This window comes from Zobellia barbeyronii, assembly GCF_018603515.1.
Lineage (GTDB): Bacteria > Bacteroidota > Bacteroidia > Flavobacteriales > Flavobacteriaceae > Zobellia > Zobellia barbeyronii.
Genome location: NZ_JACATN010000006.1, coordinates 173015 through 230685, shown reverse-complemented (window position 1 = coordinate 230685; position 57671 = coordinate 173015). Strand labels below are relative to the sequence as shown.

Here is a 57671-nt window from a genome sequence, read left to right as displayed (position 1 = left end):
GTATCTGCACCACCACCTACACCTGGATCAATACCACTGTAGTTTGTATATGTCCATATATTGTTGGCAGAAAGACCAATTTTAAGTTTAGTCAACCCTAATTTATCAGTAAGGTCTCCTCTAAAATCATAAGAAAAAGAAAGTCTTTGCAACCTAAGGTAGCTACCATCTTCTACATACCAGGAGTTACCTACAGTGTTAGTACTAAAGTTAGAAGCACTTTCCCATCTTGGTACTTGCGCATTATTGCCTAGCTCAGGAGTCCAAGAATTAAAAGCTGCCGGACCTTTTGCAGAACCTTCAAATACGCCATAAAAATCAGTATACCATTTGGTTTGGTTCCAGATTTCATTACCAATGGATGTATACCAGTAGGTTTCAAACTCTAGTTTTTTATATTTAAAATTAAGCGTTAAACCACCAGTAAAATCAGGTACAGGACTACCAAGAAATTTACGGTCGTCTGCAGTTATTCTGCCATCTCCGTTTATATCTTCATACTTGAAACGGCCTAAACCTTGTCCATCTTGAGCTGGAATAGGCTTGCCCTCAGCATCCAAAGCAACGGTAGTCTCACCATTCTGATTTAGAACAGCAACACCAGCTTCATCACGCACAACATCAACACTTGCATCCAATTCAGCTTGACTATTAAAATAGCCCGTTACATTATAACCATAAAAAGAAGAAAGAGAGTGTCCTACAGCATTTCTTGTAGCTACGATATCCCTAACAGAAGGACCGTCAAAAAAATCAAGACCCGGAGCCAGTGCTTCTATTTTATTGGTAAGAAAAGCAGCTGTTACTCGAGCTTCAAAAGAGAAATCCTCAGTAAAGTTACCTCTACCAACTATTTCAAAATCTACCCCTTTGTTAGACATGGTTGCTATGTTTACAGAAGGTGCACTAGCATAATTTCCTGTAACACCGGGTAAAGGCAATTGATATAGAAGATCTTCCGTATCTTTTTGCCACCAGTCAAAAATAAATTCTAGTTTGTTATTGAAGAAACTTGCGTCAAAACCTATATTTAATGTAGTACTGGTTTCCCATTTGGCATCAGGATTTCCAATACGGCTTGCAGCAAAACCTTCATCAGTACCAGATGCTTGACCATTAGTTTGATAAAAAGTACTTGACCTATCAGATGCGTAAAGTGAATATTGGTTATTTGGGTCTACGTTGTTTGAGTTACCCATTTGCCCCCAACCAGCACGAAATTTTAAGTCGCTAACAACATCTTGATCCTGCATAAAAGATTCAGCAATTACACGCCATGCTCCAGACACCGCAGGAAACACACCATAACGATTGTTTTCTCCAAAACGGGAAGATCCGTCACGGCGTAGAACACCTGTAATGTAATATCTATCGTCAAAACTGTAATCTAACTTACCAAACAAAGAATAAAAGTTCACCCCTTTAAATTGGTTGCTATTAACAACAGGACTTTGAACTACACTTAAACTTTGAAAATCAAGATCTGTAGAAAACGGATTAATACCAGAACCATTTATAGATCTTCCTACACCAGTATTCAACGCTTCTATACCAGCTAAAGCTTTTACACGGTGCTTGCCAAACAATTTGTCATAACTAGCAGTGTTGGTAAAAGTCCAGTTAAAGAAGTAGTTGCTACCTTCACTGTAACCATTACTTGCTTGTGGTTCAGAATCTCCTAAATACTTGTAGGAATAGGAATTATAATGAGAATTAGAATAGGTTCCTCCAAGACTTGATCTAATAGTTAAACCATCAACAGGTTTTAAGAGAACATATATGTTTCCTGTTCCTCCAACAGCATAAGCCTTATCATCTCCGTTATCATTTTTTAAAACGCGAACAGGGTTACGAGCGTTACCAAAACCAGCAGCTTTGGTACTAGCGAAACTGCCAAACTCATCATATACTGGAATAATAGAAGGCATACGTATTGCAGACAGAATAACAGATTCTGAATTTGCTCCTCCGATACCCCCGTTACCTCCGAATCCTCCTGTTACAGAACGATAAGTGGCTTGGAAATTTTCACCAATACTCAACCAAGGAGCTATGTCCCATTCTGAGTTAAAACGAGCTGTGTAACGTACAAATTCGTTTTCAAGTAAAATACCTGATTGGTTTTGTCCGGAGATACCAGAATAAAATCTACCATTGTCAGTTCCACCATCAAAGCCTACAGAAAACCTGCTAATAGGAGCAATTCTAGTAATTTCCTTATACCAATTAGTACCTGCAAGGTTTGGCTTTATTAAAAACGTGTTATCAGGATCATTCTCATAGTTAGATTGTATCTGGGCAAGATTCACCTGGCTAGCAGATGCTCCGCTCACTCCGTCTGCATATAAATAGTCAGGGAGAGTGGCAATAGCATTTGAGCCATATTGTGGATGCCTGTAGTCAACAGGGTCACCACTCACAGCTGCATCATTTTCATACGCTATGTGGGTATACCTTGCTTGATCTTGAGGACTTAATATTTCTAGTGCTCCGCCAACATTAGGGTCGGTAACACCACTAGATATATTTACTGTCATTTCAGTTTTGCGCTTTCCTCTTTTACCTTGCTTTGTAGTGTATACTACAACACCGTTAGCAGCTCTTGCTCCATATATAGAAGCAGCGGCAGCATCTTTTAAGACCGTTGTGGTCTCAATATCATCCGGGTTTAAGAATTCTGTGTTTGATACAGGTAGTCCATCAACCACATATAAAGGTTCGTTACCTCCAAAAGCACCAAAACCACGAATTCTAATTTGGCTCGTAGTTCCTGGTTGACCATTAGTTATAACAGTTACACCAGCAACTCTACCTTGTAATTGTTGTTCTACGTTACCAGAAGGAATTGCAGCCAATTCTTCTGCTTTTACGATAGAAACTGCAGCTGTAGTTTCTCGTTTGGTTTCCGTTTGGTAACCAGTTACGATAACTTCGTCTAGCGCAGCTGCATCATCAGCCAATGTAATGTTGATAGTAGATTGTCCGTCAACGGCAACCTCTTTTGTAACGAAACCTAGGTAACTTATAACTAGGATAGCATCATCTTCTACTTCTAATGTAAAATTACCATCAAAATCTGTTTGAGTTCCGTTGGTGGTTCCTTTGACCACAACATTTGCTCCAGGCAGTGGAATACCACCACTGTCTAAAACTATTCCAGATACAGTAGTTTGAAAAATGTCCTTAACCTCAATTTTAAGGTCTGAACTTGAATTTGCAAAGGCGGTTTGTGGCCCAGCGCAAATCATCATTGAAAAAAGCCCAATTCCGAGAGTAGAGATTTTGCTCTTGGACCTTAACGATTTGTAATCGCGTCTTTGGTTCATAGTGTGAGTGTTGTTTGTTAGTTATTAATTTCTCAATTTCCTCTAAACTGTTAAGGAAATCAAAAAATAAAAGTAATAATAATAACATTATGGAAAAAAGAGAAGCGATTTTTTTTTAATATGATATTAACATGTTTGCTGCTGAAGTGTATCTGAATTGAGTCTCTACTAATTTCTTTAAGTATTCTTTAACGTTGATTTTCTGACGGTTAGCGCTATTTAATGATGTGGAAAAAATCACCCGTTTCATTTTTCTTACTTAATAATTTCTTAAAATAATAAAGCTGAAAACTAACAAAATCAAACAAAAAGCATCGATAAAGTGTTATTTATACCTTAGTACAGTTTAGAACTACAACGTTTTCGGCAAGGTTTTTTGTGAAAAATAGATAAATCTGCCCACCATCTTTAATTTTCATCTTCTTTCTTATGGTAGCTACGCTCTCTGGAAAGTTCCGTGTAGTAACATTTGCATTTTTGATTTCTGCCTTTTTGAGAGAAGTTTTGTTGTAAGGGAATGTGCTTTCTATTTTAAACCTTCGTCCAGGAAAGTCTATGAGATGGTTTGAGGTGTATAAATGAGTGTTTACGTGCAGTTTTTTCAATTGTAGCGCCTTGCCTAAAATTTTGAACGCTCCGGATTTCAAAACAGCTGCATTAGGTTCGTAGAGATAGGTGAGTGGTTCTGAAAATTGAGAAACAGCCTCTTTTTCAGATTCTAATTTAAAATCAAAAACCTGATCTTGTTGTGAGGTTTTGTTTACTGTTTTTATAGCGATGCTTCCGGTGTAATCTCTTTGTAAAATATATAGCACTTCTTTCACGTCATTATTTATGGCCACAACATGAATTTCCTTTATATATTTTAACTCATTTATTCCAGCGGTAATATCTAAAAGCGGAGCTGTTTTTATTAATAAATTTTTTGATTTTGAAAATAACAAGTCTAAATTTTCGACCACATTGGGTAGACAATCGGACAATAAAAAAACGCGCTTTTTGGAGTCATCTCTTCTGGACGGGTCAATATAAATCCAGTCAAAATTTGATTTTGAATTTTTGATAAAATCCAATCCATTTTGTGCATGGGTATTCACATTGTCAATACCCAGAATTTTAAAATTATGAGTCGTAATTTCAGATAGATTTTGGTCTAATTCACAGTGGTGAACTTGGTCTATTTTCTGGCTAAAAAAGTAGCTATCCACACCTAGTCCTCCGGTGACATCTACAAGTGATTTTTTGCTAACTAATTCGGCTTTATATTGGGCCGTGATTTCAGAAGATGTTTGCTCAATATTTAGCTTGTTGGGGTAGTAGATGTTTGATGATGAGAACCAAGTAGGAAGTTTTTTTTCGCACTTTTTACGGGCTTCAAGCTGCTCGGTAAGTTCGCGATTGGAAATCTCCTCAAAAATAGGTTTTTTTAGCAATACTGACATGATGTCAGTATTCAAATTTTTTAGTATAAATTTCTGTACACCAGTATGTAATATGTTTTTATTCAAACTAAAACTATAAACTTTTTGTGAGTGACTTAACAAGCTTGTTTTCGGATAAAAACTCCTTTAAAATCACCTTTATCGCTGTGTATCCGGGTACAGCAACGACCATTCCTACTACGCCAAAGAGTAAACCGGCAATGATGATAATAAGGAAAATTTCTAACGGATGAGACTTCACGCTATTTGAAAAAATAAGGGGTTGAGAAAAGAAATTATCTATTAATTGTCCAACGGCTAACCCTATTAAAACGTACCCTGCTTTTGGTAAAATAACGGTGCTAAAATCCATCCCTAAATTACTGGTCATTGTGAGTACCACCATGATCACTGCGCCAATGATCGGACCTATGTATGGAATGATGTTAAACAGTGCACATAAGAAGGCGATTACAATAGCATTTTCAATGCCAACAATAAACAGTGTTATGGTGTAAATTACGAACAGAATAAAAATTTGAAGAAGAAGTCCAACAAAATATCTTGATAGTAAATTATTGATTTTATCAATAGAATGTACGGTTCTTTTTTCGCTGTCACTACCTACAAAAGCTAAGATGCCACTTTGTAAAAGGTTGCTATCCTTTAAGAAGAAAAAAGAGATGAATAAAACAGAGAATAGACCAATACTAGCTGTGCTGAGCACATCTAAAAACGAGTTAAGAAAATTTGGTATAAATCCTATATTTAGGCTATCTACAATAGTCTTTTCAAAATCGGTTTCTTCAATGATTTCATCCACTACGTTTGGAGCCGTACCAATAAAACTAACAATTTGGTCATGTAACGAGTCTAAGTTAAGCTTCAGTTGGTCTATATCTAGTAAAGAAAGATTTTTGCCTTGTTCAGTTAGTAAAGGCACAAATAGCGCAATAATCCCAGCTAAAATACTAACCATCAATACCATTGTAATTATAACCGCCAAGGTATTTGGCAGCTTTAATTTGCGTCTTAGAAAAAAGACAACAGGCCTTCCTATGAGAGCGGTTACTGCTGCTATTGCTAAATATGCTATAACGGACTGAATCATCCATAGAAAATAAAGCAAGAGAACTACACCGAGTATAATCCCCACTGAGCGTAAAATTCCTTGACTAATCGTTTTTGCGTTCATTATGAGCTTAATTTTTGGTTTTAAGTTAGTTTTTAAAGGCGTACACCATAATATTTGCACCCATTTGCAATGCTTTGGTTCTTATTTCTTTGGGGTCATTGTGGACTGATGGGTCTTCCCAGCCATCGCCTAGGTCACTTTCCATTGTAAATAGCAGAACAAGTCTATTTTCGTGAAAAAGGCCTAAGGCTTGAGGACGTTTGCCGTCATGTTCATGAATTTTTGGTAAACCTTCCGGAAGTTTAAAAACTTCCTTAAAAATAGGGTGGTCGTTACCTAGTTCTTCTAAAGTGTTATTTGGAAAAGCTTTTTCTAGTGTTTTCTTTAGGTAAGGAGCCATACCGTAGTTGTCGTCAATATGTAAAAACCCACCAGAAAAGAGATAAGTTCTTAAATTCTCTGCTTCCTCGTCAGAAAAAACCACGTTGCCATGACCTGTCATATGTAGAAAAGGATATTGAAAAATAGCACTACTGCCTACTTCTACAGTTTGTGGCTTTTCGTTTATTTCAGTACCTGCATTTTCATTACAAAACTTAATGAGGTTAGGCAAAGCAGTAGGGTTGGCGTACCAATCTCCACCACCATTATATTTTAAAATGGCTACTTCTTGCCCTTGTAGTTGTGCTGTAACCAGGGTTAAAATTGCCAAGCAATACGTAAGTTGTTTCATCTGTGAGCGAACTAAATAATAATAACTCAAATGTATGAATTATGGTGGGGAAACGAATCGCTCTTATTTGTATTGTTTTAATTGGTGGTGTAACTATGGCTTTCAAAGTTAATTTTAAGTCGAAAAAAGAAATAATATCAAAAGCTTCTGAGGATAACGCGCCTATTGTGGTTTTAGAGCTTTTCACCTCGCAAGGTTGTTCTAGTTGTCCGCCAGCTGACGTATTGCTTCAGCAGGCAAAAGATGATTATGGAAGTTTAGTTTACGCCTTGTCTTATCATGTAGATTACTGGAATTATATAGGTTGGAAAGACCCATTTAGCAATCCTGAGTACGCAGAAAAACAACGCAAGTATAACATCAAATTTAAAAACAAAAGTAATTATACACCTCAGGTAGTCGTAAACGGCAAAGCCCATTTTGTAGGGTCTAGCTCTTTTAAAATGAAAGCAGCAATAGCGCAATACGGGGCTATTAAAGCAGAGAATAAGATAACGCTAAGTAATGTGAAGGTAGAAAAGGAATCTGTATCTTTTAATTATAAGCTTAACGGCGCTATTGCAAACAAAAGTCTCCGAGCTGTATTAGTTCTGGATAAACGGACTACAGTTGTTAAACGAGGTGAAAACAGAAATAAAACTTTAGCGAATAATAATATTGTGGTTGCGGAAAAGAGAATTATAATAGAGGATTTGGAGGGGATATCTTCTATGAAAATACCTACCGCAGTTGAAAAGGACGAAAAACTGAATCTTATTGTTTTAATGGTAAATGGGGTATATGATATAACCGCAGCCAGTAAAACAGAACTCCTTAGGTAGCTAATTACCTAGCTACCCGTTGTTAATCATATTTACGGTGGTACAGGCAACTATTGCTGCCGTTTCGGTGCGAAGCCTGTATTCACCTAAAGAAACGGGTAAAAAGCCTTTCTCGTAAGCGCTACTGATTTCATTTTGCGAAAAATCACCTTCTGGGCCTATCAGAATGGTTATGTCTTTGTCCGGTGCTACTCTTCGTTTTAAATCTACTTTCTCTTCCTCTTCACAATGTGCAATGAATAAGAGTCCGTTTTGTTCCTGTTCCATAAAATCCTTAAAAGAAATAGCGTCATTAAGCTTAGGTAGGTAGCTGCGCAAGCTTTGCTTCATGGCAGATTGAATTACTTTGTCCAGCCGTTCTTTTTTTATTACTTTTCTTTCTGACCTCTCGCAGAATATAGGTGTAATCTCATTCACGCCTATTTCAGTGGCTTTTTCCAGAAACCATTCAAACCTGTCATTGTTTTTGGTTGGCGCCACTACTATGTGCAACCAATGGGTCTTTGCATGTTTTTTTGCGGTGGAAACAATCTGGGCCTTGCATCTCTTTTGATCTGCAAGTAAAATTTCAGATTCAAAAATATAGCCTTTTCCGTTTGTTATATGCAGTATGTCACCTTCCTTTTTGCGCAGCACTTTTACAATATGTCTGCTTTCTTCTTGGGAAAAGGTAAATTGCGAAATACTCTTGTCTAAATCCGGATTATAAAATAGTTGCATAGGGTAAAGGTATAAACAATTTTGAACGGTAAAAATTTACAAGAGAATCAGCGATTCAGATTTAAACACACATTTATTTAGAAGATAAAACGTAACGAGGCTTAGCGGAAACATCTTGCTTTGCGAATTTGTTTTGTTGGTATTTAAGGTGGCCTACAATACCGATCATAGCCGCATTATCCGTACAGTATTCAAATTTTGGAACAAAAGTTTTCCATCCTCTATTTTTTTCAGCCATTTTAAGTGCATTTCTAATCCCTGAATTAGCACTTACGCCACCTCCAATGGCTATTTGTGTAATTCCGGTCTGTTCAACTGCTTTTTTAAGCTTGTCCATCAAAATATTGATGATTGTTTTTTGGATGGATGCGCAGATATCTTTTAAATTTTCTTGAACAAAATCAGGATTCTTCGCAGTTTCCCTTTGCACAAAGTATAAAATACTTGTTTTTAAACCACTGAAGCTAAAGTTTAGTCCATCAACCTTCGGTTTGGGAAAAAGAAAAGCTTTAGGATTTCCTTCTTGAGCGTATTTGTCTACCAATGGGCCGCCAGGGTAGGGTAGGCCAAGAATTTTGGCGCTTTTATCGTATGCTTCACCCACGGCATCATCAAGAGTTTCTCCTAATATTTCCATATCAAAATAATCTTTGACCAATACAATTTGCGTGTGCCCGCCACTTATAGTCATTCCTAAAAAAGGAAACTCTGGAGCACCATCTGGTTGCCCTTCAATAAAGTGGGCTAAGATGTGCGCTTGCATATGATTTACCTCAATTAGAGGTATGTTCAGACCCAGCGAAAGCGACTTTGCAAACGAGGTTCCAACAAGAAGTGAACCCATCAATCCAGGACCGCGCGTAAAAGCTATGGCAGATACTAGTTTTTTGTCGATATTTGCTTTATCCAAAGCTTGGTGTACTACAGGAACAATGTTTTGTTGGTGAGCCCGTGAGGCAAGTTCAGGTACAACACCCCCATATTCCTCGTGAATTTTTTGAGTGGCCGTTACATTACTGAGCACTTTTTTATTGCTTAAAATAGCAGCAGAAGTGTCGTCGCAAGAAGATTCTATAGCAAGAATATAAATAGTTTCGTTTTTCACCGAGTTTGGAATAAAAATTGACATCGCAAAGGTAAAACATAAAGACCTATCAAAAAACTTAGAAAAATACTGATTAGAACCATGATGGTACTCGTGCTGATCTGTATTTTAGGTACGGTCATCCTTTCGTTGCCATTCGTTCAGACTAGTTTTGCTAAGTATGCTACTGACACTATCAATAAGGATTTTGGCACGAATATTAATATAGATAAACTTCGTATTTCCTTAATTACTTGGGATACAAATCTTGAAGGTATTTATATTGAAGATTATCAAAAGGACACCATTTTCTACGTAAACAAGCTTACGACTTCTATTCTAAGTGTCCGTAATTTAAGCAAGGGTAAACTGGAATTTGGTGATATTAAGATTGATGAACTTGATTTTAAACTAAAAACCTATTTAGACAATAGAAACACAAATCTTGAGGTCTTCATTGATAAATTCAATGATGGAAAACCTCGGAAACCCGGTACGGACCCTTTCTTTTTCTCGTCTTCGGATGTTCAGATTTCTAACAGTAATTTCCGACTGATTGATGAAAATTTCGAAAATGAACTTTTGTTGGATTTTGAAGAGCTAAATATTGGAGCAACAGATTTTCAGATTTTAGGCCCACAAGTATCTGCTAAGATAAATTTTATGGCTTTTAATAGTCAGCGTGGCATCAACGTAAAGGAGATGGCTACCGACTTTAAGTATACCAAGCAACAGATGCGTTTTGACTCATTGCGAATAAAGACCGAAGGTTCTCGTCTTAAAGGAGATTTAGTTTTTGATTATGAACGAAAAGATTTTGCAGACTTTTTAAATAAAGTGAATTTAAAGGCGGAGTTTGTAGAATCAGAGGTAGCTTTTGATGAAATTAACTTGCTTTATGATCAATTTGGTAAAGGAAAGACAGTTAATTTTTCTTCCAAAGTAAGTGGCGTTTTAAATGATTTGAATGCCGATGAACTTTTTCTACAGTCGGATAACACAGGTATAAGAGGAGACTTCAATTTTAAAAACCTTTTTGTTCGGAAGCAGCCCTTCGTTATGCATGCCGATATGAAAAACGTAACCTCTAGTTACTATGAGTTACGTGCGTTAATGCCTAACATTTTGGGTAAATCTCTCCCTTCTTCGTTTCAAAAATTAGGGCAATTTACCATTCGTGGTAATACGGTTATTACGGAGAATTCTATAGATGCCAAGGTGAATTTGAATACTGCAATTGGTAGTAGCTATGCAGATTTGACCCTTTCGGATATCAATAATATAGATAACGCGAAGTACAAAGGTTTTGTGTCTCTAATTGACTTTGACCTTGGAGATTTTGCTGAGAATAAGAGATTGGGTAAGACCTCTCTGGATTTTAATGTAGAAGGAAAAGGATTTGTTCAGGAGACTTTGAATACGGAGGTTATTGGAGAGGTGTATTCAATAGAATTCAATAATTACGAGTATAATGACCTAAAGGTCTCGGGAATATTAAAAGAACAATTGTTTGATGGTACGCTGTTGAGCAATGATGAAAATGTCAAATTTAGTTTTAAAGGACTTGCAGATTTTGGAGAGGATCGTAATGACTTTAATTTTATTGCTTCTGTAGACTATGCAGATTTAAATAAGTTGAACTTCATTAAAGACAGTATTTCCATTTTTAAAGGAAATGTAAATATGGATGTTACCGGAAACACACTAGACAATCTTGTGGGTGATATTAAGTTTACAAAAACCATATTTCAGAATAAAAATGACACCTATTATTTTGAAGATTTTAAGGTGTCATCCACCTTTGAGGATGATGGAGTTAGGGTAATAGATATTAACTCTCCGGACATTATTACAGGGTATATGAAGGGGCGTTTTAGGGTTGCTGAACTCGGACGATTGGTTCAGAACTCTTTGGGTAGTATTTATACCAACTATAGGCCTTTTAATATTTCTGGAGGTCAAACTCTAGCTTTCAATTTTAAGATTTATAATAAGATTGTAGACGTCTTTTTTCCAGAGGTGAAATTTGACCCCAATACCTTTATAAAAGGGAACATAGTAGCTGATGAGGGCGATTTTAAATTAAACTTCAAATCGCCTAGTATAGTCGCTTTTGGAAATGAAGCGGATAATATTGATGTTAAAATAGATAATAAAAACCCATTATTCAATACGTATATTTCGGTTGGTGATCTCTCGACAAATTATTATGATGTAAAGGATTTTAACCTAATAAACACGACCCTAAAAGATACCTTGTTCTTTAGAACGGAATTTAAAGGAGGAAGTGATTTAAATGATAGTTACAACCTAAACTTCTACCATACATTTAATAAAGACAACAAATCGGTAATAGGTTTGAAAACGTCCGACATAAACTTTAAGGGTAACAAATGGGTTCTTAATAAAGATGGGGATAACAAGAATAAAGTTGTCATTAATCGTACACTGGATAGTATTGATATTCGGGAGATTGTAATGAACAACAGCGCTCAGGAGCAGATAAGGCTAAAAGGGCAATTGGCAGATTCTACATATAAAGATTTACAACTTGAGTTTAAGATTGTTTCGCTTAATAAAATAACACCGGCAATAGATAGCCTTAGGTTGCAAGGCGAGGTGAATGGTACGCTTAATATTCTGCAGAAAGACAATATTTATTTACCGTCCTCTAATCTTGCGGTAGATGACTTCTCTATTAATGACATGCGTTTGGGAGACTTAACGGTGGGTATTGTGGGTAACAAGGATTTAACGGAGTTTGCCGTGAATTCCCAAATTACTGACAAAGGTATTGAAAAGCTAAGCGTTGTTGGGAACATAAATAATAAGGAAGATATGCCCAAGGCTGACCTGTTGGTTAGTTTAGATAAGTTTAATTTAGAGCCATTTGCACCTTTAGGTGAGAATATTTTAAGTAACATACGTGGTTTTGTTAGTGGTAATGCACGTATTCAAGGTCCGGTAGATAATCCAGATTTCAGTGGTGTTCTAACCTTGGATAAAGCTGGGCTAGGTGTGCCTTACTTGAATGTAGATTATAATTTTGCTGCTAATTCTAGGGTGAACCTTAGTAAGCAAACGTTTGATTTTGATCAGATTAAAGTTACTGATGTAACCAAGAATACAAAGGCAACTTTAGATGGTACCATTAGCCATTCTTTCTTTCATAATTGGCTTCTTGATTTGAATGTCGACACAAAAGATAATGGTTTTCTAATCTTAAATACTGATTTTGAAGAAGAGGTTCTTTATTATGGAACTGGTTATTTAGATGGAAAAGGAAGGATTTTCGGCCCCACAAAAGCATTGAACATTAAGGTTGAAGGAAAAACAGCTAAGGGTACTTCTTTGAAGATTCCTTTAAGCGATGTGGCTTCCATAGGGGATTATTCCTTTATTAATTTTGTTGAAAAAAATGAACTAAACCATGTAGAAGAAGAACGTGTTCTTGATGGATTTCAGGGGCTGGAGCTTACCTTTGATTTGGATGTTACCCCAGATGCAGAAGTAGAGATTGTAACGGATACCAAGACAGGAAGTTCTTTAAGGGGTAGTGGGGTAGGGATTTTATTAATTCGTATAAACACCCGCGGCGCTTTTGAAATGTATGGTGATTTTGTTGTTGTGGAAGGTCAATACAATTACAAGTTTGGTGGGGTTATCAATAAAACTTTTCAGGTAAAACCTGGTGGAACCATTGTTTGGGATCGTGAACCTCTAAAAGCTACGTTAGATCTTGAGGCGGTGTATGCTTTAAACGCAAACCCAGCTCCACTGTTGGATAATCCCGGTTATACTAGGCGAATACCTACGGAAGTAGTCATTAAGCTCACTGATGACCTTGAAAGTCCTGATATTGAATTTAATATTGATTTTCCAGGAACCAATTCTATTGTGCAGTCTGAGTTGGAATATCGCCTTCAGGATCCAACTGTAGAAGAACGGAATGCATTGTTCTTATTAGCACAGGGTTCGTTTGTAAATGACCAGACAGGTATTGATCAACAGGCGCTTACGGGTAATTTATTACAATCGGCATCAGGATTGTTGAATCAAGTTTTGGGCGAAAATGAAAAATTTAATCTAGGTCTTTCTTATGAGCAAGGTATTTTAGATAGAAGCGCAGATTATCAAACGGAAAATAGGATAGGGGTAACCGTATCTACCCAGATCAGTGATCGTTTACTATTTAACGGTAAAGTGGGTGTTCCGGTTGGTGGAACAACGGAAACAGTTGTTGCCGGTGATTTTGAAATTCAACTATTGTTAAATGAAGAAGGAACCTTAAGTGCTAAGTTTTTCAACAGAGAAAATGAAATACAGGAATATTTAGCAGATAGATTGGGTTATACTCAAGGTGTAGGTATCTCCTATGAAGTAGATTTTAATAGTTTTAGAGAGCTTTTTAAGACTATTATGAAAAAGGAAGAGCCAAAGAAAAAACTTCCAGAACTTAACGAAGTCCCAAGTTCAGTAATGGGTAGAGATAGTTTATTAAAGTTCTATCCCAAAGATAAACGGTTAAAGTAAAACCAGTTATAGCAATTCTTCTTTGAAATGGCACCTTCAGATAGGCTGACGAACCATCTAAAAAGACTCAGAAATTGACTGAAAAAGCACTATTTTTCATTAAATACTCATTTTATGATATTCTTAATTTTTAGGGTATGTAATGGTAAATTTGTTATAATTAAATGTAATTACTAAGAAAATGTGTACTAAGTTATCATCATGTTAATTTAGACGCATAACACAGTTGGAATTCAAATAAGTTTGTTAGTTTTGCGACTTAGTTTTTTTTCAATGGCTTCAGAAATAAAGAAAATAGGTGTTTTAACCTCTGGCGGAGATTCCCCCGGCATGAATGCAGCAATACGCTCCGTGGTTAGAACTTGCGCCTACATGAAAGTAGATTGTGTAGGTATCTACAGAGGATACCAAGGCATGATTGAAGGGGATTTTAAGCCAATGGATGCAAGAAGTGTTAACAACATAATTAATAAGGGTGGTACGATTCTTAAATCTGCCCGTTGTGATGACTTTAGAACTCCAGAAGGTAGAAAGAAGGCCTATGAGCAATTGCAAGCAGAAGGTATTGATGCATTTGTTGTAATAGGGGGCGACGGTAGTTTTACCGGTGCCATGATGTTTAATCAAGAATATCACTTTCCAATAATAGGTATTCCAGGTACAATTGATAACGATATATTTGGTACATCTAATACGGTAGGCTTTGATACGGCCATGAATACGGTAGTAGAAGTAATAGATAAGATTAGAGATACGGCCAGTTCCCATAATCGACTTTTCTTCGTAGAAGTTATGGGTAGAGATGTAGGTCATATTGCTTTGAACGTTGGTGTTGGTGCAGGTGCAGAAGAAATTCTGATTCCAGAGGCCAATCGGGGTCTTGAGCGTTTGCTTGAGTCTCTTAAACGCAGTAAAAAGTCAGGAAAATCTTCCAGTATCGTGGTTGTTGCAGAAGGTGATAAGATAGGAAAGAGTGTCTTTGAACTTAAGGAATATGTAGAAGAACATTTACCTATATATGATGTAAGGGTGTCCGTACTTGGTCACATGCAGCGTGGTGGTGCTCCATCTTGTTATGACAGGGTGTTGGCCAGTAGAATGGGGGTAAAAGCAGTAGAAAGCTTATTGGAGGGCCAGACCAATTTTATGGTAGGTATTCAGAATAACAAAATTATATTAACTCCTATCAGTAAGGCTATAAAGGGTCATACAAAAATAGATAAGGAGCTTATTAGAGTTTCAGAAATAATGACAACATAATTTAATTCAAAACAAAAGAGCATGTCAGATTTAAAAATAGGAATTAACGGATTCGGTCGTATCGGAAGATTAGTCTTCAGAGAAACTGTAAGAAGAGAAGGTGTAGATGTTGTAGCAATCAACGATTTGTTGGATGTTGAGCACTTGGCTTACCTTTTAAAGTATGATTCCGTACATGGAAAATTTGAAGGTACTGTTGATGTAAAAGATGGTCACTTGATCGTTAACGGTAAAACAGTAAGAATTACAGCAGAACGTGATCCTAAAAGTATTAAGTGGGATGCAGTTGGCGCTGAAATAGTTGCTGAATGTACTGGTATTTTCACAACTTTGGAAATGGCACAATACCATATAGATGGTGGTGCTAAAAAAGTTGTTATATCTGCTCCATCTAAAGATGCACCAATGTTTGTAATGGGTGTTAACCATAAAGATGTGAAAGCTTCTAACACTATCGTTTCTAACGCATCTTGTACTACTAACTGTTTAGCTCCAATGGCTAAGGTATTGAACGATAACTTTGGTATTGAAGAGGCATTGATGACTACAGTTCACGCCACTACTGCAACGCAAATGACAGTTGATGGTCCTTCTAGAAAAGACTGGAGAGGTGGTAGAAGTGCAATGTTAAACATTATACCTGCATCTACTGGTGCAGCTAAAGCGGTAACTAAAGTAATTCCTGCATTAGAAGGAAAACTTACAGGTATGGCTTTTAGAGTACCAACTGCAGATGTTTCTGTAGTAGATTTAACTGTTCGTCTTGAAAAAGAAACTTCTTACGAAGAAATCAAAAAAGCGTTCAAAGCGGCTTCTGAAGGCGAGTTGAAAGGTATTTTAGGTTATACTGAAGAGGCTCTTGTTTCTCAAGATTTCGTAAGTGATAAACGTACAAGTATTTTTGATGCCGGTGCTGGTATTGAATTGAACTCTAAGTTCTTTAAATTAATTTGCTGGTATGATAACGAAGCTGGTTTTTCTAACAAAATGGTAGATTTAGCTCAGCACGTTGCTAGTTTGTAATTTTTTTAAATATTACTAATTGTAATCCTGAGAGTGGGCAAAATTTTGCTTATTTTCAGGATTATTTTTTTAAACGAACATTATGATTTTAATTGTAGATAGTGGTGCCACCAAATCAGATTGGATTGCCTTGGATGAAAAGGGAGACCAGTTGTTTATGACCCAAACCTTAGGTTTGAGTCCTGAAGTATTAACAAGAGAGGTAATTGAAGATAGGTTAGCCAATAACTTTGAGCTTTCAAAAAATAGAGAAAAGGTTTCTAGATTGCATTTTTATGGTGCTGGATGCGGTACTGAACGCATGAAAAACTTTTTGAGAGAAATCTTCAAAGATTTTTTTCCAAACGCAAAAGCAGATGTAAAAGAAGATACGTACGCAGCTATTTTCTCAACTACACAAATTGGTTCTCAAGGTATTGTATGTATTTTGGGTACAGGTTCTAATTGTAGTTATTATGATGGCCACCAGTTGTTCCAGAAAGTAACCTCTTTGGGTTATATTCCTATGGATGATGGTAGTGGTAACTTCTTTGGTAGAAAGTTGATTAGAGATTACTATTTTCATAAAATGCCTCAAGACTTGGGTATCAAGTTCAATAAGGAGTATGATTTGGATGCCGATGTCATAAAAGAGAATTTATACAAGCAGCCTAATCCAAATACCTACCTAGCTACTTTTGCTCGCTTTTTAGTGGAAAATAAGGACCACCCGTATTGTAAAGGAGTAATAGATAAAGGTTTTCAACAGTTTGTAAATAATTACATCATGCAGTTTGAGTTGGCTACCAAGGTGCCAATTAACTTTGTGGGAAGTATTGCTCATTACCTTCGTGAGGAGCTAATTGCCGTGCTACAGCGTAATGATTTAATTGTTGGAGTTATAAGACAACGCCCTATAGAGGGTTTGATGGAGTTTCACAAGAAGACCATCTAAGTTTTACTTCTTTATCATATTATATTAGCAGGCCTTGATGAGAATCAGGGCCTGCTTTTTTGTTTGTTAACGTACAGCAATCATTGAAATCTCTACATTTACGAATTTTGGCAAATTGGCAACTTCTACGGTTTCTCTAGCGGGAGCTGTTTCACTGTTGAAATATGAGCCATAAACTTCATTTACTTGAGAGAACTGGTTCATATCGTTCAAGAAAATATTACTTTTTACCACGTGCTCAAAAGTCATATCTGCTGCTGTAAGTATGGCTTTTAAGTTTTCCATAGATTGGCGCGTCTCTTTAGATATATCACCTTCAATAAGGTTGCCTGTAGAAGGGTCAATAGGTATCTGACCGGAAATATATAAAGTATCTCCACTTAAAATAGCTTGATTATAAGGACCTATTGGAGCGGGTGCGTTTGGGGTGTTAATTATTTTTTTCATGATTTTATAGTTTTGATGTTAATATAGTAGAATGGTAAAACTGAAATCTGTCTTATGTTACAGCAAATTTCTTTAAGAATATGAACTGGTTAGCTCTTTAGTTTTGACTTCGGTTTTCCCACTTCAAATCACTTAGGATGGAACTTTTTATACCGATAAAATAATACCACCTGGAGTATTGTCCAAAAGGTGTCCAGTTAAAGTTCATTCTAAAACTTTTTAAATCCCTTTCAAAACGTAACTGTGTAAGAGTGAATCCTTTGTTCTTGAAGTCATAGCCACTAGAACCTCCCACTTTCCAACGAGGAGACAGTTCTATATCACCGGAAAACATCAAAGAATGACTGCTGAATTCGTTCTGACGGGCCGAGTTAAAATAACTGGCAGAGTAAGCTAGCCTAAAATTCCACGGAATCTTAGTAGCGTAACGCGGGTTTTCGAGATCCCCTTCTTTTTCTTTATCGTCATCTCCACTTCGGCGGTCATCAAAATTGTCAGATCTACCAAAAAGGTCATCATCTCTACCGCCACTTTGTGCTACATAATCGTAAGCACCAGCCTCATCTTCTTTCTCTTTATCTCTGTCGTCTTTTTTTCTTCCAAAAGTTTCGCTATCTATAGAATAGCCAATGTTAATATTGGCTTGCGTTAGTCTAAATAGACTTCCTCCATTGTCAATATTAAACTTTTCTATTCTACTACCATTGTTGTCAATAGCATATGGGTCTAAACCTGCTGAAAAGTTGATGGACATTTTATTGTCTAAGATATTGGTACCTCCGTTAATTCTAAGTGGACTCAGTTTTAATGAATCCGATTCAAAATTATACCCTGTTGATATATTGAAGTTACTAAGAATAGGAACCTTTTTTGCCTCCGTAGCAGTAGAGTCCTTATCTGTAACCTTGGCCTCCAAAGTGTTTGCTAAAGAGAAGCTAAGACTATTACTCTTGCCTAAACTAGGTGCTCCGTTCAATGTACCTTCAAAACGACTATATTGTATAACTTCACCGGAATCATTGTTCAGATATTCATCATAGAACTGGTCAAAGGAAGGGGAGTAGCCGTAACTTAAAGACGGTCTCATGACGTGCCGTATAGCTTGAATTTTTTTATCTTCTCCAAAGTTGAAAGTACCATAAACAGTAGTTCCAATACTGGCACTCATGTTATATTTATTGTATCGGTCAAAACCTGTAATCGTATCTCGTACTACGGAACCTATAGCCCCGTCATCGCCTAATTCGTAACGCTGCGTATAAGTTTCCAAAGCCCATACATCCTCGTAGCTACCACCCATAGTAACGCTAAAGAATTTAGCTACTTTAAAGTTTGTGCTAATAGGAATTCTATGTTTGGCTCCCACTAGTGCATTATCGAACATAGCCGCCGTTGCAAAATCTTCATCGTTGGTTGTTAAGGAGTTACGAGCATTAACATCATATTGAAAATTAATGTTCTGAATCACACCCTTTTTTATACCGTCTTTTTTAGCAAATGGAAATATACGTTCCATACTAGCCTGAAAAGTAGGTAGCGTCATCTGTATGTTGTCTATAGTAGGGTCTTCTCGTGCCGCAGGACTCGTATTCTGAGAGTGACTGGCTGTAAGACTCATATTAACTGAGGGATACGCAGGAAAAGTCTTTGAGTAGGATATGGATGAGGATAAGTTGTTGTTTTGCGTAAGTGGTAAGTTTACCTGGTTCAATGAGTTCTGGTAATAAGAGCTACTCCCTAGGTTTACCGATGCCGAGAATTGCGAATTGGGACTTGCCTTTGTATCCTGAGAGTGTGAAACTTGAATATTCCAGACCTTGCTGTTACTGTAATCATCAAACCCTTTTTGACTGGTTACCAGGTTCTCATATCTAAAGTTTACATTACCACGATAACGATAACGTTTGGTGTAGACACTTTGTGTTCTAAAACCATAGCTCCCGTTGGTATAGAAATCTCCTGTAAGCGTAATATCAGCATAATCCGATAAGGGTACGTAATACCCACCGTTTTGTAAAAAATATCCTCTATCTGGGTCATTACCAAAAGTAGGCATCATGACACCAGCGGACCGTCCTACGGTTAATGGAAAATAAGCAAAAGGTAGAGCAATGGGTGTTGGAACATCTGCAATGTAAAGGTTACTGAATCCGGCAATTACTTTCTTTTTAGGAACGAACTTCGCTTTTCTGATTCGAATATAATAATCCGGGTTTATGGTGTCCGAGGAGGTTGTTAGTTTTCCTTCGTGTAAAAAGTATACGGAGTCATTCTCTTTTTTTGTGATTTCGGCATATACCTTCATGGCATCACTACCTAATTGCCCTAAACCAGCTTGTTGTTCAGTTCTGGAATTCCAAATAAGTGCTTTTTGGCTATCAAAATTAAAACGAATACTATCAGGGCGTATCTCATTATCTCCCTGTTTAAAATAAGGTAATTGAGTATAATTGCCCAAAGAATCTTTAATTCTACCGGCATAAACCTCATTTTTAATATAATCCATTATAATAATACCGGCCTTTAATTCGGTATCTTGGTAGTATATTTCGGCTTCGTTGTAGAGGTATATTTTTTGGTCTTTTTGACTAAGACGCACGTGATCTTTAGCCTTGTATTTGATTTTGTCAAGGAGAAGAGGCTCCTTTCCGCTTTTCGTTTTTAAGGTTGTGGAATCTCCCGCAATACTGTCTTTTTTTGCGGGGTCGGGGAAAAGTGGCGCAATAATTGTATCCTTTTCTGCTTTAATAGGTAGAGGTATTAAACCGTCTTCTTGAGCAAGTGAGGAGAATGTGCCAACTAATAGCAATACCAGTAAAAGAAAAAAATGTTTATTTGATTGCAAGGCTATATATCCTATTTTTGTAACCGTTTGGCTTTGTTTTCGGAGTTCAAACTTACATATATTTTTCGTTCCCCATACAGGGTGTTACCATAAATTTAACCATTAATGAAGGCTTACAAATACAGTGTGAACATGCGCGTACGACGGTTTCTTTTATTTCCTATTGTTTTTTTAACCCTAATTTTATCTTCTTTCCACAATAATAATACCGAAGATACCGATGACGACAAGTTTATTGTTGTCCTAGATGCAGGGCATGGTGGCCATGATCCAGGTAATATGGGAAATGGCTATTTAGAGAAGAAAATTGCCCTGAACATTGTTCTGAAAGCAGGAGCGATTCTTGAGAAAAATCCTGATATTAAAGTTATTTATACCCGTAACGATGATACGTTTGTTGATTTGTATGAGCGTGGTCAGATAGCTAACAAGGCTAATGCAGACCTTTTTGTTTCGGTCCATTGTGATTCTCATACATCAAATGCGCACGGTGCGGGAACATTTGTTTTAGGGCTTCACGCTAACAAGCAGAACTTTGAAATCGCAAAGAAAGAGAACTCTGTGATCTATTTAGAGGATGATTACAAGGCAAAGTATGCTGGTTATGACATCAATTCTCCGGAGTCAGTTATTGGGCTTACTATAATGCAAGAAGAGTTTTTGGATCAGAGTATCGCCTTGGCAAAAGCTATTCAAGATAATTTTTCAAATAAATTAAAGCGTACCGATAGAAAGGTAAAGCAGGCGGGATTTATAGTTTTGCACCAAACTATTATGCCTAGTGTATTGGTAGAGACAGGTTTTTTAACCAATAAAGAAGAAGGTGCTTATTTAAATTCGAAAAAAGGCCAAAATGATATGGCGACTTCTATCGCGGATGCTATTCTTACCTATAAAAAGAACGTAAGGGCCAATGTAGCAGATTATACCATAAATACTATTCCTGATGCTCCGGAGCCAGAAGTAGTTAAGAAGCAAGAGGTAGCCCCTAAAAAGGAAGCTATAGCGCCAAAGAAAAAAGTAGTTGCTAAGAAAATAAAGGATGAGCCAATAGTTGCTAAAACTACAGAGATACCTGTGGAAGCAAAAAAGAAAGCGGCAACACAGATAATAGAAGAAGCTAAAGAAAGTAAAAAACCAGTTGTTTCCAAAAAAGAAGAACCGAAAAGAAGGGATGAAGCTACTGCTCGTAGGGAAGCTAAGTCAAATGTGGTTTATAAAGTTCAAATTATGGCCAGTGCTAAAAACATTCCATTACGAACTTCTTCTTTTAATGGATTGACTAGTGTGGAAAAAGAGCCTTTTAAAGGGTTGTACAGGTATGTGTATGGCAGCGCAAGTACAGTAGAGGAAGCGAAAATATTAAAATCCAAAGCAGATTCAAGGGGATATACCACATCGTACATCGTAGCCTATAGAGATGGTAAACGAATACCCTTTAAAGATAGTCTTAAGTAGGTTTAGTATCAATAAGTAAGTACCTTCCATATTTTATTTCTAATTTTGTTAGAGACCTATGTGTTAAACGAAGTCTCTTATTAACCCAAAATCGATCCTTTTGAAACTATCCAGGGAAATAAAAACAGGAATCATTGTAATAGGTGGTATACTGTTGTTCATTTTAGGCTTTAGCTATTTAAAATCATCGCCATTATTTGAAGATGGAAAAACTGTATATGCTGTATATCAAGAAGTTGGAGGTCTTCAAGTAGGTACTCCGGTAACCATAAACGGTTTTGTTGTAGGTAATGTTACAGATGTAAAATTTAAAGACCACAGTGGTAGTCTTTTGGTTTCACTTTTTATAAAAAGTGATTTCAATTTCTCCAAGCATAGTACTGCAGAACTATATGATACAGGTATTATTGGGGGTAAGGGCATACAGGTAAAACCCGTTTTTGATGGTACGCCAATGGCAGTATCTGGTGATACTTTACCTAGTAATATTCAGTTGGGACTTACCCAATTGGTACAAAAACAACTTACGCCATTGCAGAGAAAAGTGGAAGGCGCTGTTACCAATGCAGATAGTTTGCTTATGAATGTAAACGAGGTTTTGGATGATAGAGCTAAAAATGATTTAAGGCAAACACTTAGCGGACTTAATAGTACAGTAGCCAGTTTTCAGAAAAGTGCCGATGTTCTAAATAGAATATTAAGTAGTAATGAGAGTAGATTAAATCAATCTTTAGATAATTTTCAAGAGTTGACATCCAATTTCGCCAAGCTATCAGATTCATTAAATAATGCTGGTCTAGGCCGTACACTGGCAAATTTAGAATCTACCATGGGCAATTTGAATACATTAATGGCTAATATTGAAAACGGAAACGGAACACTTGGTAAACTTGTGAAAGATGAAGAGCTATATGACAATCTTAATAACGCCTCTAGAGAGTTAGATCTCTTGTTGCAAGATTTTCGTTTGAATCCTAAACGTTATGTAAATGTATCTGTTTTTGGTAAAAAACAGACGGAATACGAACTTCCCGAAGAAGACCCAGCCAATCCTCAACAACCAGAACAATAGATGGAATACCTCTCAAATATTTTATTTGTAATCGTACTAATAGCCGGAATAGGCTTTTTTGCGCGAAATGTAAAACGTCTGTCTAGGAACATAAAACTAGGTAAAGATGTAGATGTCTCTGATAATACAAGTCAGCGATGGAAGAACATGGCAAAAATTGCCTTAGGCCAAAGTAAAATGGTCGTGCGTCCTATTGCCGGTTTTCTACATATTATTGTATATGTTGGTTTTATCATTATAAATATTGAAGTAGTAGAAATTATTTTAGACGGTATTCTAGGAACGCACCGTCTTTTTGCTCCATTAGGAGTTGTTTACGATGCATTGATAGGTTCTTTTGAAATATTGGCAATATTGGTCATTGTTGCGGTAACCATTTTTTGGATACGTAGAAATGTCATTCGTATTAAAAGGTTTATGAAACCTGAAATGGCAGGATGGCCAAAAGAAGATGGAAATCTTATTCTGTATATAGAATTGGTATTGATGACTCTGTTTTTAACCATGAACGGAGCTGATTATCAACTACAGCAAATGGGAGCTGCCCATTATACAGAAGCAGGCTCGTTTCCTGTAAGTCAGTATATAGCGCCGCTTTTTGAAGGGATGTCAATAAGTTCATTAATTCTTGTTGAAAGAACTGCATGGTGGATACATATTATTGGTATTCTTTGCTTTTTAAATTACCTCTACTATTCTAAACATTTGCATATTCTTTTAGCTTTTCCTAATACGTATTATGGAAAACTGGTTCCTAAAGGACAGTTTAAAAATTCAGATGCAGTAACGGCAGAAGTGAAATTAATGATGGACCCTTCAGCGGATCCTTTTGCAGCTCCTGCAGAAGATGCGGAAGAGCCTGCTAAATTTGGTGCTTCTGATGTTACGGATTTGAGTTGGGTACAACTTTTAAATTCATATACCTGTACAGAGTGTGGTCGTTGTACGGACGAATGTCCTGCAAACCAAACTGGAAAAAAATTGTCTCCTAGGAAAATCATGATGGATACTAGGGATAGACTTACGGAAGTAGGTAAAAATATAGACGCCAATAACGGGACATTTGTTGATGATGGCAAGCAATTGTTGGATGGCTACATATCTCCTGAAGAATTATGGGCATGTACTACTTGTAATGCATGTGTTGAAGCTTGTCCGGTAAGTATTGATCCACTTTCCATAATTATGGATATGCGTCAATATTTAGTAATGGAGCAGTCTGCTGCGCCTACGGATTTGAATAACATGATGGGTAATATAGAGAACAATGGTGCTCCATGGCCTTTCAATCAAATGGACCGCCTAAATTGGGCCAAAGAAGAGTAAGTAGGCTTTTATGGTTACTTAAATTAATTTATTAGAACTTGAATTTTTTATAATGGCGAACGAATTAAAGGTTCCAACAATGGCAGAACTTTTTGCCGCAGGCCAAAAGCCAGAAGTATTATTTTGGGTAGGCTGCGCAGGAAGTTTTGACGATAGGGCAAAGAAAATAACCAAAGCATTTGTTCAATTGCTGAACAGGGCAAACGTATCTTTTGCCGTTTTGGGAACCGAAGAAAGTTGTACTGGAGACCCTGCAAAAAGGTCTGGGAACGAATTTCTTTTTCAAATGCAGGCAGCTACCAATATAGAGGTAATGAATGCCTACGGAATAAATAAAATTGTAACGGCTTGTCCGCATTGTTTTAATACCATAAAAAATGAATATCCTGGTTTAGGAGGTCATTATGAGGTAGTTCATCATACGCAATTTTTGAAAACGCTTTTTGATGATAAAAGAATTACGTTAGAAGGTGGTCAATTCAAAGGTAAACGTATCACGTATCATGACCCTTGTTACTTAGGAAGAGCAAACAACGTTTATGAAGCTCCACGGGAGTTAATTCGTAAACTGGATGCCGAGCTTATCGAAATGAAAAGCTGTAAGGAAAAGGGATTATGTTGTGGTGCTGGTGGAGCTCAAATGTTCAAAGAGCCAGAAAAAGGCGATAAGGACATAAATATTGAACGTACCGAACAGGCAATGGAAACCCAGCCGGAAATTATTGCAGCGGGATGCCCATTTTGTAATACGATGATGACGGACGGTGTTAAGAATAAAGAAAAAGAAGGGGCAATTGCTGTAATGGATATAGCCGAACTTATTGCATCGGCAGGAGATCTGTAATACCCTGATTTAAGAACCCCAAATTAGAACACTAAAAGATGCTAGTAGAATTTAATACTTTACCGGATGCTTCACGTATTTGGATCTATCAAGGTAGTCGTAGCTTTACGGATACAGAACTAGAGGAAATACAGAAAGAATTTGATGAATTCATAACCGAGTGGACTGCCCATGGGAGTCAGTTAAAAGCTGGATATGAAATAAAATATAGACGATTTATTATTGTGGCTTTGGACCAAAGTGCTACCGCGGCATCTGGTTGTTCAATAGACGCTTCTGTACATTTTATTCAGCATTTAGAAAAAAAGTATAATGTTGAGTTATTGGATAAGATGAATGTTTCCTATAAGCAGGGCGAACATGTAGCTTATAAATCTTTGATAGATTTTAAAAAGATGGCTAAGCAGAAAGCAGTATCAAAAAATACTATTGTTTTCAACAACTTGGTTACTAATAAATTGGAGTACCAAGAGCACTGGGAAGTACCTGCTTCGGAGAGCTGGCATTCTCGTTTTTTGTAAAACGAAAATCTATTTCCTTTTCTGAGGTATTGATTTTATTATATATATCGGATGAAATGCAATATTCCATTTAGTTTTTAGTTATTGCCATAGATCAATTTAGTAATGCGGGTTTTTCCAATTTTTTCCTTACTTTTTTTTGTATTTCTGAGTGCAAGTGCCCAGCAACATCCTTTGGTTACCAAAGATAGTTTGAGCCAAAGCAAATGGGTTGATGCACGTTATGATGAAATGACTTTGGAGCAGAAGTTAGGCCAACTGTTTATGGTTATGGTTGCTTCTGATCAAGCAAAATCCAGTACGGATAAAGTAAAGGCACTTATTAAAGAAGAGCAAATAGGAGGCGTCATTTTTTCTACAGGCGGCCCAGTAAGACAAGCAAAATTAACGAACGAGTTTCAGTCGGTTTCAAAAATACCACTTATGATTGGTATGGATGCGGAGTGGGGTCTTGCCATGCGGTTAGATTCTACCTATGCTTTTCCATGGAATATGACTCTTGGCGCAATAACGGATAATACAATTGTACACAAAGTAGGTAAACGTATTGGTGAACATGCCAAGCGGTTGGGAGTGCACATTAATTTTGCTCCCGATGTGGATATCAATACAAATCCTCAAAACCCGATTATAGGTAATCGTTCTTTTGGTGAAGACCGAGAAAACGTTGCCGAAAAGGGTATTGCTTTTATGAAAGGTATGGAAAGTGTAGGTGTACTTTCTAGCGGGAAACATTTTCCGGGTCACGGCGATACCGCTACAGACTCACATAAAGCACTACCAATTATCAATTTTACAAAAGAACGTTTGGACAGTGTAGAACTATATCCGTTCAGAAGATTGATAGATGCAGGGTTAAGTAGTGTTATGGTCGCCCACTTAGAGGTTCCAGCATTAGAGTTGAAAAAAGAACTTCCTTCTTCGCTATCCGAGCAAATTATTTCTGGATTGCTAAAAGAACAAATGTGCTTTGAAGGACTCGTGTTTACGGATGCCCTTAATATGAAAGGAGTTACTAACCATGGAAAAGATGGTGATGCTGAAGTGGCTGCGTTTATGGCTGGTAATGATATTTTGTTGATGCCAACGGAAGTAAAAAAGGCGAAAGAAAAGTTAACAAAAGCATACGATAAGGGTAAGATTTCCGAAGAAAGATTGGCTAGTTCCGTTAAGAAGATTTTAATGGCTAAATACAAGGTTGGACTAAATAGCTATAAGCCTATAGCGTTAGAAAACCTGTATGAGGACCTTAACTCAAGAACCGATGACCTGATTTACGAAGAGGCTATTGAAAATGCTTTGACAGTCGTGAAGAATAATTTCTACCTGATGGGTGTTAAGCGGTTGGAAAATAAGAAAATAGCCTACGTAAAGTTTGGTGATGCAGATAGTGACCCGTTTATAGAAGAGCTGAACAAGTATGCAACGGTGACGCAAGTGAACGGCAGTGATATCGCCACGTTAAAAAATAAACTTAAAGATTATAACTTGGTGATTATAGGTCATCATAAGAGCAATGAAAGTCCTTGGAAAGCGTATAAGTTTTCAAAGAAGGAATTACAATGGTTACAGGAAATAGCCGATGAGCGAACGTCTAACGTTATCCTTTCTGTATTTGCCAAGCCGTATACACTTTTAGATGTGTCTTCTTTCAAAAGTATAGATGGAGTAGTGGTAGCATATCAAAATAGTGAATTAGCGCAGCGTAAGGCAGCTCAGCTGATTTTCGGCGCTATTCCGGCAGAGGGTAAGCTTCCTGTTACTGCACATAAAGATTTTCCGGTAAATACTCAGATTAAGTTAAAATCATTACTCAGGTTGGGGTATAGTTTCCCTGAAAGAGTTGGTTTTGATGCGGCTAAACTGGCAGAAGTAGACACTTTGGTTCAACATGGGCTAGATTCTCTTATGTTTCCGGGAGCCCAAGTTTTAATTGCTAGAAGAGGAAAGGTCATTTACAATAAAGGTTTTGGAAAACCCACATATGACTCTAAGGACAGTATTACTCCAGATAATATTTATGATTTGGCATCCATTACCAAAATATTAGGGACCCTTCCTATGATTATGAAAATGGAGGAAGAAGGAGATATTAAGCTAAACAATACGTTTCAAGAATTGATTCCCGCATATGCGGACACCGAATTAAAGAACGTTACCGTGCTTAAAGCATTATCACACTACGGAAGGCTACCAGCATGGATTGCTTTTTATGTAGATACCTTAGATAAGGATAGGAAGCCATCAAAAGAATTCTATAGAACAGAACCTACGGATGGTTTTTCTTATAAAGTAACGGACAAACTTTATTTAGCAGATGCTTACAACGATTCAATATATAATAGAATTGGTCGTCAAGATTTAAAATCTAACCGATATAGGTATAGTGATGTTGGCTATTATGTAATGAAAAAATACATAGAAAAGGTAGGCAAGAAACGCGTTGATGAGCAAGTAGATAAATTTCTTTACCAACCAATAGGTGCGTCAAGTACCAGTTATAATCCACTTGAAAAATTCCCTAAGAATAGAATTGTTCCTTCTGAGGAAGATAAATATTACCGTTACGAGACCGTTCAGGGTTATGTTCATGATATGGGCGCAGCTATGCAAGGTGGTGTTGGTGGTCATGCCGGACTTTTTAGTAATGCAGGAGATGTTGCTAAGATTATGCAAATGTACTTGCAAAACGGCTTCTATGGAGGTACACGATTTTTAGATACACGAACTGTTAAAAAATTCAATACCTGTTACTTTTGCGATAAAAATGTAAGGCGTGGTGTTGGTTTTGATAAACCACAGTTAAAAGATAGTGGTCCTACTTGCGGATGTGTTTCACGAAAAAGTTTTGGACATAGTGGTTTTACAGGAACCTATACTTGGGCTGATCCTGAAGAAGAAATTGTCTATGTATTTTTAAGCAATAGAACTTACCCTTCCTCTTCAAATACCCTTTTGATTAAATCAGGTTTACGAACCCGAATTCAACAGGTGATTTACGATGCTATCGTAAATTAAATTAATCCTTTTCTATTTTCTATCAGTCTAAATTATAGAGAATTAAATAGTAGTAATCAATCTATTTTGAATATCTAAGACCTGTCTTGAAATTAAAAAGGACTTTTACCGACTTACTTTATAGATTTAGCTAAATTTGATTAATGAAAATAGCAATAGTTTGTTACCCTACGTTTGGGGGCAGCGGTGTAGTAGCCACAGAACTTGGTATAGCCCTGGCCAATAGAGGTCATGAAGTGCATTTTGTAACTTATAAACAGCCTGTTCGTTTAGAGCTGTTGGGTAACAAAATTTACTTTCATGAGGTTCATGTACCTGAGTATCCATTGTTCAAGTATCAGCCCTATGAGTTGGCGTTGTCCAGTAAATTGGTAGATACTATTAAGTTACATAAAATAGATTTACTTCACGTTCATTATGCTATACCTCATGCGTATGCAGGGTACATGGCAAAAAAGATGCTAGAAGAAGAAGGAATTTACGTTCCAATGATAACTACATTACACGGAACAGATATTACTTTAGTAGGTAAACACCCTTTTTACAAACCAGCAGTTACCTTTAGCATCAACCAATCTGATGTGGTTACTTCTGTTTCGGAAAATTTGAAACAACATACTCTTGAGATATTCAATATTAAGAAGGAAATAGAAGTTGTTCCTAACTTTATAGATAAATCTAATTATAGTACTTCTTTTACGGATTGCCAGCGTTCTTTGATGGCGGAAGACAATGAAAAGATAGTTACCCATATTAGTAATTTTAGAAAAGTAAAACGTATTCCAGATGTAATTGAAATTTTCAATCGCATACAGAAAGAAATTCCTGCAAAATTGGTGATGGTGGGAGAGGGCCCCGAAAAAGAAAATGCCGAAAGGTTATGCGAAGAGTTAGGAATTTCTGATAGGGTTATATTTTTAGGTAACAGTAATGAAATAGATAGAATTCTATGTTTTTCAGATTTGTTTTTATTGCCTTCGGAATCAGAGAGTTTTGGTTTGGCCGCTTTGGAAGCAATGATTAACAAAGTGCCTGTTATTTCTAGTAATGCTGGTGGAATTCCTGAGGTGAACGAACATGGTATTACCGGTTTTTTAAGTGATGTAGGAGATGTAGATGATATGGCTAAAAATGCCCTTCTTATTTTAAAAGACGATGCTGTTTTAGAGAAATTCAAGAAAAATGCGGTAATATCTGCCGAGCGTTTTGATATTATGAAGGTACTTCCTCTTTATGAAGCACTTTATGAAAAAGCATATAAGGCTAGGTTTGATAAATCTTATATTTAATATGAAATCCATTCTTTTAGTTCTAATATTGCTGTTTTCTTCTTGTAAAGGACAAGAGAAAGCTGTGGGAAATGACGGAGTGGCACAAACCCCAGATCAATTGCAACTCATTGAAAAGGATAATTATAGTGGTTCTGATGAGGAAGAATTTGTGGTCATTAAAGATGTAAAGACGCTGCAGGAATTCTATTCCAAAGTAAATAGAACCCGGAAACCGGGATTACCAGTTCCGCAAATTGACTTTACTAAAGAAATGCTTGTTATCTATTGTGCAGGAAAACGACAAAATTCTTTTGAACCTAGACTTTTTGTAACGAAAGAGTCAGAAAAAGACTTAGTTCTTGGGGTTAAGAATGAAAGTCAAAAAAAGACATCTACATCTATTACTACACCGTTCTCAGTTTATAAATTACCACTTACCCAAAAGAAAATTATCCTAGAATAGTACTGTTAACGATTCTATAAATCTAGCGGACTACCGATTATTGTTACCGTTCAAAGTGTACTTTGGGCTTATTGGTTTGATAGTCATTACTTTGTAGTTAGAACACCCAAATCTAATTGCTATGAAAACCTTTACCCATTATATGGTTCTTTTGCTATGTGTTTCATTCAACCTGTTGCAAGCACAAGAAGAGTTACAACTTACCGAAAAAGACAGCATCGTTAAAAGTTCGTGGATGTTTGGCTTAGGCTATAACATCGTAGATGATTCAGGAGATGTATTTCATGAACTATTTTCATTTGGAAAACAATGGAACACACTTGCGTATCCATCTAGGATAAGTATTGGTCGTTATTTTAAAAGCGGTATTGGTGTAGAGGCTATTGGTAGTTATAATAAGTATAAGGTTGGAAAATTTATAGATGGAAGAACCAATCTTGAAGAAACGGACTATTATGGTTTAGACGCAAGGTTAACATATGACTTGAATAAACTTATAGGTGAGACTGGTTGGTTTGATCCCTATATAGGTGTTGGAGCAGGCTATACAGAAGCTAATAACGAATCACGTGCCACATACAATGCAGTAGTGGGGTTTAGAACTTGGTTTTCAGATAGGATTGGGCTTGATTTTAGCTCTTCTGGAAAATGGGCGGCTAATAATGATAATGCAACTAACCATTTACAACATGCCGCAGGTGTTGTATATCAATTTGGTATAGAAAAAGGGTTATCAAAAAAGGGAGAGGCAAAGTTAGCTCTGATTGAAGAAATGGCTGAGAAGCGTCAAAAAGAGCAAGACTCTATTGCTTCTGTACAAAGAGAAAAGGAGCAAGCTGCTTTGGCTGCGCGTTTAGCTAAAGAAAGAGAAGAAGCTAGTTTAGCTGCAGCAGAGAAGGCTAAGGTGGATGCGGAGAAAAAACGCGAGTTAAATATTAAAAGAGAAATAGATGCATTAGGATTGGCTTATTTTGACTTAAACTCTTCTTATTTGAATACAAAGTCCAAAAAGGTGCTAGATGGTTTAGCGTTGGTTTTACAAAAACATATTGAATTAGAACTAAAAATTAGTTCGTACACAGATTCAAGAGGGACTTCTAAGTACAATAATTGGTTGTCTGAACGCAGGGTTAACCGTACCAAGGAGTATCTTGTTAAAAAAGGAGTTGATGTTAGTCGTCTGCAAACAGAGGCCTATGGTGAAACACATTTACTAAATGAATGTGATGACAATACTTATTGTGAAGAAGAGAAGCATCAGGAAAACAGACGTTCGGAATTTCTAATCACCAAATTTTAAGATATCTAGGAGATTAAGCCCTTTTTCAGCCATTTTCGTTTAGCCCAAAAATTGAGTTTAATATAGTAGTATGTTAAGTTTACTGGCCAAGAAAGCCAATAGTAGCCCCTATAGAATAAGAAGGGTTTTATCTTTACTAAATAGCGAAAAACTTTCTCTGGAGATTTTACAAAGGTTTTTATAAGACCAACTTTAGAGACGCTTATATGATTAGGGTTGTATTCAAGTCCAACCTTATTTTCGCCAACATTTTGGTAAAATCCTTTTGTAATTTCTTTTATGAATTTAAGCTTCTTTCTAGTCGTGAATATGCCTGTTCTTAGTGCCATATCCGTTAAGTATTCTTGTGTTACTTCTTGAGTATAGTCAATAGCACGCAGTTGAGTGAACAGATTTTTGAATTCTAAAAACATATATTCTTGAGTAGAACCAATAAACTTATCATAAACCATTTTCTCGTTAGGTTCGTGATATTCAACCGTTGCGGACTCACCTTCTTCTGCAAACTTGTAAGATAATGTACTGCCATGTGGAGCTGCTAGCAATTGCTCGTAAAGCTGCCCATTGGCCATAAGAATGTCATCAGAAAAATCGTGGTTAGGATATATTGAAAAGTTGAGGCCATATCTTTTGGTATCCTTTTCTATATTATAGATTTCCTTAAGTCCTAAATAATAACCAGTAACAGGTGTTTTCTTTTTGAAAAACTTATAAATACTCTCTTGCATAGTGCCGCCCCAGCCTACGTCTACCAATGCAAGACCCTCTTCTTTGTAATTAGCTCCAAAAGAGTCTAGGTATCTCATGAAAGCACCCTTCTGCGTCTCTCGGTTCTTAGCGTATGCATCTTGAAAAGCTATGTTATTTCTAAGATGTTCCATTGCAGGTGACTTAAAAAAGTCTGGAATAGTTTCATCTTTAAGAAATGGAATATCATTTATAATTCCATTCTTTGTTGAATCTGAAAAAGGGAACCAGTCTAGGAAATGTTGTAAAGACATATCACCAAACTTTTTCAACAACTTTTCAAAGCCCTCTTTAGGTAAAGGACGTAATGCCAGTTGGGTAGCAGATTGCCGCGAGGCTTTTAAATAGTGTGTATTTATTTTTTCCTCACCTTGAAACAAGTTCATTTCCTGATAAGAATCAAACAATTGCTTTAAAAAATGCCCTTCTCTAGCCAAAAAGAAAAGATCTTTATTTCCGTTTCTCTTAGCATTGATATACAACCTTTCTGTGAAAAAATAAAAGTGTATTATATATTCACTAAACTGATGCTCACTTTCAAAACACCTTTCTTTGATGGTATGGCACACCTTTTTAAAATCGTTTTTATCAGACCCAAATAGATTTCTCTTATTTCTAAATTTATGAGAAAAATGTTTTAAGTGATAGGACTCTATTCCATACTTGGAAGCATTAATATCATCACTTTTTTTATTGTCTCCAATCATCAATACAGATTTAGGGTCTGTATTTGTTTTATCTAGGACATATGGGTATAAACCACCCTTGGCTTTACTTTCTCCTACGGTACTTGAAATGAAAACATCATCAAAGAGATGCTCCATTTTATGGTGCTCTAAAATTTTTATAATAACTTTTTTAGAAAGGTAAAAGTCCGATAGTAAGTAGATTAGATATCCTTTTTCTTTGTAATAAGATAGAATATCAATTAATTCCTCATTCTTGAACTGAACGGAGATTTCAGCAATATAATCGGCTTTCTCAAAGAGTGTTTTAAATTTGGCAAAAGGAACGTTATTAAGATTTCCGGTATTAACCAATCTATTATATACCTCTCTTATAACATCTTTATACTTTACTTCTAAAGTAGATTTATTCTGCTTTTTTCCTAAATAGGCTAAAGACTCATTCCTAATGGTAAAAAGTTTCTCAGAAGAGAAGCTCATTCCAAGTTCTCTAACCATAAATTTACCCCACAAACGTATGGCGTAATTAGGGTGTACATTGCGGTGAACTAAGGTGTCAAAAAAATCTGTAAAAAGAATTTTTCGATTAGGAAACCGCGCAATTCTGCGCTTTAGGTCTATCAATGGGACTAATTAGGTAAAATTTTTAAAAAAAATCTTTTAATTAAGAAGTCTAACGAATAAATAGAAGAAAAATGATTGGTGAACGGTGATAAATTGAAAGAATAATATCTTCTTTCAATTCAGCGAACCATAATTTCATATTCAATTTCAGGGACTTGTTTTTTGACTGGGCCACGATGTTCTCTTTACGGGGTTTAACTGCGAATATATACGACGAAGCGTAGTGCTCGGACGTTTTTTAAGAAAATATTAAGAAAATATTCGATGAAGCGCAAAACCAAGTCAAAAAAGGTAGTTTTTTCGCTGTTTTATTTTATAAAGTTGACATATTCGAAGTATTAGAAAGCACTGCTTTACTCTTTTTTCCTATAACTAAGTAGGATTTAGGTTGGTCCAAAATTGAATAAACAGTAATCTCTGACTGTTTTTCATCACTTTCATAAAGAAAATCATAAATAGTTCGCCTTAGAAAATCGAATTTCTCATTCTTGTAATCTATGGTTTCAATATTTTCAATTTCTGTTTCGTAGGGAATGCTCTTGTGCTTAACGGCAGATGAATCTTCAGTCACTTTTTTAGAACGATTATTTTTGGCCATAAATTCATGATATTTCTCAATCAGTCCTTTTTCCCTTACGTATTGTTTCATCACTTTAGCTAAATAATATGATTTGGCTTTTAGCCGTCCGCTAAGAGAACTCTTTTTGAAAAATATATGATAGTTGTAATCGTAAACTGTATTACACCAGCGTCTTTTCCAGTAGAAGTCTCCTTTGGAAAAGGTAATGAGTTTAATTTGATTGGCGATACACCATTCTATTTGTTTCATTAAATCTGTATAACCAGTATTAAATTTAGAATAGTCTATATCATAGGTGCGTATATATTGAAATATCACATCTTTCATGTGAAAGTTAAGACAGATGTCAATGGGCATTTCCCCATTGTAGATAATGTAGAATGAAGCTTTTTTATCAAGAATCATTTGATAGACATTAGCTCTATAAAAATTCTGTGTAGCTAGATTTATATTGTCTTTTATTCCTTTTTCTAGTGAACGTAGCTCTAATAAACGGTAGAATTCGTCCATTATAAAATCATACTCCGGTTTATCTATTGCACCAAAATACATTTCATAGCGTATGTTAAAACACTGCTCTAGCTTTTTCTGCTCGCGCCGTAGTTTATAACGGCTAGATTTTCCGAACCGTTCATTTAGATAATCACTTAAAGAGGGTACGTTTTCAAAATTTATAAGAAAACCAGGATATTGAATTATGGTCTGGCACGCTATACTTTTTGGAAGCTCGTTTGTAGTTATTTTAAAATAATCGGGTACGTCTTTAACAATGAATGCCGATTCTGGAAGTTGAAACTCTTCGTCATTGGTGTTGTTGAAAAGAATATCGCCAGTATATCGGTTTTGTAACCGCCTGTAATGAGTTGGCAGTTGCTCTTTGGTATAGGCGTCGAAAAAGAAATTTGTAGAATTCATATCAGTGGCGAAAATCAACTTTGGTTAAAGTCGAAAATTTTGTTCACCGCTTACTAATTTTTTTGCTTTTTATATAGTTGGCTAACTCCTTGGCGATAATTGTTCTGCCATGGGCGTTCCAATGATGATCATATATTAGAGTTGTAGGTTTTTTAGATTCCTCAAAACTAGATGAAAAGTCTATATACATTATGCCATTTTCACGGCAAAAATCTAAAAAGCGTTCGCTAGTTTTTCTACTGTCAAGAAGTAAGCTGGTTTTAGTTTTATCAAAACCGTAAAGGTTAATTAAGCTTTTAAAATTAGCTATTCGCTTTTGATCTTGCTTCAGTTTTTCTTCCTCACTATCCTTCAATTCGTTTGTTTGATAGCCTTTTTCAGTATCATTAAAAGCTACGCCGCGTTGAGCAAGTTTTTTCAAAGGCTCCACAATCCCTATTTTACTACCGTAAGCCAATAATTTAATGTTGTCCCTTATTTTGAATATGGTAGAAGATAGCATCTTAATACGGCCTGTGTTTGGCTCGTAAACCGCACGACTTAAGTCGTTCTCATAATTAAGGTATAAAACGGTTTGATCTATAAGTTGAAAATCTTGTTCATAGGCATGAACCAAATGCATCTGATTAGCAAAATCATAACCTGCATAGCCATATTCGTATACTTCAATACCTTCTGTCTGGTTTTCAATTTGTTTACCAATGGAGTTAGAGAAATTTTGGTGAAAGCCTTCAATGAAAGAATCTCCCACTAACGCCATTTCAAATTTATCTGCGGAAGGGGTAAACTCCCTAAATGAATTAAAACCAGCTTTGTTAATGTGAAATTTTGAGTAATTCTGATTTCTATTACCTGTAACAGCATATCCATCATGGTTGGGTACCCGTTTTTCTACTCCATATTCATCAATAAATCTTGGAGGATCTTCTGTATAGAGGTGAAACACCCTAACAATCACTTCTAATAAAAGAAGGATTAGGACAATATATAATACTGATTTTAGAATAAATTTTTTCATCCTAATTAAAATTGAAAATAAATAAATGAACGGTTTACGCCATCGTCATAGAACAATAATATACTCATAATAACGAGCGTATATAATAGAATCCGGACTATTGGAGAGCTAAATTTAAATGGATTTCGCTCATCTCTTCTAATTAAATATTCATAAACGATAAAAAGGGCTACCAGTAAATAAAAGTCGAACATTCTATACCCCATGGGGTGCATATAAGGTTCGTAATAAAACTTATTTCCTATTTGCCTAATGAAATCAAAGGAATAGGATAAGGAAGGAGACCTAAAAAATATTCTTGAAAAGGTTACCAGAGAGAACGTCAAAAGTACCTGAAAAATTTCGGTAATACTCGGAAGCCATGTGCGCTCCGCAAGTACATTATCGGCGTAGACCCTATTTCTTCCCATCAAAAACACAGGAATATAGAGAAGGGCGTGAATCCCTCCCCAGAAAACAAAAGTCCAGTTTGCTCCATGCCATAGCCCGCTGACTAGGAAAATAGCAGCAATGTTCCTTAATGATTTTAATTTGCTCACCCTTGAACCACCCATAGGAATATATAGGTAGTGCCTGAACCAGGTGCTGAGCGATATATGCCATCTTTGCCAATACTCGGCAATATTTCTTGAGAAGTTGGGAAACTTAAAGTTAGACATCAGCTCTACCCCAAAGAGCTTGGCTGTACCTATTGCAATATCTGTGTAACCGCTAAAATCTCCGTATACTTGAAAGCTAAAGAGCGATACACCTAAAATTAAGGTAGAGGCGGAGTAATCTGTATAATTTGTAAAAATATCATCTACGATAGGAGCAAGGGAATCTGCTATAACTAGTTTTTTGAAAAAGCCCCAAAGAATTAACTTTAGACCACTTGTGGCTTGTTCGTATTTGAATATACGGCGCGTATTAATTTGATTCAATAAGTTGGAAGCCCTCTCAATAGGTCCTGCAACCAGCTGTGGAAAGAAAGCTACGAATGCCGCAAATGAAACAAAACTGGTGGTAGGTTTAAGTTTTTTGTAATAAATGTCAAACGAATATGACATGGTCTGAAATGTGTAGAACGAGATTCCTACGGGAAGAATGATGCGGAGGGTCCAAACACTTTTCATGTTGTAACCTAACGCATTTACAGAATCAATAAATGAATCAATAAAAAAGTTGAAATATTTAAAGAAACCTAGGAGCCCTAGGTTGAAAGCCACACTTACCCATAGCCAATATTTAGCTTTCTGTTTGTTATCTTGATTTTTAAAAATTTGCTGACCAACCAAAAAATCTAAGACGGTACTGAAAAAGATAAGGATAAGAAAACGCCAGTCCCACCAGCCATAGAAGACATAACTGGCAACTATAACCAATAGATTTTGAATCTTCAGGCTTTTTTTGAAAACGAACCAATACAGTACGAATACTACCGGAAGAAAAATTAAAAAGTCAAGCGAATTGAATAGCACTGTTATCTAATTTTAGTTGAAATTATTCTTTTAATATTAAGCTAGACACTTTAAAGCAAAACTACGTTTTAGAAATCTTTACTTTTTTGGTTTTGCCTATAAAATAGTATTGATTAGAAGCATCTGTAAAAGCTTTGAGGTTTATAGAACATTCATCGTTCAGGTATAAGAACTCAAATGCTAGGGTTTTTATTTTATGGTTTTCAGATAAGTTTAAGTCTATTTCTGTAAGTCCACTTGGGATGGGGTCAGAAGAGATATCATCAAACTTAAATTGTGTTTCAGGTGTCTTAACTTCAGTTTTACGATTCTTAAGTTTATAAGTAAACCGATGTAGTCTTTCGTTTACGTTTTTATCTCGCAATTTTTGTTTAAAATCAAAAAAAGACTTTAAACCAAAGGCCAATGTTTTAGATGTAAAGGAGGCTGAATCATATAAAATATGATATTCAAAATCATAGGTTTTATTGGACCATCTTGTCTTATAATCAAAGTAGCCTTTAGAAAAATCAAAGACTTCTATTTTTTGCGACAAGCAATATTCAATTAGCTTCATAATGGTAACCGAGCCCAAATGAAATTTAGCGTAATCAATATCAAAAACAGTAATAGCATCAAAAAGAACGGAGTCTGAATGGTAGCTAAGGGTAACGCCAATGGGCTTTTTCCCGTCATAGATAACAAATAACGAAGCTTTGTTTTCTAGAATTAATGGATAGGCAACGTCATAATAGAATTGCCATTCTTCTGGATCAAGATTATTATTGGTTATTTGTTTATCATCAAAGCGCTTGGTAAGTAACTCTTTAAATGAGTCAAAAATAGTGTCATATTCCTCTTTGGTAATGTCTCCATAGTACATTTTGTAAGAAACGTCAAAACAGGCTTCAAATCGTTTTTTGTACTTGTTGAGTTTATATCTGCTGCTCTTACTGAAAGTAGAGAGCATATACTCGTTAAAGTTACTGTATTGTCCTAGCTCAACAGAAAAACCAGGGTATTGCTTGGATTGATACAGTTTTAATGCAGAATCAGAAGGTATGAGCGGTTTAATGTTAAAATAAGCAGGTACATCATAAATAAGGAAAACCTTGTTCTTATAGTCGTCTGAGTACTGCTCAGAACCTAAACTATAATCCATGCCTTTGGTTAAGGTTTTTCCTGAGTTGACAAATAGCGGTAAGCTTGTAGGTCTGCAAAAACCGGTGTTTTTTAGGAAATTAAACTTAATGGGCTTCTTACCATGATCAAAATGTTTAGACCATATAGAAGTGTAGGTATCCGATAGAAATGGGTTATTTTGTATCAAAAGAAATTAAGCTTAATGTGATTTGGGTATTTGACGATACGCTGGAAAAAAATCGCTTTCGCTATCATTGGTGCTATCAGAAAGGAACTCTTTTTTCTTTTCGGTAAGGTCTTTATATACCTTAGAATTTACAATGTACTTCCAAAATTTAGCGGGCCTGTGATTTTTTGAGAACGTAGATTTAAAGGCGAATAGTGAATCATTTTTAACACCCTTTCCTCCACCTAGGTTAAAATACTTGTAACCTTCTTCGGTTGCATTAATACGCATCGTATCAATAATTAACTTAATGGCATTAAGATTTAAATACTCTTCTTTATAGCCAGACAAATGGTATTGTACAATGTCATCCATTTTTATGAACATGGCACCACCTATAACTTCATCGGTTTCATCTATAACACACAACAAAAGCTCTGTCTTAAAGAATGAACTCAGCATAAATTGATAAAAGTAACGATCGTTGAAAAAGTAACTTTCGTCTGCATCTACCCTGCGCATATTTTCGTAATAGATATCGATAAAAGTGCGAATGTCCTCTTCTGAAGTACCTTTTCTAACCGAACAGACTTTTCTAGACTTGTTAATGTAGGTCTTTAAACGACTGCTATACTGTTGTCGTTGTAAATCAATAGGCAAGGTGAGGTCAATGTAGACCACTTCGCCAGGACTGGAAATCTCACCAATATTTGCAAGAATTTCTTCTTGGTGGTCAATATATGGGTGAAGTCTAGAAAAAACGGAAACTATTTTCTGTTCCAAAAACAGTTTTTTTAGTTCGCTTTTAAACTTAGTATTTTCAAAATTGAGACTTTTAGTGCTGCATAAAGGGCCGGCATAACCATAAACTGAAGTAACATCCTTATAACTTGTTCCCTCAATATCCCTTAACATTAGAGGTAAAATAATACTTGAACCTTCTTCTTCGTAATGTATAAGTATAGGGGTTTCATCTTCTCCTTTAGAGAGATAGTGGTAGTGGTAGGTGTGGTAAAAGTCACAGTGTTCAACAGTTTTTATAATGTTGTTCCACTCACTTCTTTCCGTTAAGATTTCAATCATTTATGTTGATTAAAAATCCGAAGAGACAATAAAGCCTGCTTCAGTGGTTCGGTTTTGATTTGATTTGATTTAAAAAAACGGATTATATCCGTAATAAAAACTTCTAGATGTAATAGTTAACAAATGACTTGGTATAGGTATCATTTGATTAAAAATCAGTAATATTCTATTGTCCTTAAACCCTCTGTCCGCACAGGATTATGCTTAATAATTAATGCTGTAAATTTACCGCTTTGATAAAGACTGGCAAAAAAAAGCACAGTAACTTTTTGATTTTACCGGTAGAATAATCAATGGTATTCTAAATTATTTTTATATCAATAATACTTTTTACAAATGTCTTGGGAAGATGGTCTTCAGTAAAGTAAAGAAACGAATCACTATGAATGTTCAACCCGTTATCAATCAGTCCTATAGAGTTCCATCCTAGTTTATTTGGTGAAATAAAATCTTTTCTAACGTTATCGGCAATATAACAGTACTTATGATTCTTAAAAGTCTGTTCTATGGATAGGTAGTTTTTCTTATCTGGTTTCTCGGTACCCAATTCTTCAGAAATTACGATTTTATCAAAGTAATCTTCGATGCCTAAAGCCGTGAGCTTTGCTCTTTGTGTTTTGCTTCGGCCATCCGTAATTATAGCCAGTTTACCTTTTTTATCTTGAATAGCTTTTAGGAGGGGAAGAACACCCTGAAATGGGTTGATTGAAGGGATATGGTTGCGATAAAGCGTTATCAACATATCTTTTTCAACCTTAAAAGTAGCCGTTAAGTATTGGAATACATTCTCTTTGTTTCTATACATAGAGAACATTTGAGCGAAAAGGTTTTCCCATTGTTTTGGGTTCAGTTCTTTGGCTATAGCACAATAAGCAGACCTTAGATAGTCCAATTCATTATAGAGTGTATCATCCAAATCAAAAACAATAACCGTTTTTTCATCAACCTTTATATCCATGTACTAAAATTTCGTCATCGTATCTAATCATAAGAAGGTCTTTCTCCCAGCAATCAAAACTTTCTTCAATTTGCTTTCCTTGAGTAAACTCTTCTATAATCCATTTTGGATAATTGGCACCCGATAAATAGGATAGGGGATAACCACCACCAAACCTAGGGTTGATTTCTATAGCGCGAACCTTATCTTCCGTATTATGCACAAAAAACTGAGCGGTAAGACAGCCTACAGCACCATTTACAGTCCCTAGATTATCCTTGATATAATCAACGAGAAGATTTTTCACGGTTAAAGCCTTGTAAACCTCACCATCTCTAACTTCAATTCTTTTACGAGGCACCACACATTTTAACTTGTTGTCTTTTCCGTAATACAAGTCACAAGTAAACTCGTTATAAACGTCATGATCAAGATATTCTAAGAACATTAGTTTATCATTTTCAAAATGATAATCAGTCAGGTCTTTTTGGTCTTTTATTAGATATGTATCTACACTTCTACTACCATCAATTGGTTTGATGAAAAGGGGTAGGGTATAGTCTTCTTTTGTAAATTCTTTAGCTACGGCAACATTGTGCTCTTCAAAAAACTTATGAATTTGTCTTTTATCTCTGCATTTGCCAACAAAATCAGTTGAAGCTACAACGGGAATGATTCCGTTCTTTTCTAAAAGCAACCTGTTCTGTGCTAACGGCAATAGTTCTGTATCTATAGTTGGAATCAATAAGCCTATGTTACGGCTTTTACATTCTTCTATTAACACATTAAAATAATCTGGATGGGTAACAAAGGGCACTTTAAAATAGCCATCGGCTATTTGGCATGCACCTGAAAGGGTAGGGTCTGCATCAGACGTGTAAACCTTTCCTTCAGGGTATAACTTTTTAAGTTCCTTTTGAAAAGCTCTAACCAGAGACACGCGCCTACCGGCAGAAGAGATGAGGATATTCATTGTGTTAAAGTATAAAAAGATCGGAACATCTTTATGAATGGATTTATCAAAGGTTTCCTATTAAATACGAAAACCAAGCACGAATAGCCTATTCCGTGATAATCTTCTCCTATGAATTTCTTTAAAGGGTATGCGTCTATTTTTTCAAAGTCTGATAACATAGCCGGAATCTCCGAAACCGAGATATCTGATTTCATTAAACGAACCATAAGAAAAAAAACAAACGATTGTTGTCTGGTTTTTAATCGGTTAATGCAGGCTTCTGCATTTGGATGATTACTTGGTATTGTTACAATTAACTTATCAAAAGCATGAGCTGCATTTGCATTGTCGTAAATTACTTTGTTATAATGCTCAGGACTTTTATTTCGCATAGCCGAGGTAGGCAAAATACGATATCTATGAACATCTAAGTTAAGATGGGCCATTCTTTTGGCCTGACAGAATAGTTCTGCAGTGAGTATGGCATCTTCCATCCATTTACCCTCTATAAAACGTATACCGGTATTTTTAATAAAATCTCTCTTAATTAAATACCACCAAATTTCATTTTGATGTTTTCTGTGCGCTATATAAGAAATACCATCTTCAATAGTGAGTGGGGCTAATTGGTCGCCTAAATTATCCGAAACTGGATATTTTTTTTCTACAACAGACTTAGTTTTGAATGTAAGGATGTCTAAATCATTATCTATAGCTAGTTTTAATAATACAGGTAATGTATTTTCAGCAAGATAATCATCAGGGTCTAAGAAGTAAATATAATCACCTTGCGCCAAATCAAAACCAGAATTACGTGCAGCACCAACGCCAGCATTTTTTTTATCGATTACTTTTACATGGCCATTTTCCTTGGAGTAATCAAGGGCAATTTTAAGTGTATTGTCTTTTGATTCATCATTAACGATGATAATTTCGTATTCGCTAGTATTCAATTCTTGATTCAATAAGCTATCTACACATTCTTGTAGATATAATTCCATATTGTAGCAGGGAATGATTATACTTAATTTCATACTTTACTATTTCCTGTAAAAACTTCCATTGTAGCGCTTGAATCGGAACTAATACCGTCGCTTTTAAGAACCTTCTGAACTGTTAAAAGAATTATTTTCAAATCTAACCAAAAAGATAGGTTTTCAACATACCAAACATCGTATTCAAATTTTTTATCCCATGCTATAGCATTTCTTCCATTTACCTGTGCCCAGCCAGTTATACCCGGCCTAACTAAATGTCTTTTCTTTTGTGTGTTATTGTATAAGGGTAGGTAGGATACTAAAAGCGGTCTAGGTCCAATAAGACTCATTTCTCCTTTTAATACATTTAAGAGTTGTGGTAATTCGTCAAGAGAAGTTTTTCTAATGAATTTACCCACTGGCGTAAGTCTTTTTTCATCAGAAAGTAGATTTCCGTGTTCATCCTTTTTGTCGTTCATTGTTTTGAACTTAAGAATTTGGAAAATGTCCTCATTCTTACCAGGTCTTTTTTGAACAAAGAAAACATCCCCTTTATTAGATACGGCCAAGAATACTATTACTAGCAAAATTAATGGTCCAGCAACTATTAAGCCGATTAAGGCTACAAAAAAATCAAATAATCTTTTTAAAAATAATTTATACATTGGTATTGATGTGGGTATTGCAAATTAACTATAATATTTTATTTTTTATTTGCGCCTATAGACAAAATACAGCTTTAATAGATGTAAAGTTTTCGAAGATTTTTAACCAGACTAAACCTTATTCTATTTTGACCTTACTTAGTCCTTAATCTTTTATAACTGTTCAGAGATTATGTTTAATATATGTTCGTTAATTATATGTACATCAAACTTATTTTCTGCCAATTTTCTGCTTTCTAACCCCATACTTTCAATTTCTGCGGGATGTTCTAAGAAATATTTCATAGCCTTTACTAAAGGTTCTTCTTCCTTTGGTGTGATGAGAAATCCATTGACCCCTTCTAGAACGGTTTCTTTACAACCTGGTTGCATGGTAGTAATAACTGGCATTCCAGATGAAAGTGCCTCAAGAATTGAACGCGGCACACCTTCACGATAATACGTTGGAAGGACAAAAATATCTAACTCTGAAATAACCTTTGCTACGTTCATGGATTTCCCATGATAAACAATCGTTCCTTTTTTATTTAAATCTTCCAGTTCTTTTTTAGAAACAGCTGAACTACTATTTTCGGGAGGTTCTCCAATAATATGAAATTCTGAATTAGGGTATTCTGCACGAAGTTTTTTTGCGGCATTCATAAAGAGATCAACACCTTTTTCTATCATTAGTCTACCTACTAGAACAAATTTCACCACACTAGTTGAGGAATGTACTCTTGGTTTAAAAGCAAATTTTTCTAAGTTGATACCAGAACCATCTACGACATGTAAAGACTGGTTTTTATCTACTATTTTATGGCTTTTAAAAAGCTCGAGGTCGTCGGAATTTTGGAAAATAACGGCCTTATTACTTTTTAAGGCTTTACGATATAAGAATTCAGTTACCCATTGTAATACTTTTGCCTTTGTAGTAACCCTACTAAAAGTAAATCCTAAACCAGTAATTAGCGAAATTACAGGGATATTTAACTTTTTGGCAGCAAATGAGCCATAAATTACAGGTTTAATAGTGTATGGAAAAAGAATATCTATCTTGTGCTCTGTCATCAAGTTTTTTAATTCTTGAATCGTATTATAATCACTTAGAGCATTTAAGCCAGTTCGTTGCAAATGAAAAGGAATAGGAATGCCTCCTAAATCTCGGACCAGATTTAACGTGCTCTCATCAAAGTCTGGACCACCACAATATACCTTAAAGCCTTGACTCAATAGGTGTTTGATAAGGTCTCCCCTAAAGTTGCTCAATGAAAAAGAAGCGGAGCAAAGGATTAGGATGTTTTTTTTGATTTGCATAATAGTTCGCTAAAAGCGGTTTCGTTTATAATAGTATTACTTTACAAAATTCAATAGTGCCACTGACAGATTTATTTTTAATCTAAGGATTCCATCATCGTATTATAGAATGAAGCTTGTGTCCTAGACTTTAAAAACGATTCAAATATAAGTTTATTGGCTTCGGTATCGTTTTCAATTGCATTTATAATGCAGTCCTTTAATTTTTCTATGTTTTCTGTAGGACACGTATAAATATTTGGGATATCTTCAATGCCGCCAGCACTAAGTGTGGCAGCGATAGCAGTATTTTGCGACATCATTTGCAGGAGTACGTTAGGAAAACCCTCAATACGTGATGATAGTACACATGCTTCTGCTTTTTTAAAGTATGCGTAGACATTTTTAACATAACCTGGCATGTGAATCTTGTCTTTCAGACCTAAGCTTTCAATCTTATTACTAAGACTAGCTCTTTCAGAACCTTCTCCCAGAATAATTAGGTTCAAATTGGGGTGTTTTAAAGCTATAATTTTGAAAGCGTCTATGAGAATGTCAAAGCCTTTTGCGGGGGCTAATCTTCCTGCAGCAACAATAAATTTTTTATTCTCATATTCCTTGGCAATTGTGCCTGTTCTAGAGCTTATATCATCAAAATTAAAAGGATTTGAGATAGTTGTAATGTTCAGCTTTTTTGTCAAAGTAGGGAGGGCCTCTATAAGCTGATTCTTCATATAGTCCGTTTGTGTAATAACCAATGAGGAACCTTTATAACCTATGGAATAAAAAAGAGAATAGATTTTTAATTTATACCCACTTAGAAGTTTAAAAATCGAATTAGATTCTCGGAGAATAACTTTAGCTTTAATAACTTTTAAACGTTTAGCTAAACCCAGGGTGCCATTTATAATAGTTTGTGATGAAAACGTATAAGATACATCACTATAATTTTTAAAAAGTAAATAGGGGATAAGGGCAAGGGCTCCTATGAAGTATGAACTGAAAGGTAGATAAACAATGTCAAAATTTTCTTCTAGTTCATCCCAGCCTTTACTCGTTTTTTTAGATAGTATAATTACACGGCATATTTGCTCATGCTTAGCCAAGTAAAGAGACATGCTTTTTACAATATGCTCAGAACCTTGTATGCTGTCTGTGGGTAATACAAAAAGCCAGGTATGTTTTTGGGTTGGTTTCAGTTTTATGATTTTGTTACCTGTTCTATTAATTATACGCTCTTAAATACTTTAATTTTCAAAAGGAAGCTTTAACATTTCTCCAAATTTAAAATCCCATTCTTGTGGTTCAAATTTCCCAAATCCTGACTCTGAATGGAAAGTTAGTTCACCAAAATATATATTGTCTTCTATAACATATAAATCGACCCTTACGCAAATAAAATCTTTTGCTAATTTTTCTGCAATTTCAACCATATTTTCAAAGACTTCTGGTTTTCTGACAGGCTCACCATTCTCGTAATTCCATTTACAAGGGATAAGGTTCCAATTTATATCGTACAAATTTCTTTTGTGGTCTGTTGCACGGTCAAGGTCCACTTGGGTGAAAACTACTTTTCCATTAAAACAATGTAGTTTAAAATCTGAAGGAATCATTCCTTCTTCCGTTACAAGTAATTTTTCAACAACTAACCTTGGTTCTATATCGTTATATTGCCATTCGCCTTTGTGGTTTGCATAAGTACTATTTAATTGCTCAGCTAGTTTTTTCCTGGTTTTGGACCAATCCATATCGTTTTTGTCCCAAACTATGGTTATCCCTCCACTATCATGATTTGTTTTTATAATTACCGGATAGTCAGGTAAATTTTCAGGGGTGATTTCTTCAACGTTCTGAGTATCTTTTATAAGAGGTATTAAATAGTTATCTCCTATTTTTAATTCAATATGTGTTCTTACGGCATATTTATCAGCACATTGTATATGTAAATCACTCCGGTCGTTTAACTTTAACCATTGCAATTTTTCGTTATATGATTTTGGATTGTTTAAATCTAATTTGTAACCTAGCATTCTTTTGAAACGAAATTCAATAAGTGTTTTCTGAGAAATTACTTGGTTTCTAACTTTAAAAACTGGGCTTATAACAGAATGAACCAACTTGGAACTGTAATATAATTTTGTTAAATAATGTCTAATTTTCATAATTAAAGCATGTGTATTAGATGATTTTATTCCTTTTAAAAATTCATCCTAATGAGGGTGGCATTTCAGTTATTTTTTTCGGCTAATAGGGTTAAAAAAAAATCCTCATACTTTCTCAATATTATATTTGACGAGTACCGTTCCGTTACGGATTTACTCACTTCTTCTATATCCCATTTTCTTTCCAAAGCAATTTTTAGTTTTTTGGTAAAATCATTTTCATCTGCAGCGATAAAACCGTTTTTTCCTTCGATAACTATTTCATTAATACCTCCTAGCGCATTGAATACTAATACTGGCGTACCTACGGAGCAGCTTTCAAGAAGAGCATTAGGAAAACCTTCGACATACGATCCCTGAAGGTATAAGTCACTTTTTTCTAGATAGGACTTAACATCTTTTGTAAAAGGTATATGAGTGATTTTATCACTTAGATTTTCATTTTTAATATATGAGAGAATAGACTCTTCTTCGTCTCCTTTTCCTATTATGGTATAATGAAAAATTCCATCATAATTCTTAAGAATTTTAAGTATTCGTTTATACCCTTTTTGTTTAGTTAAACGACCAACCGTGATTAGTTGAGGCTCTCTGTTTTTTATTTGGGAGTGTTTGGGAGTAAAATCATTAGTAATAGGATTGTTTATCACAAATAATTTTTCTTTATGATAGCCAAAATTATTTATCAGATCATTTTGCATATCCAGACTTTGACATATAACTGCATCCAAATTTTTTGCTTGAATTTTTGAAGTCAGTTTAGATATCCAGCTGGATTTCTTAGAAGAATTTGTTATTTCTAACATAGCCGACCTAACAATAGTTTCTCTTGCCACAAATTTAACTTTAGGAAATAGTATTGAGATTAAAGCCATAGCCGAATTCAGATGAGCGATAGCACTAACAACAACATCAGGTTGTGTTTTATGTATTAAAGAAATTATTGAAGGAATGGCTATTTTAACTCTATTTTTTTCTAAGAATGTTACGGGTATATTTTCAATAGAATAAGCAATGTCATTTTTATGACCTATAACTATTAAGTGGGGAGCAAATTTATTTGTATCGAGGTTTGAAGCTATAAAAGACATGATTCTTTCCGCTCCTCCCGCCCTGAGTGAAGGAATTATAAAAGCAATTTTTGGTTTTTTAGGCATGTTAAATATTTAGGTGTAATTCACTTCCTAATTCCAAATCCCATTTTTCAGGAAGGATGGGTCTATTTCCGCCATCATGGTAAAAAGTCATTTCTCCAAAAAAGAGTTTACCATCAACATCATACCAATCAACGCGTACATATACAAACGGCTCGGAAAGTGTCTCTGATAGCTCAATCATTTGATTTAATGTTCTAGGCTTAGGGGTATCATTAGTTGACGGGTCTGTATAACGTCCATTACCTTTTGGAGATGACCATTTGTAGGGTTCTCGAACCCATTCTTTATTGTACCAATTTCTTTTATGATTTTCACTACCCCTATCAATATCTACAGAGATCATACGAACCTTGCCATTAAAACAATGTAATTTATAATCCTTCGGAATCTCTCCTTCCTTAGTTTGAAGTAGCTTTTCTACGATTATACACGGCACTATATTCTTATATTGCCATTCATTACTTCTTTGATAATAATTAATAGCCATTCGTTTCCTTAGAATAATCTGTACTTTATTGTAATCAAGTTCGTTCTTATTGTAAACAAAAATGCCCCCGCCACTATCGTGATTGGTCTTAATAATTGACGGTTCGTCGGGCAAATTTTCTAAAATAATTTCTCTATAATTAAGAGTCATAAAAAAAAGAGGTACAACAAAGTCATCTCCTATTTTTTCGATTATATATTGTCTTACCGCATATTTGTCACTACAAAGAGTATGTAAAGATGTCCTGTCATTTAGCTTTAGCCAGGATATTTTTTCATTTAGAGTTTTTGGGTCCTCCAAACTTAAGTTCTTACCCATATTTAATTTAAACTTTTTTTCAATATGCCTTTTATCATTTACCAAATCATATTTAAAGAAATTAAATAGTTTATAGAAGGGTAAAACAATCAAAAAACCCAAAGTCGAGGACTCAAAAATTGATTTAAAAAAAGTTCTAAACATAATTTTTATCGTTGTAAAATTTCCTTCTGGAAACCATTAATGTTTCAAATAATCTTTATAACTCGAATCGGTAGAATTTTCCGTACGCGCGCGATAATTCAGTGAGAAATCAATTTCAGAATTTGAAATATATTCACTAAGTACTTTTTTCTCATAGTCTTTATAACTGCCAATTATCTTAGCGGGATTCCCGCCTACAATTACTCCTTTAGGTATGGATTTCACTATAACACTACCCGCAGCAACTATAACACAGTCTTCAATCTTAACACCAGGCATAATAATACTGTTCATTCCGATAAAGACATTGCTCCCTATACTAATTCTTCTAAACAATTGTCGTCTTCCATTTCCATCCTCAAATAACCAAGTTGAGCCATCATGTGTAATAAACTGAACTCCTGGTGCCACTGTCACTTTATTTGCTACTTCTACTAGCCAAGGTTCTGAACCTAGATTGCGCGTGTATAAGCGACAGTTTTCGCCAATTGTCATCCCTTTATAACGACCGTATTCCACACCAGTCATTTTACGAGTTTTTAATCTTTCTAAAAAGGAATTTATAATATTCATAATTACATAGTATGTTTTTTTAAGATTAAATATGGGTCGCTGTTTATAGATAAATTAACAATCATCAAACTAATTTTGCCCATAAATTATTGTTGATAGTCTAACTATTATTTTACCTATAATAGTTGTTCAAAGATAATTTTTAAAAAGCTATTTTTATCAGGTAGTCTTGTTTATCATTATCGCATACTGCTTTTTTGTGTATATATAGTATACAACGGGGTTAATAGAGTAAATTATAGTTGTTGCCAAAACAATGCCGTATATTCCAAAATGTTTGAATAAATAATAATCTAGTACAACATTGATAATGAAGTTTAATATTGACATCTGAGCCATGAATTTGTTTTTGTTTATGCTAGTTAAAAATTTAACCATAACATTTCCACATAAATAAAATGGAACATACGCAAGTAATATTTGCTGTATTGTAGTTACAATGGCAGTATCGTTGGAGTCAAACTCATTGCGTTCAAATAAAAATCGGATAATTTCTTCAGAAAATATTACGAAAAGACCCACCAGTACAATGGAAAATAAAAACAGATAGTTTAATATTTTAAACAATTCATTGTAGGCACGCTTAATGTCTGTATCCACAAGTTTTGAAAAATGTGGTAATAGAACGGTGCCAAGACCTACTAAAGAAAAACCTAAAACAAAAGCTGGAATTTTTTGTCCAAAATTGATAGCGGCTATTGAACCAACTATTAATTTAGCAGCAAAATATCGATCAACTAAGGGTATGAGACTGGTAAACATGCTTGAAGACATTTTGTAAGGAACTTGTCGTAACATTGAAATAAAATAAGAATCCTTGAAGTCAGGCCTTCCCAGAGAGATAAGTTTTTTCTTAGTTGCAACAAACAAAGAGTAAATTAGACCTAGGGCGGTTGCTAGAAAGGTCGAAAATGCAAGTATTATTGCACCAAGCTCTTCTTGAAAAAAGTAAATATTTATTATCGTCACAATTGGAACGAAGATAGGAGTGAAAGAAGAATACTTATATTCATTTTCAACATTCAACATTCCATTAATAAGGGAAGTTGCACCCCACAATGGGATACATGCAATCAAATAGTAGAATTGTTGAGTTATTAATTGATAGTACTTCTCATCATGCCCAGGGAAAATTGTTTCTAGGAAAATACTGTAAGAAAGCACGCTAATTAGTAAAAGTAATCCTGAAATTACCAAAGTTAGAATTACACAGGAGGTTTGAAAACTTTCTAGATTTACTTTCAACCTTTTAACTTTTACATAATTTGGAATAAATACATTTGAAAAAGAGCTTAAAAAGACCGATTCTAATAAGGAGGGAATCATTATCGCAAGCAGGTACGTGTCAATTAATATAGAAAGCCCAAACTCTGATGCAATATAACTTTCCTTGAAAAAGCCTAACAATTTTATAGAATAGGTTATTACCAAAACCGTAGCCATATTTACGATAAGAGGTGACTTAAGCAAAGAATTTAGCGCCTGTAAAACCTTTTGTTTATATTTCATATCTAATTAACTGCGTGTTTATCAGGATTTATCTAACTTAAAATCTTTAGGTTACGATTATATTAGGTTTTTTATGGCGGATATTAATGTAGATGAACATTGAAATTAGAACACTATAATAGTTGCTAAAATATCCATGGCCAACCATTAAACCCAGCATAACAACGCAAGTAAGATAAAAATATTCTGGAGAGGTTTTCAAGAAGTAAAAGCTCTTAATCAATAAGTATGAATAGATTCCCAACATTAACAAAAACGGTAAAATACCGGCTTCGCCTAATACTAGTAGATAGGAGTTATGAATACCTGGTAATCCCATTGATTTTTGCTGCATATAGGCATAGCCATTACCAAATATTGGTTTATCTAAAATGATATCTGTATACAAAGACCAGGTGTCTGACCTTGAGTCCTCGGTCATAGTTTTTGTTTGTACTTGGGTATCACTATCGAAAATACTTTTCAGGGCGCTAAATCGACTTTGGTTGAGTGAGAGCACACTGGATAGTGCGAAAAGAATGATTAATACACCCGCTCCAATCATAGGAACCATAACATTCTTACGATTGTTATAAATGGAAATCAGAATTAAAAAAAACCAAATTACTATAAAACTTCTTGAAAAGGTTAATATACCAGCTAGTGTGAAGCAAAGTTGCCCCGCGATTTTAAGCCACTTATGATGCACTGTAAAACTTAGTGCAAATCCCATTAAACAAATGCTACCAGCATAATTTGGGTTTAAATAGAACCCACTATATCTTCCGTAGGTTGGATAAAAATTTGCATTTGCTAATGGAAAGATAAAAGCATTTATAATTACACTCAATGAACCAATTAATAATATTACATATATATCTCTTCTTTCTGTTTTATAAAGTAGTTCCGAAGCACATATTGCCACTATCATAAATCTTATGAATTCTTTAATTAGACCTTCTGTGTCAATTCCTGTGTAACCTAATGCGCTAAGCATATAATAAAGTATACCTAAGAGAATAAAGGGAAATGTAAGGGCGTGTCTTTCTTTGGCAAAGACGAAATAGATTAAAAGAAAAAGGGATGAAGCATAGCTTGTAATCGAACCAAAAGACGATCCAAAGTAAGCTCTGGAGTATGATGGAATATTACAAAGTATTAGAAATAATATGATGAACTTACAAAGTTCCATAAATTGCTTTTGTATGTTCATCCAATTAATTTTTAATAAAAACTACTATTTTAAATAAGGATTATTTTTGCGAAACAATGAATACCCCAAGCTGATGGGGGTAGTAACGGAGCAAAGGTACAAAAATACCTATGTCTAATTTGAGGGCTTCTCTTTTTTTAAAGCATCTTTAATCACATCGTCCCATTGACCAGCTACATTTTTAATACTGAACTTGAGAACTGTAGAATTGGCTGCCAAGGAAAACTTTTCACGCAGCTGTTTATCATAAAGAAGTTGTTTCAACTTGTCTTCCATTTCTAATGGATTGTCCATTTTGACTAAAAACCCATTTTCACCATCTGTAATTAGTTCTGACGGACCAGTCGGACAATCTGTAGATATGCAGGGAACACCCATGTGCATTGCTTCTATTAATGCGTTAGGAAACCCTTCAAATCTTGAAGAGAAAGCAAAAATTTTAGAATTATTGTAAAATTTAGATATGTTAGATTGCCGACCAACGAGCAATATTTTATCAGTCATTTTCAAATCTTTAATAAGGTCTTCATACTCACGTCGCTTAGGCCCTTCACCAACAATAATCAATTGCCAATTAACCGGGTTTAATTTTGAAAAAATTTTAATTAACACATCTTGGCCTTTTTGGTCTGTCAATCTACCAATATTCAAGATAACATTACTTCTTGTATCAGATGAGATTGGCAGTTTTAAGTCTGGAGATAGAGGATTTGGTAAGATAATTAGCTTTGAATTATTTACCCATGAAGAAAAAAAACTTTTAATAATTTCTGTTTGAATTATTATAAAATCAGCTTTAGGGTAAACGTACCTTCTTAGCTTATCCCATATAAAAGATTTTTTAGTAGCATTAGGGTTGATGCGCTCACTAATAATTACTGGTATATTATTTGCTCTTGATGCTAAAACAGCCATTATATTTGAAGACGTTAAAAAACCTATACACAATTCAATCTTTTCTTCTTTTATAAATTTTGATATTTTTTTATATAATCCATAATTATTAATTACTCCTTGAATGGCATTAGCACTTTTTTTTGATTTTGGGTAACAACTTAGTACTTTGATTTTATCATCTAACTTATAAAACGGTTCAAAATCAACAAAGGTTATAATTGTTACTCTATATTTTTTTGCAAATTCATTACTTAATGTACTGACGACTCGCTCCGCTCCACCAGAATTTAGAGTTCCTATAATAAAAGCAATTGATGTTTTAGACATTTTATTAAATATTCAGGTTGCGCTTAGAATAATGGGTTTACTAGATTTAATAAGAACAGCAGATTTTGATTTTAATTGTACAAAGATGGGTATTTGTAGTGACTTTCAACACTTTTTAATAACCATATGATAAGTGTCTTAAAAACTATCTATAAAATATTCAAAAATTTAGGAATTGCCATTTTGAATTTAAAGTAAAGACATAATACCTATCTTACAAGATGTTAGTTATATATAAGAATTGTCTTGAATTTTGTTTTGTTGTAGGGATGGAAGTACTTTTGATAGAGAATTATAAAAAAATAGTTTAATACTGGAATTAATGAAGAATATTAGGACTAAACTTGTGCTGACCATATATATGATTATTTGTCCTTTTTCTTTTGCTATTATAGCACAAAGTGCAAAGATCTCTACTTTCGACTTTACGGAAAACCCTAGCAATGCAATAAGAAAAGCAATTAAATCTGATTATGACACGATAATTATTAATAAACAATTTAAACCATGGGTAATACAGCCAATCCATTTTCAGAATATTATTAATAAAGTTATTATTATTGAAAAAGGTGTTGAAATTCATGCAATAAATGGAGGCTTTGGGAAGTCTGGAGATTGTTTGTTCAAGTTTGATAGTTGTAGAAATATTGAAATTATCGGGAACGGTGCCCAATTAAAAATGAATAAGAAAGAATATACAAAGGGAGAATGGCGCCATGGAATAAGCATTAGAAACTGCAAAGATATTAAGATAACTGATATTAGTATTGAGGGATCCGGAGGAGATGGCGTATATATATCTGGAAATAGTTCTATTAAAGGGACCTATTCGGAAAATATAAGTATTAATAGATTAATTTCTTTTAACAATAAAAGACAAGGTTTGTCAATTATTAGCGCAAAGAATGTACTAATTAACAAATGTGTTTTTAAAGAAACGCTAGGTACATTACCTGGCGCAGGTATTGATTTAGAGCCTAACAATAAATTTGACCGGCTAGAATCAATAGTCTTTTTAGACTGTATTTTTGAAGATAATGACCATGCAGGAATTTTGTTGGCTTTGCATAAGCTAGAAGCTTCGTCAAAACCAATAAGTGTTGAGTTTGTAAAATGTTTAATTAGGAACAATCATAATGAAACTAATAAATATGTGGCTAGTGAGATTGTTTTTGGGGCAAACAAAGTATCACCTGTCAAGGGTAGTGTTATTTTTGACAATTGTTTGATAGAAAATTCTAAATGGGGAATGTTCTTCAGTCGTAAGGTAGCTCAATCTTATACAGTTACTTTTAGAGATTGTACGGCAAGGAACATTTGCAAAAATAATACTTATCCGGCTATTTTACTTGAGGTCCCTGATTATTTTGAAGGTAGTTATGATTTAGGGGGATACGTTTTTGATAATGTTTTGATTGAGTATGAAACAAAAGTTCCTACTATTATGATACGCGGTTCTAGAATAAATACTCTAAAATCATTATCAAATGTAAGTGGTAATTTAACTCTTAAAACGTTTAACAAAGTGGATAAAGTGGCATTTATTCAATATGACCCTATGAACAACGTTATGGTTGATTTGCAAATAAATAATATTCCGATCAATCAATAAAAGGGTTCCAATACAGTGAAAAAACTAGTGGATTTTATATGTTAATACAATTTATAAATATTATAATTCTGTTTTTGAACTATTTTGTTAATTGATGTAGATAATCCTCAAGATTGGTGTACCCATCATTATTTTTATCTGAATTTCCATCATTTGGATTTTCCGGGTCAAATCCATTTTCAACTTCCCAGCTGTCCTCCATTCCATCAGAATCAAAATCAAAGGATTCAGGCCGCGATTTTGAATTGATTGTAGGGTAGCCTCCTACGGAACTTTCTGATTTTATAGTATTTCCCGTAGAGTTAAAGTAGTCTTCTATTACCCTTTTGTCAATAGGGTCATCGAATATATTTGCACCAACATTATTTAAAACAGTTTCTTCTAACAAGTCAGTACTTAAGGGGGTAATCAGTGAATTTGAATGAATTCTGGAAGGTGAATTATATTTTTCAAAAGTAGAGTTTGTGTCAGGATATTTACTATTTGTAATGCTGTTACCAGATTGGTGAACTTTCCCCTCATTTGCAGTGGCATCTGGTGTATTACTACTAGAAATATAAGTCATTGCATTCCCGGATTGTGGCTCAATATTATTTGAAATCTTATAAATATTGTTAATAACATCGAATTTTCCGCCATATGATAGTTGCGTACCGTATCGAAAGTTATAAATAACATTATTAATAACTTCAAATTCAGTTCCGGATGTCGAAGCACGAAATTGTCTATCCTTGTTATGAGCAAGGTAGTTTTGATAAAAAGTCATATTAGAAATTTCCCCCATGACTAGCACTCCATATTGTTTATCAATAGCTTCTGATACAATACAATTCTGTACGGTAATATTTCTCATGGAGCTATTTTCTGCTCTGTTGACACCAAATGAAAGAACCTCGTCTTTACCCCATGATAAGGAACAATGATCAATAACAATATTTTCCATAATATCATTACTTGTGTACTGGATAACTCTAATGGCATCTAAATCGGAAGAAGAACTAGATCCAGGTCTGACTTTTAAATATCTTAAGATTACATTACTTGTGAGCACTTCTATTCCGTTATTGGTTAAGGTTATTCCACCTGGTGAAGTTTGTCCGGCAATCGTAACATCACTATTTTTAATTCTTAGCGGTGTATTCAAAACTATTTTACCTGCAACTTCAAATACAATTGTTCTTTTACCAGTAGACTCTACTGCGGCTCTTAAGCTTCCATTGCCGGAGTCATTTAAATTAACCACCTTAATAAGTGCACCTCCACGACCTCCAGTAGTATATTTACCAAAGCCTTCGGCTGTTGGGAACGCTTTTAATTCGCCGTAATTATAATCAAAATAGATGGTTACTTCTCCTTCTTCAGTTTGTACTTCTCCTTCTTCATCGGTTGTCTCTACGGTATAAGTGAATGTATCCTCTTGGTTATTGATTGATTCATTAGGTGTGGATATTTCAGGTGCTTCATTTTCTTCTGATTCGGATTCTTCAATATTAGTATCAAATTCCGAGGTGTCTTCTTCATTTACATCCGTATTGTTTTCTTCAGTAGTTTCATTTTCACTGCTTTCTTCGGAGTTAACCTCTTCAATATTATTATTAGCTGTAACAATATAGGTTAAGGTATTATCCGGGTTTATCTCAACTGTTCCATTTTTTGGTTGCGAAGTTTCTACGATTTGTACTTTATCGGAATCAATAAAAGTGTCATTATTCAATACATCTAAAATAATAGAATTATTTCCGTTTAGATTATAACTGTCGTTAATCAAATATTGATTATAATTATTAAGACTACTCTCTGCATCTTGGACGACATAGCTTGCCAATAAATCTACATCTTTTGAACAAGATACAGTTAGTAAAAAAAAAGCAATAGAAAGTAGTACTCCTTTTGAGGGAGATATGTTTGTGCAGTGCATAAGTAGGAGTTATTTAGACAGAAAAACAGCTTTGGGAACTATTTATCTAACTTTGTTTCATCATTCTTCTCTATGAAAATTTTTGTTCATTCATCTTACTTTTGAATCAATTGAACGAGTTTTATTTTATAACTCCACCAGAGTTTTGTTTGTTGCTTACTAAGCTCTTTTTTAGACGAACAGCACTATACCTAATTGTGATTATCGATGAAGTGCTTTAAAACAAAGGTTTGAGGTAATTTATAGTAGTTAGCAATTAGTCAAAATACAAGAGTTAGGCGTTAAGTTGGTTTTTGTGTTGAGAATATTAAAAATAGATACCTTAGAACATGGTCCTGAACTATTTAGGTGGAGTTTCTGACTATTTGTGGAGGAAAAAATATTTTAAGCAAAAATAGTTTCTCGTGGAATTTTATGGAGCTTATAAAACAAAACCGTATACCATTTATTCGTATAAATCTAATTGTGTTGTTTCAGAAATTGAAATATCTCATTCGCAATAAGTTTATTTCCTTCCTTTGTATAATGTCCATCTGAGAAGCGATACCTGTCTTCAATATGTAATTCAATAACAGGTTGCTCCACACCATTTTTAATAAGTGATTTTTTT

Annotated in this window: 44 protein-coding genes (2 of these 44 running past the window's edge); 15 read left to right on the top strand and 29 right to left on the bottom strand. The window is 35.0% G+C overall.

The annotated features are described in order from the left end of the window. The 4 genes from HW347_RS18385 to HW347_RS18370 form a co-directional block, all read right to left on the bottom strand. Positions 1 to 3326, bottom strand: the 5' portion of a protein-coding gene (locus HW347_RS18385; RefSeq protein WP_214613202.1) for a SusC/RagA family TonB-linked outer membrane protein. Its footprint begins 73 nt before the window's first position; the window shows 3326 of its 3399 coding nt (coding positions 1–3326); it begins with the start codon at positions 3324 to 3326; its stop codon lies beyond the left edge, outside the window. Between the two features lie 329 nt (positions 3327 to 3655). After that, on the bottom strand, positions 3656 to 4768 hold the full coding sequence (locus tag HW347_RS18380; RefSeq protein ID WP_317195328.1) for a THUMP-like domain-containing protein: 1113 nt from the start codon (positions 4766 to 4768) through the stop codon (positions 3656 to 3658). Between the two features lie 73 nt (positions 4769 to 4841). Continuing rightward, positions 4842 to 5942 carry an AI-2E family transporter gene (locus HW347_RS18375; protein WP_214613200.1) on the bottom strand — a complete coding sequence of 367 codons (1101 nt, stop codon included), beginning with the start codon at positions 5940 to 5942 and terminating at the stop codon, positions 4842 to 4844. 25 nt (positions 5943 to 5967) lie between these two features. Then, positions 5968 to 6615: a DUF4159 domain-containing protein gene (locus tag HW347_RS18370; protein WP_214613199.1), complete on the bottom strand. Its 648-nt coding sequence runs from the start codon at positions 6613 to 6615 to the stop codon at positions 5968 to 5970. A gap of 41 nt (positions 6616 to 6656) precedes the next feature. On the opposite strand from HW347_RS18370, the gene HW347_RS18365 reads away from it, so the two are divergent. After that, positions 6657 to 7436, top strand: coding sequence for a DUF1223 domain-containing protein (locus tag HW347_RS18365; protein ID WP_214613198.1), 780 nt, complete (start codon positions 6657 to 6659; stop codon positions 7434 to 7436). A gap of 12 nt (positions 7437 to 7448) precedes the next feature. On the opposite strand, the gene HW347_RS18360 is transcribed toward HW347_RS18365, so the two are convergent. Beyond that, positions 7449 to 8156, bottom strand: coding sequence for a 16S rRNA (uracil(1498)-N(3))-methyltransferase (locus HW347_RS18360; protein ID WP_214613197.1), 708 nt, complete (start codon positions 8154 to 8156; stop codon positions 7449 to 7451). 73 nt (positions 8157 to 8229) lie between these two features. Then, positions 8230 to 9261 (bottom strand): tRNA (adenosine(37)-N6)-threonylcarbamoyltransferase complex transferase subunit TsaD, encoded by a 1032-nt coding sequence (tsaD, locus tag HW347_RS18355; protein WP_214613196.1) that lies wholly within the window; start codon positions 9259 to 9261, stop codon positions 8230 to 8232. Between the two features lie 81 nt (positions 9262 to 9342). On the opposite strand from tsaD, the gene HW347_RS18350 reads away from it, so the two are divergent. The 4 genes from HW347_RS18350 (at position 9343) to HW347_RS18335 (ending at position 16990) form a co-directional block, all read left to right on the top strand. Further along, on the top strand, positions 9343 to 13773 hold the full coding sequence (locus tag HW347_RS18350) for a translocation/assembly module TamB domain-containing protein (protein WP_214613195.1): 4431 nt from the start codon (positions 9343 to 9345) through the stop codon (positions 13771 to 13773). A 273-nt stretch (positions 13774 to 14046) separates the two neighbouring features. Beyond that, positions 14047 to 15033, top strand: a complete 987-nt coding sequence (gene pfkA / locus HW347_RS18345; protein WP_155596870.1) for a 6-phosphofructokinase — start codon at positions 14047 to 14049, stop codon at positions 15031 to 15033. Positions 15034 to 15054: 21 nt separating this feature from the next. Beyond that, the gene (gene gap / locus HW347_RS18340) at positions 15055 to 16056 is read left to right on the top strand and encodes a type I glyceraldehyde-3-phosphate dehydrogenase (RefSeq protein WP_155596869.1); all 1002 of its coding nucleotides are present in this window, start codon (positions 15055 to 15057) and stop codon (positions 16054 to 16056) included. Between the two features lie 82 nt (positions 16057 to 16138). Continuing rightward, positions 16139 to 16990: an N-acetylglucosamine kinase gene (locus HW347_RS18335; protein WP_214613194.1), complete on the top strand. Its 852-nt coding sequence runs from the start codon at positions 16139 to 16141 to the stop codon at positions 16988 to 16990. 66 nt (positions 16991 to 17056) lie between these two features. Here the strand turns inward: HW347_RS18335 and HW347_RS18330 are convergent, their stop codons facing one another. Together HW347_RS18330 and HW347_RS18325 are read right to left on the bottom strand one after the other, a co-directional pair. Beyond that, the gene (locus HW347_RS18330; protein ID WP_214613193.1) at positions 17057 to 17437 is read right to left on the bottom strand and encodes a RidA family protein; all 381 of its coding nucleotides are present in this window, start codon (positions 17435 to 17437) and stop codon (positions 17057 to 17059) included. 97 nt (positions 17438 to 17534) lie between these two features. After that, complete coding sequence (locus tag HW347_RS18325) at positions 17535 to 20282, bottom strand: putative LPS assembly protein LptD (RefSeq protein ID WP_214613192.1); 2748 nt, start codon at positions 20280 to 20282, stop codon at positions 17535 to 17537. A gap of 105 nt (positions 20283 to 20387) precedes the next feature. On the opposite strand from HW347_RS18325, the gene HW347_RS18320 reads away from it, so the two are divergent. The 9 genes from HW347_RS18320 to HW347_RS18280 all read left to right on the top strand — a co-directional run bounded on the left by HW347_RS18320 (position 20388) and on the right by HW347_RS18280 (position 31555). Next, positions 20388 to 21740: an N-acetylmuramoyl-L-alanine amidase family protein gene (locus HW347_RS18320; protein WP_225901978.1), complete on the top strand. Its 1353-nt coding sequence runs from the start codon at positions 20388 to 20390 to the stop codon at positions 21738 to 21740. Positions 21741 to 21840: 100 nt separating this feature from the next. Then, positions 21841 to 22812, top strand: coding sequence for an MlaD family protein (locus HW347_RS18315; protein ID WP_214613191.1), 972 nt, complete (start codon positions 21841 to 21843; stop codon positions 22810 to 22812). Then, on the top strand, positions 22813 to 24138 hold the full coding sequence (locus tag HW347_RS18310; RefSeq protein ID WP_214613190.1) for a (Fe-S)-binding protein: 1326 nt from the start codon (positions 22813 to 22815) through the stop codon (positions 24136 to 24138). A gap of 52 nt (positions 24139 to 24190) precedes the next feature. Beyond that, positions 24191 to 24982 carry a (Fe-S)-binding protein gene (locus HW347_RS18305; RefSeq protein WP_214613189.1) on the top strand — a complete coding sequence of 264 codons (792 nt, stop codon included), beginning with the start codon at positions 24191 to 24193 and terminating at the stop codon, positions 24980 to 24982. Positions 24983 to 25020: 38 nt separating this feature from the next. After that, entirely contained in the window at positions 25021 to 25503 is a 483-nt protein-coding gene (locus HW347_RS18300) for an ABC transporter ATPase (protein ID WP_214613188.1), read from the top strand. A 105-nt stretch (positions 25504 to 25608) separates the two neighbouring features. Further along, a complete protein-coding gene (locus HW347_RS18295; RefSeq protein ID WP_214613187.1) occupies positions 25609 to 28521 on the top strand; it encodes a glycoside hydrolase family 3 N-terminal domain-containing protein in 2913 nt (970 codons plus the stop codon). Between the two features lie 143 nt (positions 28522 to 28664). Continuing rightward, positions 28665 to 29810: an N-acetyl-alpha-D-glucosaminyl L-malate synthase BshA gene (gene bshA / locus HW347_RS18290; RefSeq protein WP_214613186.1), complete on the top strand. Its 1146-nt coding sequence runs from the start codon at positions 28665 to 28667 to the stop codon at positions 29808 to 29810. Between the two features lies 1 nt (position 29811). Beyond that, positions 29812 to 30255, top strand: a complete 444-nt coding sequence (locus HW347_RS18285; RefSeq protein ID WP_214613185.1) for a hypothetical protein — start codon at positions 29812 to 29814, stop codon at positions 30253 to 30255. Between the two features lie 121 nt (positions 30256 to 30376). Beyond that, entirely contained in the window at positions 30377 to 31555 is a 1179-nt protein-coding gene (locus HW347_RS18280; protein ID WP_225901977.1) for an OmpA family protein, read from the top strand. A gap of 5 nt (positions 31556 to 31560) precedes the next feature. On the opposite strand, the gene HW347_RS18275 is transcribed toward HW347_RS18280, so the two are convergent. The 19 genes from HW347_RS18275 to HW347_RS18185 form a co-directional block, all read right to left on the bottom strand. Continuing rightward, positions 31561 to 33612 (bottom strand): HAD hydrolase-like protein, encoded by a 2052-nt coding sequence (locus tag HW347_RS18275; protein WP_214613184.1) that lies wholly within the window; start codon positions 33610 to 33612, stop codon positions 31561 to 31563. 313 nt (positions 33613 to 33925) lie between these two features. Beyond that, complete coding sequence (locus HW347_RS18270) at positions 33926 to 35107, bottom strand: GNAT family N-acetyltransferase (RefSeq protein WP_214613183.1); 1182 nt, start codon at positions 35105 to 35107, stop codon at positions 33926 to 33928. Between the two features lie 43 nt (positions 35108 to 35150). After that, a complete protein-coding gene (locus tag HW347_RS18265) occupies positions 35151 to 36125 on the bottom strand; it encodes a hypothetical protein (protein WP_214613182.1) in 975 nt (324 codons plus the stop codon). A 5-nt stretch (positions 36126 to 36130) separates the two neighbouring features. Then, complete coding sequence (locus HW347_RS18260; protein ID WP_214613181.1) at positions 36131 to 37585, bottom strand: MBOAT family O-acyltransferase; 1455 nt, start codon at positions 37583 to 37585, stop codon at positions 36131 to 36133. Positions 37586 to 37646: 61 nt separating this feature from the next. After that, positions 37647 to 38894 (bottom strand): GNAT family N-acetyltransferase, encoded by a 1248-nt coding sequence (locus HW347_RS18255; protein WP_214613180.1) that lies wholly within the window; start codon positions 38892 to 38894, stop codon positions 37647 to 37649. Positions 38895 to 38906: 12 nt separating this feature from the next. Further along, complete coding sequence (locus HW347_RS18250; RefSeq protein WP_214613179.1) at positions 38907 to 39956, bottom strand: GNAT family N-acetyltransferase; 1050 nt, start codon at positions 39954 to 39956, stop codon at positions 38907 to 38909. Between the two features lie 301 nt (positions 39957 to 40257). Continuing rightward, complete coding sequence (locus HW347_RS18245; RefSeq protein WP_214613178.1) at positions 40258 to 40914, bottom strand: HAD family hydrolase; 657 nt, start codon at positions 40912 to 40914, stop codon at positions 40258 to 40260. Then, positions 40898 to 41866, bottom strand: a complete 969-nt coding sequence (locus HW347_RS18240; protein WP_214613177.1) for an ATP-grasp domain-containing protein — start codon at positions 41864 to 41866, stop codon at positions 40898 to 40900. Before HW347_RS18240 ends, HW347_RS18245 begins: the two co-directional genes overlap by 17 nt. Next, complete coding sequence (locus HW347_RS18235; protein WP_225901976.1) at positions 41863 to 42882, bottom strand: glycosyltransferase; 1020 nt, start codon at positions 42880 to 42882, stop codon at positions 41863 to 41865. The genes HW347_RS18240 and HW347_RS18235 overlap by 4 nt, the downstream gene beginning before the upstream one ends. Further along, positions 42879 to 43490: a sugar transferase gene (locus tag HW347_RS18230; RefSeq protein ID WP_214613175.1), complete on the bottom strand. Its 612-nt coding sequence runs from the start codon at positions 43488 to 43490 to the stop codon at positions 42879 to 42881. The genes HW347_RS18235 and HW347_RS18230 overlap by 4 nt, the downstream gene beginning before the upstream one ends. A 153-nt stretch (positions 43491 to 43643) precedes the next feature. Then, positions 43644 to 44786: a glycosyltransferase family 4 protein gene (locus tag HW347_RS18225; protein WP_214613174.1), complete on the bottom strand. Its 1143-nt coding sequence runs from the start codon at positions 44784 to 44786 to the stop codon at positions 43644 to 43646. A gap of 77 nt (positions 44787 to 44863) precedes the next feature. Then, the gene (locus HW347_RS18220) at positions 44864 to 45883 is read right to left on the bottom strand and encodes a glycosyltransferase (RefSeq protein WP_214613173.1); all 1020 of its coding nucleotides are present in this window, start codon (positions 45881 to 45883) and stop codon (positions 44864 to 44866) included. Between the two features lie 129 nt (positions 45884 to 46012). Then, entirely contained in the window at positions 46013 to 46927 is a 915-nt protein-coding gene (locus tag HW347_RS18215) for an ATP-grasp fold amidoligase family protein (protein WP_214613172.1), read from the bottom strand. 65 nt (positions 46928 to 46992) lie between these two features. Beyond that, complete coding sequence (locus HW347_RS18210) at positions 46993 to 48084, bottom strand: glycosyltransferase (protein ID WP_214613171.1); 1092 nt, start codon at positions 48082 to 48084, stop codon at positions 46993 to 46995. A 1-nt stretch (position 48085) separates the two neighbouring features. Then, entirely contained in the window at positions 48086 to 48889 is an 804-nt protein-coding gene (locus HW347_RS18205; protein ID WP_214613170.1) for an ATP-grasp fold amidoligase family protein, read from the bottom strand. A 180-nt stretch (positions 48890 to 49069) separates the two neighbouring features. Beyond that, positions 49070 to 49606, bottom strand: a complete 537-nt coding sequence (locus tag HW347_RS18200; RefSeq protein WP_225901975.1) for an acyltransferase — start codon at positions 49604 to 49606, stop codon at positions 49070 to 49072. A gap of 159 nt (positions 49607 to 49765) precedes the next feature. Further along, the gene (gene murJ, locus HW347_RS18195; RefSeq protein WP_214613169.1) at positions 49766 to 51115 is read right to left on the bottom strand and encodes a murein biosynthesis integral membrane protein MurJ; all 1350 of its coding nucleotides are present in this window, start codon (positions 51113 to 51115) and stop codon (positions 49766 to 49768) included. Between the two features lie 46 nt (positions 51116 to 51161). Then, entirely contained in the window at positions 51162 to 52307 is a 1146-nt protein-coding gene (locus HW347_RS18190) for an O-antigen ligase family protein (protein ID WP_214613168.1), read from the bottom strand. A gap of 114 nt (positions 52308 to 52421) precedes the next feature. Next, complete coding sequence (locus HW347_RS18185) at positions 52422 to 53531, bottom strand: glycosyltransferase family 4 protein (RefSeq protein ID WP_214613167.1); 1110 nt, start codon at positions 53529 to 53531, stop codon at positions 52422 to 52424. A gap of 322 nt (positions 53532 to 53853) precedes the next feature. On the opposite strand from HW347_RS18185, the gene HW347_RS18180 reads away from it, so the two are divergent. Then, a complete protein-coding gene (locus tag HW347_RS18180) occupies positions 53854 to 55143 on the top strand; it encodes a right-handed parallel beta-helix repeat-containing protein (protein ID WP_214613166.1) in 1290 nt (429 codons plus the stop codon). A 79-nt stretch (positions 55144 to 55222) separates the two neighbouring features. Here the strand turns inward: HW347_RS18180 and HW347_RS18175 are convergent, their stop codons facing one another. Further along, complete coding sequence (locus HW347_RS18175; protein WP_214613165.1) at positions 55223 to 57061, bottom strand: Ig-like domain-containing protein; 1839 nt, start codon at positions 57059 to 57061, stop codon at positions 55223 to 55225. 459 nt (positions 57062 to 57520) lie between these two features. Then, positions 57521 to 57671, bottom strand: partial view of an SGNH/GDSL hydrolase family protein gene (locus HW347_RS18170; RefSeq protein WP_214613164.1) — the end only. It continues 632 nt past the right edge of the window; the window shows 151 of its 783 coding nt (coding positions 633–783); the start codon falls outside the window, past its right edge; its stop codon occupies positions 57521 to 57523.

Bases quoted from the DNA above. Each gene is read 5' to 3' on its own strand.
- HW347_RS18380 (WP_317195328.1), bottom strand. From the start codon at position 4,768: ATGTCAGTATTGCTAAAAAAACCTATTTTTGAGGAGATTTCCAATCGC.
- HW347_RS18375 (WP_214613200.1), bottom strand. From the start codon at position 5,942: ATGAACGCAAAAACGATTAGTCAAGGAATTTTACGCTCAGTGGGGATT.
- HW347_RS18370 (WP_214613199.1), bottom strand. From the start codon at position 6,615: ATGAAACAACTTACGTATTGCTTGGCAATTTTAACCCTGGTTACAGCA.
- HW347_RS18365 (WP_214613198.1), top strand. From the start codon at position 6,657: ATGGTGGGGAAACGAATCGCTCTTATTTGTATTGTTTTAATTGGTGGT.
- HW347_RS18360 (WP_214613197.1), bottom strand. From the start codon at position 8,156: ATGCAACTATTTTATAATCCGGATTTAGACAAGAGTATTTCGCAATTT.
- HW347_RS18350 (WP_214613195.1), top strand. From the start codon at position 9,343: ATGATGGTACTCGTGCTGATCTGTATTTTAGGTACGGTCATCCTTTCG.
- pfkA (WP_155596870.1), top strand. From the start codon at position 14,047: ATGGCTTCAGAAATAAAGAAAATAGGTGTTTTAACCTCTGGCGGAGAT.
- gap (WP_155596869.1), top strand. From the start codon at position 15,055: ATGTCAGATTTAAAAATAGGAATTAACGGATTCGGTCGTATCGGAAGA.
- HW347_RS18335 (WP_214613194.1), top strand. From the start codon at position 16,139: ATGATTTTAATTGTAGATAGTGGTGCCACCAAATCAGATTGGATTGCC.
- HW347_RS18330 (WP_214613193.1), bottom strand. From the start codon at position 17,437: ATGAAAAAAATAATTAACACCCCAAACGCACCCGCTCCAATAGGTCCT.
- HW347_RS18320 (WP_225901978.1), top strand. From the start codon at position 20,388: ATGAAGGCTTACAAATACAGTGTGAACATGCGCGTACGACGGTTTCTT.
- HW347_RS18310 (WP_214613190.1), top strand. From the start codon at position 22,813: ATGGAATACCTCTCAAATATTTTATTTGTAATCGTACTAATAGCCGGA.
- HW347_RS18305 (WP_214613189.1), top strand. From the start codon at position 24,191: ATGGCGAACGAATTAAAGGTTCCAACAATGGCAGAACTTTTTGCCGCA.
- HW347_RS18300 (WP_214613188.1), top strand. From the start codon at position 25,021: ATGCTAGTAGAATTTAATACTTTACCGGATGCTTCACGTATTTGGATC.
- HW347_RS18295 (WP_214613187.1), top strand. From the start codon at position 25,609: ATGCGGGTTTTTCCAATTTTTTCCTTACTTTTTTTTGTATTTCTGAGT.
- bshA (WP_214613186.1), top strand. From the start codon at position 28,665: ATGAAAATAGCAATAGTTTGTTACCCTACGTTTGGGGGCAGCGGTGTA.
- HW347_RS18285 (WP_214613185.1), top strand. From the start codon at position 29,812: ATGAAATCCATTCTTTTAGTTCTAATATTGCTGTTTTCTTCTTGTAAA.
- HW347_RS18280 (WP_225901977.1), top strand. From the start codon at position 30,377: ATGAAAACCTTTACCCATTATATGGTTCTTTTGCTATGTGTTTCATTC.
- HW347_RS18270 (WP_214613183.1), bottom strand. From the start codon at position 35,107: ATGAATTCTACAAATTTCTTTTTCGACGCCTATACCAAAGAGCAACTG.
- HW347_RS18265 (WP_214613182.1), bottom strand. From the start codon at position 36,125: ATGAAAAAATTTATTCTAAAATCAGTATTATATATTGTCCTAATCCTT.
- HW347_RS18250 (WP_214613179.1), bottom strand. From the start codon at position 39,956: ATGATTGAAATCTTAACGGAAAGAAGTGAGTGGAACAACATTATAAAA.
- HW347_RS18245 (WP_214613178.1), bottom strand. From the start codon at position 40,914: ATGGATATAAAGGTTGATGAAAAAACGGTTATTGTTTTTGATTTGGAT.
- HW347_RS18240 (WP_214613177.1), bottom strand. From the start codon at position 41,866: ATGAATATCCTCATCTCTTCTGCCGGTAGGCGCGTGTCTCTGGTTAGA.
- HW347_RS18235 (WP_225901976.1), bottom strand. From the start codon at position 42,882: ATGAAATTAAGTATAATCATTCCCTGCTACAATATGGAATTATATCTA.
- HW347_RS18230 (WP_214613175.1), bottom strand. From the start codon at position 43,490: ATGTATAAATTATTTTTAAAAAGATTATTTGATTTTTTTGTAGCCTTA.
- HW347_RS18225 (WP_214613174.1), bottom strand. From the start codon at position 44,786: ATGCAAATCAAAAAAAACATCCTAATCCTTTGCTCCGCTTCTTTTTCA.
- HW347_RS18220 (WP_214613173.1), bottom strand. From the start codon at position 45,883: ATGTCTCTTTACTTGGCTAAGCATGAGCAAATATGCCGTGTAATTATA.
- HW347_RS18215 (WP_214613172.1), bottom strand. From the start codon at position 46,927: ATGAAAATTAGACATTATTTAACAAAATTATATTACAGTTCCAAGTTG.
- HW347_RS18210 (WP_214613171.1), bottom strand. From the start codon at position 48,084: ATGCCTAAAAAACCAAAAATTGCTTTTATAATTCCTTCACTCAGGGCG.
- HW347_RS18205 (WP_214613170.1), bottom strand. From the start codon at position 48,889: ATGGGTAAGAACTTAAGTTTGGAGGACCCAAAAACTCTAAATGAAAAA.
- HW347_RS18200 (WP_225901975.1), bottom strand. From the start codon at position 49,606: ATGAATATTATAAATTCCTTTTTAGAAAGATTAAAAACTCGTAAAATG.
- murJ (WP_214613169.1), bottom strand. From the start codon at position 51,115: ATGAAATATAAACAAAAGGTTTTACAGGCGCTAAATTCTTTGCTTAAG.
- HW347_RS18190 (WP_214613168.1), bottom strand. From the start codon at position 52,307: ATGAACATACAAAAGCAATTTATGGAACTTTGTAAGTTCATCATATTA.
- HW347_RS18185 (WP_214613167.1), bottom strand. From the start codon at position 53,531: ATGTCTAAAACATCAATTGCTTTTATTATAGGAACTCTAAATTCTGGT.
- HW347_RS18180 (WP_214613166.1), top strand. From the start codon at position 53,854: ATGAAGAATATTAGGACTAAACTTGTGCTGACCATATATATGATTATT.
- HW347_RS18175 (WP_214613165.1), bottom strand. From the start codon at position 57,061: ATGCACTGCACAAACATATCTCCCTCAAAAGGAGTACTACTTTCTATT.